The organism is Amycolatopsis keratiniphila, assembly GCF_000400635.2.
Taxonomy (GTDB): Bacteria; Actinomycetota; Actinomycetes; order Mycobacteriales; family Pseudonocardiaceae; genus Amycolatopsis; species Amycolatopsis keratiniphila.
The window spans coordinates 8,213,918-8,269,491 of the sequence record NC_021252.1 but is presented as its reverse complement, the minus strand read 5'-3'; the positions used below and the strand labels follow the sequence as shown (position 1 = coordinate 8,269,491).

At 68.4% G+C, this 55,574-nt stretch carries 59 protein-coding genes and 1 tRNA gene (2 of these 60 running past the window's edge); 28 read left to right on the top strand and 32 right to left on the bottom strand.

Annotated elements, in window-relative coordinates:
* The 4 genes from AORI_RS78330 to AORI_RS78315 all read right to left on the bottom strand — a co-directional run.
* Window positions 1-1,089 carry the 5' portion of an FGGY-family carbohydrate kinase gene (locus tag AORI_RS78330; RefSeq protein ID WP_016337723.1) on the bottom strand. Its footprint begins 351 nt before the window's first position, so the window shows 1,089 of its 1,440 coding nt (coding positions 1-1,089); the start codon lies at window positions 1,087-1,089; the stop codon falls past the left edge of the window.
* Window positions 1,086-2,420 (bottom strand): MFS transporter, encoded by a 1,335-nt coding sequence (locus tag AORI_RS78325; RefSeq protein ID WP_043849220.1) that lies wholly within the window; start codon window positions 2,418-2,420, stop codon window positions 1,086-1,088. The genes AORI_RS78330 and AORI_RS78325 overlap by 4 nt, the downstream gene beginning before the upstream one ends.
* 598 nt (window positions 2,421-3,018) lie before the next feature.
* Window positions 3,019-3,813 (bottom strand): DeoR/GlpR family DNA-binding transcription regulator, encoded by a 795-nt coding sequence (locus AORI_RS78320; protein WP_016337721.1) that lies wholly within the window; start codon window positions 3,811-3,813, stop codon window positions 3,019-3,021.
* Window positions 3,810-4,436, bottom strand: a complete 627-nt coding sequence (locus AORI_RS78315; RefSeq protein WP_016337720.1) for a histidine phosphatase family protein — start codon at window positions 4,434-4,436, stop codon at window positions 3,810-3,812. Before AORI_RS78315 ends, AORI_RS78320 begins: the two co-directional genes overlap by 4 nt.
* Window positions 4,437-4,513: 77 nt before the next feature.
* Here AORI_RS78315 and AORI_RS78310 point away from each other — a divergent pair, with 77 nt between their 5' ends.
* The 7 genes from AORI_RS78310 (at window position 4,514) to AORI_RS78280 (ending at window position 11,225) form a co-directional block, all read left to right on the top strand.
* Window positions 4,514-5,200: an HAD family hydrolase gene (locus AORI_RS78310; protein WP_016337719.1), complete on the top strand. Its 687-nt coding sequence runs from the start codon at window positions 4,514-4,516 to the stop codon at window positions 5,198-5,200.
* Window positions 5,197-6,882: a dihydroxyacetone kinase family protein gene (locus tag AORI_RS78305; protein WP_016337718.1), complete on the top strand. Its 1,686-nt coding sequence runs from the start codon at window positions 5,197-5,199 to the stop codon at window positions 6,880-6,882. The genes AORI_RS78310 and AORI_RS78305 overlap by 4 nt, the downstream gene beginning before the upstream one ends.
* The gene (locus AORI_RS78300) at window positions 6,883-7,338 is read left to right on the top strand and encodes a ribose-5-phosphate isomerase (RefSeq protein ID WP_016337717.1); all 456 of its coding nucleotides are present in this window, start codon (window positions 6,883-6,885) and stop codon (window positions 7,336-7,338) included.
* A 36-nt stretch (window positions 7,339-7,374) separates the two neighbouring features.
* Entirely contained in the window at window positions 7,375-8,409 is a 1,035-nt protein-coding gene (locus tag AORI_RS78295) for a 2-hydroxyacid dehydrogenase (protein WP_016337716.1), read from the top strand.
* Window positions 8,406-9,854: an FGGY-family carbohydrate kinase gene (locus tag AORI_RS78290; protein ID WP_016337715.1), complete on the top strand. Its 1,449-nt coding sequence runs from the start codon at window positions 8,406-8,408 to the stop codon at window positions 9,852-9,854. Before AORI_RS78295 ends, AORI_RS78290 begins: the two co-directional genes overlap by 4 nt.
* Before the next feature lie 2 nt (window positions 9,855-9,856).
* Window positions 9,857-10,507: a class II aldolase/adducin family protein gene (locus AORI_RS78285; protein WP_043849219.1), complete on the top strand. Its 651-nt coding sequence runs from the start codon at window positions 9,857-9,859 to the stop codon at window positions 10,505-10,507.
* Window positions 10,508-10,628: 121 nt separating this feature from the next.
* Entirely contained in the window at window positions 10,629-11,225 is a 597-nt protein-coding gene (locus tag AORI_RS78280; protein WP_016337713.1) for a hypothetical protein, read from the top strand.
* 4 nt (window positions 11,226-11,229) lie between these two features.
* Here the strand turns inward: AORI_RS78280 and AORI_RS78275 are convergent, their stop codons facing one another.
* From AORI_RS78275 to AORI_RS78255, 5 genes are all read right to left on the bottom strand, one after another.
* Window positions 11,230-11,922, bottom strand: coding sequence for an HD domain-containing protein (locus AORI_RS78275; RefSeq protein WP_016337712.1), 693 nt, complete (start codon window positions 11,920-11,922; stop codon window positions 11,230-11,232).
* Between the two features lie 67 nt (window positions 11,923-11,989).
* Window positions 11,990-12,628: a hypothetical protein gene (locus AORI_RS78270; protein WP_016337711.1), complete on the bottom strand. Its 639-nt coding sequence runs from the start codon at window positions 12,626-12,628 to the stop codon at window positions 11,990-11,992.
* 40 nt (window positions 12,629-12,668) lie between these two features.
* Window positions 12,669-13,715, bottom strand: coding sequence for a hypothetical protein (locus tag AORI_RS78265; protein WP_228688429.1), 1,047 nt, complete (start codon window positions 13,713-13,715; stop codon window positions 12,669-12,671).
* 149 nt (window positions 13,716-13,864) lie between these two features.
* Window positions 13,865-14,470, bottom strand: a complete 606-nt coding sequence (locus AORI_RS78260) for a transglutaminase-like domain-containing protein (RefSeq protein ID WP_016337709.1) — start codon at window positions 14,468-14,470, stop codon at window positions 13,865-13,867.
* Window positions 14,467-15,027, bottom strand: coding sequence for a TetR/AcrR family transcriptional regulator (locus AORI_RS78255; RefSeq protein WP_016337708.1), 561 nt, complete (start codon window positions 15,025-15,027; stop codon window positions 14,467-14,469). The genes AORI_RS78260 and AORI_RS78255 overlap by 4 nt, the downstream gene beginning before the upstream one ends.
* 87 nt (window positions 15,028-15,114) lie before the next feature.
* On the opposite strand from AORI_RS78255, the gene AORI_RS78250 reads away from it, so the two are divergent.
* A complete protein-coding gene (locus AORI_RS78250) occupies window positions 15,115-15,834 on the top strand; it encodes an alpha/beta fold hydrolase (RefSeq protein ID WP_016337707.1) in 720 nt (239 codons plus the stop codon).
* On the opposite strand, the gene AORI_RS78245 is transcribed toward AORI_RS78250, so the two are convergent.
* The 11 genes from AORI_RS78245 to AORI_RS78195 all read right to left on the bottom strand — a co-directional run bounded on the left by AORI_RS78245 (window position 15,762) and on the right by AORI_RS78195 (window position 23,847).
* Window positions 15,762-16,238: an HIT family protein gene (locus tag AORI_RS78245; RefSeq protein WP_043848429.1), complete on the bottom strand. Its 477-nt coding sequence runs from the start codon at window positions 16,236-16,238 to the stop codon at window positions 15,762-15,764. The two genes, AORI_RS78250 and AORI_RS78245, sit on opposite strands and share 73 nt — an antisense overlap.
* A 9-nt stretch (window positions 16,239-16,247) precedes the next feature.
* On the bottom strand, window positions 16,248-16,592 hold the full coding sequence (locus AORI_RS78240; protein WP_016337706.1) for a hypothetical protein: 345 nt from the start codon (window positions 16,590-16,592) through the stop codon (window positions 16,248-16,250).
* A gap of 12 nt (window positions 16,593-16,604) precedes the next feature.
* Window positions 16,605-18,038 carry an MBOAT family O-acyltransferase gene (locus AORI_RS78235; protein WP_016337705.1) on the bottom strand — a complete coding sequence of 478 codons (1,434 nt, stop codon included), beginning with the start codon at window positions 18,036-18,038 and terminating at the stop codon, window positions 16,605-16,607.
* Window positions 18,039-18,123: 85 nt separating this feature from the next.
* Window positions 18,124-19,080, bottom strand: a complete 957-nt coding sequence (gene rlmB, locus AORI_RS78230; RefSeq protein ID WP_016337704.1) for a 23S rRNA (guanosine(2251)-2'-O)-methyltransferase RlmB — start codon at window positions 19,078-19,080, stop codon at window positions 18,124-18,126.
* 35 nt (window positions 19,081-19,115) lie between these two features.
* Window positions 19,116-20,507, bottom strand: coding sequence for a cysteine--tRNA ligase (cysS, locus tag AORI_RS78225; RefSeq protein ID WP_043848428.1), 1,392 nt, complete (start codon window positions 20,505-20,507; stop codon window positions 19,116-19,118).
* 46 nt (window positions 20,508-20,553) lie between these two features.
* On the bottom strand, window positions 20,554-21,240 hold the full coding sequence (locus AORI_RS78220; RefSeq protein ID WP_043849217.1) for an HAD family hydrolase: 687 nt from the start codon (window positions 21,238-21,240) through the stop codon (window positions 20,554-20,556).
* Window positions 21,241-21,347: 107 nt separating this feature from the next.
* The gene (locus AORI_RS78215) at window positions 21,348-21,743 is read right to left on the bottom strand and encodes a PPOX class F420-dependent oxidoreductase (RefSeq protein WP_016337701.1); all 396 of its coding nucleotides are present in this window, start codon (window positions 21,741-21,743) and stop codon (window positions 21,348-21,350) included.
* 14 nt (window positions 21,744-21,757) lie between these two features.
* A complete protein-coding gene (locus tag AORI_RS78210; RefSeq protein ID WP_016337700.1) occupies window positions 21,758-22,153 on the bottom strand; it encodes a PPOX class F420-dependent oxidoreductase in 396 nt (131 codons plus the stop codon).
* A 28-nt stretch (window positions 22,154-22,181) separates the two neighbouring features.
* Window positions 22,182-22,652, bottom strand: coding sequence for a 2-C-methyl-D-erythritol 2,4-cyclodiphosphate synthase (gene ispF, locus AORI_RS78205; RefSeq protein WP_007028591.1), 471 nt, complete (start codon window positions 22,650-22,652; stop codon window positions 22,182-22,184).
* Window positions 22,649-23,296, bottom strand: coding sequence for an IspD/TarI family cytidylyltransferase (locus AORI_RS78200; RefSeq protein WP_228688260.1), 648 nt, complete (start codon window positions 23,294-23,296; stop codon window positions 22,649-22,651). The genes ispF and AORI_RS78200 overlap by 4 nt, the downstream gene beginning before the upstream one ends.
* Window positions 23,297-23,355: 59 nt before the next feature.
* A complete protein-coding gene (locus AORI_RS78195) occupies window positions 23,356-23,847 on the bottom strand; it encodes a CarD family transcriptional regulator (protein ID WP_005165253.1) in 492 nt (163 codons plus the stop codon).
* Window positions 23,848-24,144: 297 nt separating this feature from the next.
* Between AORI_RS78195 and AORI_RS78190 the strand changes: the two genes are divergently transcribed.
* The 4 genes from AORI_RS78190 (at window position 24,145) to AORI_RS83595 (ending at window position 27,401) form a co-directional block, all read left to right on the top strand.
* Complete coding sequence (locus tag AORI_RS78190) at window positions 24,145-24,867, top strand: copper chaperone PCu(A)C domain-containing protein (protein ID WP_016337698.1); 723 nt, start codon at window positions 24,145-24,147, stop codon at window positions 24,865-24,867.
* A gap of 111 nt (window positions 24,868-24,978) precedes the next feature.
* The gene (radA, locus tag AORI_RS78185) at window positions 24,979-26,337 is read left to right on the top strand and encodes a DNA repair protein RadA (protein ID WP_016337697.1); all 1,359 of its coding nucleotides are present in this window, start codon (window positions 24,979-24,981) and stop codon (window positions 26,335-26,337) included.
* Between the two features lie 221 nt (window positions 26,338-26,558).
* Window positions 26,559-26,792, top strand: coding sequence for a hypothetical protein (locus tag AORI_RS78180; protein ID WP_043848427.1), 234 nt, complete (start codon window positions 26,559-26,561; stop codon window positions 26,790-26,792).
* A gap of 6 nt (window positions 26,793-26,798) precedes the next feature.
* Complete coding sequence (locus tag AORI_RS83595) at window positions 26,799-27,401, top strand: hypothetical protein (protein WP_123798679.1); 603 nt, start codon at window positions 26,799-26,801, stop codon at window positions 27,399-27,401.
* Here the strand turns inward: AORI_RS83595 and AORI_RS78175 are convergent.
* Complete coding sequence (locus AORI_RS78175) at window positions 27,398-28,507, bottom strand: CU044_5270 family protein (RefSeq protein ID WP_123798677.1); 1,110 nt, start codon at window positions 28,505-28,507, stop codon at window positions 27,398-27,400. The genes AORI_RS83595 and AORI_RS78175 overlap by 4 nt on opposite strands.
* Window positions 28,508-28,517: 10 nt before the next feature.
* Window positions 28,518-29,147 (bottom strand): RNA polymerase sigma factor, encoded by a 630-nt coding sequence (locus AORI_RS78170; protein ID WP_016337694.1) that lies wholly within the window; start codon window positions 29,145-29,147, stop codon window positions 28,518-28,520.
* Window positions 29,148-29,305: 158 nt separating this feature from the next.
* On the opposite strand from AORI_RS78170, the gene AORI_RS78165 reads away from it, so the two are divergent.
* The 4 genes from AORI_RS78165 (at window position 29,306) to AORI_RS78150 (ending at window position 32,498) form a co-directional block, all read left to right on the top strand.
* Window positions 29,306-29,959, top strand: a complete 654-nt coding sequence (locus AORI_RS78165; protein WP_016337693.1) for a C39 family peptidase — start codon at window positions 29,306-29,308, stop codon at window positions 29,957-29,959.
* A gap of 91 nt (window positions 29,960-30,050) precedes the next feature.
* The gene (locus AORI_RS78160; protein ID WP_016337692.1) at window positions 30,051-31,007 is read left to right on the top strand and encodes a glycoside hydrolase family 6 protein; all 957 of its coding nucleotides are present in this window, start codon (window positions 30,051-30,053) and stop codon (window positions 31,005-31,007) included.
* 165 nt (window positions 31,008-31,172) lie between these two features.
* Window positions 31,173-32,225 carry a WD40/YVTN/BNR-like repeat-containing protein gene (locus AORI_RS78155; protein WP_016337691.1) on the top strand — a complete coding sequence of 351 codons (1,053 nt, stop codon included), beginning with the start codon at window positions 31,173-31,175 and terminating at the stop codon, window positions 32,223-32,225.
* Window positions 32,226-32,498 carry a MoaD/ThiS family protein gene (locus tag AORI_RS78150; protein WP_016337690.1) on the top strand — a complete coding sequence of 91 codons (273 nt, stop codon included), beginning with the start codon at window positions 32,226-32,228 and terminating at the stop codon, window positions 32,496-32,498.
* Between the two features lie 79 nt (window positions 32,499-32,577).
* Here AORI_RS78150 and otsB read toward each other — a convergent pair whose 3' ends face one another.
* From otsB to AORI_RS78135, 3 genes are all read right to left on the bottom strand, one after another.
* Window positions 32,578-35,106 (bottom strand): trehalose-phosphatase, encoded by a 2,529-nt coding sequence (otsB, locus tag AORI_RS78145; protein WP_016337689.1) that lies wholly within the window; start codon window positions 35,104-35,106, stop codon window positions 32,578-32,580.
* Window positions 35,107-35,142: 36 nt separating this feature from the next.
* Window positions 35,143-36,594: an alpha,alpha-trehalose-phosphate synthase (UDP-forming) gene (locus AORI_RS78140; RefSeq protein ID WP_016337688.1), complete on the bottom strand. Its 1,452-nt coding sequence runs from the start codon at window positions 36,592-36,594 to the stop codon at window positions 35,143-35,145.
* A gap of 81 nt (window positions 36,595-36,675) precedes the next feature.
* Entirely contained in the window at window positions 36,676-38,241 is a 1,566-nt protein-coding gene (locus AORI_RS78135; protein ID WP_016337687.1) for a threonine/serine exporter family protein, read from the bottom strand.
* Between the two features lie 149 nt (window positions 38,242-38,390).
* On the opposite strand from AORI_RS78135, the gene AORI_RS82315 reads away from it, so the two are divergent.
* The 3 genes from AORI_RS82315 (at window position 38,391) to AORI_RS78125 (ending at window position 39,741) form a co-directional block, all read left to right on the top strand.
* A complete protein-coding gene (locus AORI_RS82315; RefSeq protein ID WP_228688259.1) occupies window positions 38,391-39,194 on the top strand; it encodes an alkaline phosphatase D family protein in 804 nt (267 codons plus the stop codon).
* An 81-nt stretch (window positions 39,195-39,275) separates the two neighbouring features.
* Complete coding sequence (locus AORI_RS84500) at window positions 39,276-39,422, top strand: hypothetical protein (protein ID WP_228688258.1); 147 nt, start codon at window positions 39,276-39,278, stop codon at window positions 39,420-39,422.
* A gap of 246 nt (window positions 39,423-39,668) precedes the next feature.
* Window positions 39,669-39,741, top strand: a tRNA-Thr gene (locus AORI_RS78125).
* A gap of 92 nt (window positions 39,742-39,833) precedes the next feature.
* Here AORI_RS78125 and AORI_RS78120 read toward each other — a convergent pair.
* Entirely contained in the window at window positions 39,834-40,727 is an 894-nt protein-coding gene (locus AORI_RS78120) for a TIGR03619 family F420-dependent LLM class oxidoreductase (RefSeq protein WP_016337685.1), read from the bottom strand.
* 124 nt (window positions 40,728-40,851) lie between these two features.
* Window positions 40,852-41,226, bottom strand: a complete 375-nt coding sequence (locus tag AORI_RS78115; protein ID WP_016337684.1) for a hypothetical protein — start codon at window positions 41,224-41,226, stop codon at window positions 40,852-40,854.
* Window positions 41,227-41,361: 135 nt separating this feature from the next.
* Between AORI_RS78115 and AORI_RS78110 the strand changes: the two genes are divergently transcribed.
* The 3 genes from AORI_RS78110 to AORI_RS78100 all read left to right on the top strand — a co-directional run bounded on the left by AORI_RS78110 (window position 41,362) and on the right by AORI_RS78100 (window position 45,218).
* The gene (locus AORI_RS78110; protein WP_016337683.1) at window positions 41,362-42,153 is read left to right on the top strand and encodes an ArsR/SmtB family transcription factor; all 792 of its coding nucleotides are present in this window, start codon (window positions 41,362-41,364) and stop codon (window positions 42,151-42,153) included.
* 32 nt (window positions 42,154-42,185) lie between these two features.
* Window positions 42,186-42,965 carry a DUF3800 domain-containing protein gene (locus tag AORI_RS78105; protein WP_016337682.1) on the top strand — a complete coding sequence of 260 codons (780 nt, stop codon included), beginning with the start codon at window positions 42,186-42,188 and terminating at the stop codon, window positions 42,963-42,965.
* A gap of 105 nt (window positions 42,966-43,070) precedes the next feature.
* The gene (locus tag AORI_RS78100) at window positions 43,071-45,218 is read left to right on the top strand and encodes a terpene synthase family protein (protein WP_016337681.1); all 2,148 of its coding nucleotides are present in this window, start codon (window positions 43,071-43,073) and stop codon (window positions 45,216-45,218) included.
* A 363-nt stretch (window positions 45,219-45,581) separates the two neighbouring features.
* Here AORI_RS78100 and AORI_RS78095 read toward each other — a convergent pair whose 3' ends face one another.
* A complete protein-coding gene (locus AORI_RS78095; protein WP_016337680.1) occupies window positions 45,582-46,769 on the bottom strand; it encodes a beta-1,3-glucanase family protein in 1,188 nt (395 codons plus the stop codon).
* 305 nt (window positions 46,770-47,074) lie between these two features.
* On the opposite strand from AORI_RS78095, the gene AORI_RS78090 reads away from it, so the two are divergent.
* The 4 genes from AORI_RS78090 (at window position 47,075) to AORI_RS78075 (ending at window position 50,479) form a co-directional block, all read left to right on the top strand.
* Window positions 47,075-47,695, top strand: a complete 621-nt coding sequence (locus AORI_RS78090; RefSeq protein WP_016337679.1) for a sigma-70 family RNA polymerase sigma factor — start codon at window positions 47,075-47,077, stop codon at window positions 47,693-47,695.
* Window positions 47,696-48,049: 354 nt separating this feature from the next.
* On the top strand, window positions 48,050-48,769 hold the full coding sequence (locus tag AORI_RS78085) for an ANTAR domain-containing protein (RefSeq protein ID WP_016337678.1): 720 nt from the start codon (window positions 48,050-48,052) through the stop codon (window positions 48,767-48,769).
* A gap of 29 nt (window positions 48,770-48,798) precedes the next feature.
* Window positions 48,799-49,512: a GAF and ANTAR domain-containing protein gene (locus tag AORI_RS78080; RefSeq protein ID WP_016337677.1), complete on the top strand. Its 714-nt coding sequence runs from the start codon at window positions 48,799-48,801 to the stop codon at window positions 49,510-49,512.
* 52 nt (window positions 49,513-49,564) lie between these two features.
* Window positions 49,565-50,479 carry a LysR family transcriptional regulator gene (locus AORI_RS78075; RefSeq protein WP_016337676.1) on the top strand — a complete coding sequence of 305 codons (915 nt, stop codon included), beginning with the start codon at window positions 49,565-49,567 and terminating at the stop codon, window positions 50,477-50,479.
* Here the strand turns inward: AORI_RS78075 and AORI_RS78070 are convergent.
* Entirely contained in the window at window positions 50,461-51,468 is a 1,008-nt protein-coding gene (locus AORI_RS78070) for a small ribosomal subunit Rsm22 family protein (RefSeq protein WP_016337675.1), read from the bottom strand. The genes AORI_RS78075 and AORI_RS78070 overlap by 19 nt on opposite strands.
* Window positions 51,469-51,601: 133 nt before the next feature.
* Here AORI_RS78070 and AORI_RS78065 point away from each other — a divergent pair, with 133 nt between their 5' ends.
* Together AORI_RS78065 and AORI_RS78060 are read left to right on the top strand one after the other, a co-directional pair.
* The gene (locus tag AORI_RS78065; protein ID WP_016337674.1) at window positions 51,602-52,018 is read left to right on the top strand and encodes a YciI family protein; all 417 of its coding nucleotides are present in this window, start codon (window positions 51,602-51,604) and stop codon (window positions 52,016-52,018) included.
* 30 nt (window positions 52,019-52,048) lie between these two features.
* Window positions 52,049-53,323, top strand: a complete 1,275-nt coding sequence (locus AORI_RS78060) for an RNA polymerase sigma factor (RefSeq protein ID WP_016337673.1) — start codon at window positions 52,049-52,051, stop codon at window positions 53,321-53,323.
* A 56-nt stretch (window positions 53,324-53,379) separates the two neighbouring features.
* On the opposite strand, the gene AORI_RS78055 is transcribed toward AORI_RS78060, so the two are convergent.
* The 3 genes from AORI_RS78055 to AORI_RS78045 all read right to left on the bottom strand — a co-directional run.
* Entirely contained in the window at window positions 53,380-53,775 is a 396-nt protein-coding gene (locus AORI_RS78055) for a sigma factor-like helix-turn-helix DNA-binding protein (protein ID WP_043849216.1), read from the bottom strand.
* 121 nt (window positions 53,776-53,896) lie between these two features.
* Window positions 53,897-54,769, bottom strand: a complete 873-nt coding sequence (locus tag AORI_RS78050) for a hypothetical protein (RefSeq protein ID WP_016337671.1) — start codon at window positions 54,767-54,769, stop codon at window positions 53,897-53,899.
* A gap of 107 nt (window positions 54,770-54,876) precedes the next feature.
* Window positions 54,877-55,574: the end of an L-lactate permease gene (locus AORI_RS78045; protein WP_016337670.1), read on the bottom strand. It continues 982 nt past the right edge of the window; only the last 698 of its 1,680 coding nucleotides appear in the window; its start codon lies off the right edge, out of view; it ends in the stop codon at window positions 54,877-54,879.

Sequence of the window (55,574 nt, the reverse complement as noted above, 5' to 3'; positions counted from 1 at the left end):
TCGCTCGAGGAAGGCGACCCCCTCCAGCCTGGCCCGGTGCAACTCCACCTCGTCGGCTTCGCCCGACACGAAGCCCTCCGCGTCCGGGCTGGCGAACGGGAAGCGTTCGCCCTTGCGCCGCAACGGATACGCGACCACCTTCGCCGGACCCAGCGCGGCCGCCGCCGCGTCGAGTTCGGAAAGGCGATCCTGCCCGGCGACGGCCTCGCCGCCGGTGTTCGACGCGCCACCGGGCAGCCACCAACCGTCCGGATGACGGTGGCTGTACATCGCCCCCGTCGGGTCCGGCACCAGCTCCTCGGTGACTCCCTTGAGCACGTACGTCGTGCCGAGGATCCCGACGAAGCTCCCGGGAGCGACCGCCCCGGCCGCGATCTGGCCCGCGCAGCCGTCGGTCATCCCGGCCACGACCGGGCAACCCGCCGGGAGCCCGGCGACCGGACGGGCCACCTCGCCCAGCACGGTGGCCGGCGCGACCACCGAAGGGAGGAGGCACGACGGCACCCCCAAAGCCTCGAAGACCTCGTCCGGCCATTCGAGGGCGAGCGGGTCGTAGCCGCTCTTCAAGGCATGCGACCAGTCGGTGGCCACCGGTCCGCCGGTGAGCTCCGCGGCGATCAGATCAGGGGTGTGGCGGATCCCGGCGACGTCGGGGACGTGCCCGGCCAGCCAGGCGATCCGGCCGAGCGCGGCCGTGGCCGACACGCCGAAACCGAGCCGCCGCCAGCGATCCGCGCCGAGCGCGGTGGCCTCGCGGTTGAGCTCCGCGCCGCGCCTGTCGTCGTACATCAGCGCGGGGGTGACCGGCACACCGGACGCGTCGACCCCGACGATCGTCCCCGACGTCGCGGCGATGGCCACCGCGGCGACCTCACCGCCCCTGCCCGGCAGCTCGCCGGTGACCTTCGCCAGCACCGTCTTCACCGCGGGCCACCAGGACCGGGCGTCCTGCTCGCTGTGTCCGCGGTCGTCGCGGACCGGCGCGGGCAGCGGCTCGGCGGCCGAAGCGAGGACGGCGCCGCCGCGCACCGCGAGGGCTCGGACCCCCGCGGTGGCGACGTCGATGCCGATCGTGACGGGTTGGTTCACGTGGTGACGACCTTCTCTCCGACTTCTTGCAGGCTCTTGTCCTCTTCGATCGCCTTCGCCGTCTCCTCGGGCAGCTTCAGGTAGCGGACCATGACCGCGGCGACCAGATAGAGCGCGGCGAAGACGATCACCACACCGGCCGCGCCCAGCGGACCGAGGAACACACTGACGATCGCCGGCCCGACGAACGCCGCGGCGCCGGCGCCCAGGTTCAGCAGGGCCATCGCGCCACCCTTGTTCTCCGGGGCGAGGGAGGGGAGCAGCGCCGAGATCGGCACGAACCCGGCGAGCGTGGCGCCGTACAGCGCGCCGACGAGCAGGGCGAGCCAGTAGTACTCGGCGCCCATGGCGATCGGGACGAAGTAGAGCAACAGGATCGAGATCGCGCAGCCGATCGCGCCGAACCAGAAGATCGTGGTGCGCCAGCCGATCCGGTCGCTCAGCACACCGAAGATCAGGTTGAAGAAGATGTTCGTGCCGTAGATGACCGAGACCAGGAGGAGCCAGCGGCTCTCCCCGAACCCGATCTCCTCGATGAAGATCGTCGGGAAGAACACCAGCATCCCGAACTCGGGCGCGGTGTTGATGACACGGACGAGCATCCCGACGCCGACGCGGGGCTTCTTCCACGCGATCGACACGCTGGACACCAGGCTCTGCACCGGTTTCACGTCCGGCGGCGCGAGCCGGGTGTACCCCGTCCGCTGCCGGACACCGAAGATCGCGAGCAATCCGCCGAGACCGAGCAGCGCCACCGACACCCAGAGCGTCCCGTACTGGCCCAGCACCGGGTTCGTGAAGCTCGCGACCAGCGCGCCCAGCGTCGGCAGCCCGCCGGTGAACGCGAAGTAGAACCAGCCCACCGCCGCGCCGAGCCTGGCGACCGGCGCCACCGCGGTGATCCAGACCAGGAAACCGAACGCGAACATCGGATAGCCGAACCCGCGCAGACCGTAGAAGACCAGCATCAACGGGTAGTTCTCGCCCGACACCGCGACCGCGAGGAACAGCACGTCGAACACCAGCCAGATGGCCAGGCCGATCATCATCACGCGCCGCGGCCCCCACAGATCCGACAACGCGCCCGACAACCACGACGCCAGCATCACGGCGACGCCGTACACGGTGATCACGTACGAAGCCTTGATCTCGGTGCCCGCGCCGTTGTCCGCCATGAACGGCGCGATGAAGCCCGACTCGACCCCGTCGCCGATCATGAACAGCAGCAGCCCGGCATAGCCGAGGAACAGCGGGGCGGGCAGGCCCCAACGGTTCAGTACGCGGGCGAACCCGCTCCCGGATCGCGATAACGGCGGTGTTACCTGGTTCATGCACGCCTCCATGACGTCGTGTTCAGCGTATCATGGATCGTGTTAACTTCACTTTCAAGATGTTACATCGGTGGATTTCCGTGTTAGCCTCGCGCGCCGCGGGTCGCGGAGGTACTCGGTCGCTGACGGCGACCTCACGAAGGCAAGACGCACGTCTGGTGCGGTGAACTGTGGTTGGCGCGTTCGCATGACTGGATGGACGCCCTCGTGCCGTCCATCCAGTCACGTGTGTCGTCCGCCGGATCACGTGTGTCGTCCGGTCGGTCACGTGAGAGACGCTGGCATGGGCACGGGGGTGGTCGTCAGTGGCGTTTCGGGTTCTGGTGAACCCGTGTTTGCTTACCTGCCGGGCTTGACGCCGTCCTGCTGCCGTCATGGAGCCCGATGTCGGCGAGTGGGGAGGATTGGGGACGTTCAGCGTCCGGAATCCTCCCCGCTCGGCACGACCATGATCAACGGAGGATTCGGGACACTCAGCGTTCCGATTCCCCCATCGTCGGCACCTGGGACACCGAGCTTCCGATGCCATCAAACTCCGAGGCTCAAACGACACCCGTCAGGCTCGCCGAGCGCACCTCCGCGTTCGGCAAGCGGCGCCTCAGAGCTCCGCGATGTCCACTTCCACCTGGCTCCGCATGTCCTCGGCCAGGTGCTCTTCCACTCCGTCGTCGACGATCAGCACGTCGAAGTCGCTCAACGGCGCCAGCCGGTGCAGCGCCGCGCGTTCGGTCTTGCTGTGGTCCATCAGCAGCACCTTCGTCCGGGCGCTGGCCAGCATCGCGCGCTTCAGCATCACGATCTCCGGCTCCTGGTGGAACGTCATGCGCGTGTTCATCGCCGAGGTCGAGACGAAGGTCGCGTCGACGTTGATCCGCTCGATCGCCTCCAGGCTCTGCATGCCGAGGAACGAGTCGTGGGTCGCGGAGTAGTCGCCGCCGATACAGATGAGCCGCAGGTCGGGAACGCCTTTGAGCAGTTCGATGGCGCCGAGGTAGTTCGTCGCGACGGTCAGCGGGGTGACGCGGTGCAGCATCTTCGCCAGCGCGAGCGCGCTCGTGGAGTCGTCGAGCAGGATCGACATCCCCGGTTCGACGCGGGCCAGCGCGTGCGCCGCGATGGCCATCTTCTCCTCCGAATGCACGTTCATCCGGTAGTCGGCGTTGCTTTCGAAGACCGTCGACGGCATGGCCGAAACGCCTCCCCGGTACTTCCGGAGCAGGCCGCGCCGCGCCAGTTCGTCGACGTCGCGGTGCACCGTCATGGTGCTGACGCCGGTGAGTTCCACCAGTTCGGAGATGCTCGCGGAGCCCGTTGTGAAGACGTGTTCGGTGATCAGCTGCTGACGCGTGTTACGAGAGTGCGCGCTCGCACCGGCCGTCTTCTCATCGTTCATGTCGTCCAGTATCGCGTGCGGGCAGGCTGATTGAGGCGCAGCAGGCCGGTGCGCGTGCCGTCGATCTCGATCTCCGTGATGGCCGCGTTGTCCAGCCGGGGGAACACCGTGCGGTAGTTCTCGAGCGGGATGCCGAGCAGTGCGCACAGGGTCAGCCTGATCAGGGTGTTGTGCGCGACGACCAGCACGGTCTCGCCCGGCACCTCGGCGGCGATCCCGCGCAGCGCGCCGGCTCCGCGGGCGGCCGCGTCGGCCGGCGGCTCCGAACCGGGGAAGGCGCCGCTCACGGGGTCGGCGAGAAACCTCGACACCGCATCGGGATCCGCCTCCGCCAGCTCGGCCCTGGTGCGTCCTTCCATCAGTCCGAAGTGGACTTCACGCAGCTCGTCGACCACCCGCAATGGCAGGTCCAACGCCTTGGCGGACGGCTCCGCGGTGCGGCGTGCGCGGCTCTGCGGCGAGCAGAACACGGCCGTCGGCCCGGCCGCCGCGGCGAATCCGGCGAGCTCGTCCGCCTGCCGGAGCCCCTCCTCGGTCAGCGCGACGTCGCTGCTGCCCGCGTACCGGTTCTCGGCGTGCCATTCGGTCTGGCCGTGGCGTGCCAATAACAACCGTGCGACCACGCGATCCCTCCTCAGGGCTTGTTCAGATCACAACTTCGATGTTAACTTAACAGCATCGATGTGAAAGGAGATGCCGGATGGCACTCGCCGCGGTGGTGTTCGACCTGGACGGTGTCCTCGTCGACAGTGAACACCTTTGGGAGGAGAACTGGGTGGCGTACGCCGCCCGGCACCGCACCGAATGGACCGCCGAGGACACCGCGTCCGTGCAGGGGATGAGCGCGCCCGAATGGGCCGCGTACCTCGCGAAGCGGTCCGGCACCCCGGAAAGCGCGGCCGAGGTCGAGCGTGCCGTGGTGGACGGCATGATCGCCGCGATCGAGGCGGGCGAGGCGCCCCTCCTGCCGGGCGCCGGGGAGATGGTCCGCGAGGTGAGCGCGAAGGTGCCGGTCGCGCTGGCGTCCTCGGCTGCCCGCCGGGTGATCGACGCGGTTCTTTCCAAACATGGGCTCACCGGCGAGTTCGCCGCGACCGTCTCCAGTGCCGAGGTCGCCAGGGGCAAACCGAGTCCGGACGTCTATCTCGAAGCCGCCGCCAGGCTCGGCCGGTCCGGCGAGGAATGCCTGGGCGTCGAAGACTCCAGCAACGGTATCCGCGCCGCCGCCGCGGCCGGGCTCACCGTGATCGCCTTGCCGAATCCGGTGTACCCGCCGAAGCTGGACGCGCTGGAGCTGGCCGCCGAGGTCGCGGAGAACAACGACGACGTGCGGCGCAAGCTGCTCGCGTACCTGTCCGGTGAGTTCGCGGAAGCGAGCGGGCGATGACGGTCCTCGGTGCCGCGGAGACGTTCAAACGCGACTGGCTGGACGGGTTCGTCACCGCCTACGGGCGTTCGGTGCGCAAGGTTCCCGGCGCCTATGGCGTGCTGCGCCGGGAAGAGTCCGAGCCCAAGGTCGCGGTGGTGATCGGCGGCGGCTGCGGGCACTATCCCGCGTTCGCCGGGCTGGTCGGTCCCGGCCTGGCCGACGGGGCCGTGGTGGGCGACGTGTTCACCAGCCCGAGCGCCGAGCAGGTCTATCGCACCGCGCGGGCCGCGGAGAGCGGGGCCGGCGTGCTCTTCGGCTACGGCAACTACCAGGGCGACGTGCTGCATTTCGGGCTCGCCGCGCGCAGGCTGGCCGCCGAGGGCATCGAGAGCAGGACCATCCTGGTCACCGACGACATCGCCAGCGGTCCCGCCGACGCGCCGGAAAGGCGCCGCGGTGTCGCGGGCGACTTCCTGGTCTTCAAGATCGCGGGCGCCGCCGCCGAACGCGGCGACGATCTGGCCGCCGTGCACGCGGTGGCGGAGAAGGCGAACGCGAACACCCGGACCTTCGGAGTGGCGTTCGGCGGGTGCACTCTGCCAGGCGCGTCCGCTCCGCTGTTCACCGTCGGCGAGAGCGAGATGGAGCTGGGCCTCGGCATCCACGGCGAGCCCGGCGTCCGCACGGTCGGCAGGCTGAGCGCACACGAGCTGGCCGACGAACTGGTCGACGGCCTCCTCCCGGAGCTCCCCGAGGGCGACGGACGCGTGGTGGTCCTGCTGAACGGGCTGGGCCGCACCAAATACGAGGAGATGTTCGCGACGTACACCCGGGTGCACGAGCGGCTCGCCGCGGCGGGGCTCAGCCCGTCGCACACCGAGGTCGGCGAGTTCGTCACGTCGCTCGACATGGCGGGTGTCTCACTGTCGATCCTGGTGCTCGACGACGAACTCGCCGAGCTCTACGCGGCCCCCTGCGACACCCCTGGCTATCGGAGCACCGGTGCCGCGCTGGCGCAGGTCCCGCTGGAGTCCACAGTGGACGCTCTACTCGCGGAGGCCGAGCCGGGGCAGGGCATCGTGGATCGCGCGCTGACCGCGGCCCTGCGCGACATCGAGGCCAACGAAGCCGAACTCGGCAGGTTGGACGCGGTCGCGGCCGACGGCGACCACGGGCTGGGCATGACCAGGGGCATGCGGGCCGCGGTCTCCGCCGCCCGGCGAGACGGAGACTCGCTGTCCACCGCGCTCCTGGCCGCCGGGACGGCGTTCGCCGACGCGGCGGGCGGAGCGTCCGGCGCGCTGTACGGCGTCCTGCTCGCCGAGACCGGCGCGGGGCTGCGTGGCCTGGAAGCCGGAGCGGTCACCACGGAAGCACTCGCGGGCGCGGTGGACGGCGCGGTGAAGGCGTTCGTCGAACTGGGCAAGGCCGAGCCCGGCGAGAAGACCATGCTCGACGCCATCGAGCCGTTCCGGCTGGCGTTGCGCGAACAGGCCGGCGCGGGCGCCGACGTCCCGCAGGCCTGGCAGAAGGCGGCCCAGGTCGCGGTGAGCGCGGCCGAGGCCACGGCGGACCTGGTGCCCGTCAAAGGCCGGGCCGCGCGGTTGGCGCGGCGGAGCGAAGGGCATCCCGATCCCGGGGCCACTTCGTTCGCGCTGCTCGTCACCGCGGTCGGCCAGGCTCTCGGAAAGGAAGACTGAATGCGGATCGTGGTGGCGGCGGACAACGCCGGGGTGGCACTCAAGGACCAGCTGCGTGACCTGCTCCTCGCCGACGACCGGGTGGACGAGGTCACCGACCTCGGCGTGGCCGACGGGTCCGATGACAAGGCGTACCCATTGCTGGGCCTCGCGGCGGCGGAGACGATCGCGCGCGGTGACGCGGATCGCGGAGTCCTGGTCTGCGGGACCGGGATCGGCATGGCGATCTCGGCGAACAAGGTCCCCGGTGTCCGGGCGACGGTCGCGCACGACTCGTACTCCGCCGAGCGGTCGGTCAAGTCGAACGACTGCCAGGTGATCACCTTCGGCGCCCGGGCGATCGGTCCGGAGCTGGCGAAGAAGATCGTCGCCGAATGGGTCGGCCACCGCTTCGACCCGTCCTCGGCCAGCGCGAGCAAGGTCGCGCACATCACCGAATACGAGCAAGCTCACTAAGACGGCCCGACACGGGCACGGAGAGAGGACGCAGAGTTGCGGATACTCGCTGCGGGAGACCATTTCGTCGGCACCGGCCTGCTGGCCGGCGCCGTCCGTGCCGAGATCGGCGCCGGGCACGAATTCTCCGAACTGACCCTGCCGTGGCCGGTGGAGCCGTTCGGCCCGGTCGCGAACGTGCACGAGGCCAGCGGCACCGAGGAGCAGGTGATCGAGGCCCTGGCGGGGGTCGAGGTCGCGGTGACCCAGATGGCGCCCTTCACCAAGCAGGTGTTCGCGGCCGCGCCGGGGCTCAAACTCGTGTCGGTGTGCCGGGGCGGCCCGGTCAACGTCGACCTCGCGGCGGCCACCGAAGCGGGTGTCGCGGTGACGTACGCGCCGGGCCGCAACGCCGGTGCCGCCGCCGAATTCGCGGTGGGGATGATCCTGGCCGCGATGCGCCGGATCCCGACGTCCTCGGCCGAATTGCTGGGCGGCACCTGGCGCGGCGACTACTACGCCTACGACCAGGCCGGTCTCGAACTCGACGGGACCACCGTCGGCCTGGTCGGGTACGGCGCGATCGGTGCGCGGGTGGCCAAGGTGCTCGTCGCGTTCGGCGCGAAGGTGCTGGTCTCGGATCCGTTCGCCGACCCGGCCCGGATCAGCGCCGACGGGGCGGAGCTCGTCGAACTGGACGACCTGCTGCGCCGCAGTTTCGTGGTGAGCCTGCACGCCCGCCTCACCGAGGAGACCCGGCACCTGATCGACGCCGCCAAGCTCGCGTTGCTGCCGGAAGGCGCCGTTCTGGTCAACACCGCGCGCGGCGGTTTGCTGGACTACTCGCCGCTGCCGGAAGCCCTGCGCTCGGGACGGCTCGGCGCGCTCGCGCTCGACGTATACGACGTCGAGCCCCCGCCTGCGGACTGGGCGTTGCGGGACGCGCCGAACGTGATCGCGACGCCGCATCTCGCCGGGGCCAGCAGGCAGACGGCAAAGCGGGCGGCGAGTATCGTCGCCGCCGAAGTCGGCCGGTACTCCCGCGGGGAGGCCCTCGCGAATCTGGCGAACCCCGAGGTCCTGCGGCCATGATCATCGGCGTCGACATCGGCACGTCACTGACTAAGGCGGTCGTCTTCGACAAGGCCGGGATGTCCGTGGCGAGCGCGTGCACCACCTCCGAGGTGCATCACCTGCCGGGCGGGTTGGTCGAACAAGACCTCGACCAGGTGCTGGGGACCGTGGCGACGGTGGTGCGCGAGGTCGCCGCAGGGCTCGACGGTCCGGTCACCGCACTGGCCCTCACCGGTCAGGGCGACGGGCTGTGGCTGCGCGACGAATCCGGCGAGGCCGTGCGCCCGGCGATTTCCTGGCTCGACGGCCGGGCGAACTCGTTGCTCGCCCAATGGCAGGCGAGCGGAGTGACCAGGGAGGTGTTCCGCCGTACCGCGTCGGGGATGTTCCCCGGTTGCGCCGCGGCGATCATGTCCTTTTTGGACACTCATGAACCGGAGTCGCTGGACAGGGCGGCGGTGGCGGGCTACTGCGTCGACGCGGTACTCCAGCGGCTGACCGGCGAGATCACGGTCGACGCGTCGGATGCCTCATTGCCCTTCCTCGACCCGGCCACCCGGCGATACGACGAAGACGCCATCGCGGCAGTCGGGCTCTCCCATCGCCGGAGCCTGTTCGCGGAGCCGGCGGCGCCGAAGACCGTGTTCCGCTTGGACGAACGCGGAGCCAGGCTGCTCGGTCTCCCGGTCGGGCTGCCCGTCACCGCGGGGCCGTTCGACCTGCCTGCGAGCGCCATCGGCGCCGGTGTACGACGGCCGGGTGACGGCATCCTCACCGCCGGCACCACCCTCGCCTGCCAGGTCCTGACGGACTCTGCGGAGTTCGATCCGGAAGGTGAGCCCGCGGGCATGTTCCTCTGCACGCCGGAAGAAGGTGAGTTCCTGCGGGCGATGCCGGCGATGGTCGGCACGGCGGGGATCGACTGGATGTGCCGCCTGTTCGGAATCGAGGTCGAGGAGATCGGCTCGTTGCTCGACGCGAGCGGGCCCGGCGCGGGTGGGGTCCGCGCGCTTCCGTTCCTCTCCGCGTCCGGTGAGCGGGCGCCGTTCGTCGACGCTTCGGCGAGGGCCCAGTTCTCCGGGCTGAGCCTGGAGAGCGAGCGTGGTGACATCGTCCGGGCGCTGTGCGAGTCGATCGCTTACGCGGCAAAGCATTGCTTCGAGGCGGCCGGGCTCACCGGCACGTTGTACGCCTGCGGCGGCGGGGTCCGGTCGCTCGAATGGACCCGGATCTTCGCCGACGTTCTCGGACGGCCCATCGTGATCCCCGGCGATCCCGGGGTCGGCGCGCGGGGCGCGGTGATCGTCGCGGCGGACGCCCTCGGCGAACCGGTCGACCAGGAACTCTGGGCGGAGAGCGCGCGCGTCGTCGAGGTCCGGCCCGGGAACGTAGGGTTCTACGAGCAGGGCTATGCCGACTATCAGGCCTCACTGGCCGCGGCCCGCGGACTTTGGAGGTTGTGACGGTGATCCTGGCCAAAGAACGCTTGGCGGTCTGTGAGTTCGCCCGCCGGATGACCGCGGACGGGCTCGTGGTCGGCACTTCCGGCAACGTCTCCGCGAGGCAGGGCGAGCTGGTCGCGGTGACCCCGACCGGCGTCGACTACGCCGGGCTGCGGCCGGAAGACATCCCGGTGGTCGGCCTGGACGGCGAAATCGTCGAAGGCACGCTCAAACCGACCAGCGAACTCCCGATGCACCTCACCGTGTACCGGCAGGCGGAGGATCCGGACGGCAAGCCCATCTCCGCCGTGGTGCACACGCATTCCGTGCACGCCACGGCGGTCTCCACCCTGGTCACCGAGGTGCCGCCGATCCACTACATGCTCGCCGCGATCGGCCCGACGGCCCGTGTGGCGCCCTACGCGACGTACGGCACCGAAGAGCTCGCCAAAGCCATGTTGGAGGCGCTGGACGGCCGCCGGGGCTGCCTGCTGGCGAACCACGGCACCACCACCTTCGGCGACAGCCTCGGCTCCGCGTACAGCCGGGCGCAACAGCTCGAGTGGGTCTGCCAGGTGTGGCTGACGGCGCGCGCTGCCGGAACGCCGAACCTGCTCCCAGCCGACGAGATCGAGCACGTCGTGGAGAAACTTCGCGGCTACGGGCAGCGCTAGGCCGCGCCTTCCCCCAAGCGACGGACCGGGTTCAAACCGGCGAGGGACGCCGGCGGGCAGCGGCGGCTGTGATCGTGGGAACCGATCACCTGATCGGCATCCGATGGTCCGAGGAGCACGCATGACTGTCCACCAGCCCACGGCGCCCGGGCGGCTGCGCGCCGCCTGGCACAACGCGCACGCCCCGGTGCCGGGAGTACCCCGGTGGGCCCGGATCGCCGCCTACGCCATCCCCTTCGTCGTGCTGCCCTCCGGCTTGTGGCGGATCATGACCGTCGTCTTCCACATCGGCGACGACGCCACGCATGGCGCGGGCCAGCTCCCGTCGTGGTTGCCGGGGCCGGTGTACATCGTCGGCCTGTCCGTCTTCTCCGAACTGCTGGCCTTCACCGCCATCGGGCTGATCGCCGCCTGGGGCGAGGTCGTCCCTCGCTGGATCCCGTTGCTGGGCGGACGCCGAGTGCGGCCCCTCGCCGCGATCCTGCCCGCCGCACTCGGCGCCACGGTCCTGACCGTGCTGTGGACCACCGCCTTCGTCACCGGGATGTCCGGGCTCACCATCCAAGGCGACCCGCTCCCGGCCGACTACCCCTCGAACGCGATGCACGGCTGGCAACTCGCCTTCTTCGAACTCGCCTACGCGCCGCTCCTGCTGTGGGGGCCGTTGCTGGCAGCGGTCACCTTCGCGTACTGGCGGAGGCGCCGGCACGTTCACTGACGTCCTAGGACGCCGCGGGCTCGACTTCGAAGTCCGTGGCGTCCACGGCGTGCACCGCGTCGAGAAGTTCGACGACCGTCGGATCGTCGACGGCTTCCTTGATGCACTGCCACAACTGGAGATTCGCCAACGCCCAGCGGGAGTAGTTCTCCGCCGCTTTCGGGTTGTAGAAGTAATAGCCGCTGTCGTGGACGTCGCGTTGTTCGCCGACGATCTTGTGCGCCAGTTCGCGCAGGCTCAGCCCGTTCTCCCGCAGATAGCGGTGGGCGAGGACGACGGGCGTCACCGGCAGCGCCTTGAACAGTGTGTCAGCGTCGCTCAACGCCTGAGCCTCGAGCGAGATGTGGCGGCCTCTGGTGGCCATTTCGGCTTCATCGATGATGTCGTCGACCCACCGGCCCACGTCCTCCTCGACCCCGCATTCCCGCAGGATGTCCATTCGGAGGTCGCGTCCGGCGGCCGCGGGGGAGTTGCGGAGCACGATGTAGTTCACATCGTGCACCAGCGCCGCCACCTCGACGACGGTGCGATCCGCGCCGTTGTGGTCGGCGAACCCCGCGGCCTTGGCCCGGACGAAACTCACGTGGTGCCAGCCGTGGAACTGCAGTTTGTCCGCATAACGCCAGCACAGTCGCCGGACGTGCTGCTCGACGGCGTCAATGGTTTGGGAAGGAATCGTGCTCTTTCGCGCGCGCATACACCTCTCCGATCCCGTTCAGGAGACGGGTGGAGTAATGGTAAGCGCCTGCGACGGCGGTGTGTAGTTAGATGCGTCCGGCGAGATCCCCCAATCGGACCTCAACCGGAACGTGACGATGCCCTGTCCCGGTCTTCGGGTCAAAGGAAAGACTGAACTCGCTCACGGGGCGTGATTTCACCAAAAACGTCATAGTCCCTTCGGTAGCCTCGGGGATCCGATGGAACTCGTCCGCGTACATGACGCCTACCGACCCGGTCTGACACAGCGTGCTACGTCGTAACCGAACCGATGTGATCAATCCGGAAAGCTGGTCGCGCAAGGTCGAATAGCGCTCGTGGACGTAGTTGCCACGGAGGATCGTGGTGCAGAAGTGATACCTGTGATTGTGCACGGAATCGGCGTACCCCTCACGCCAGTCCTCCGGCGCCTTGTACTCGTGCAGCCAGACCGAAAAGGGGTCCGTCGGGCAATCGAGCAGGCACCAGGCGAAATGGGTGGTGGTCTCCCGGGACCGCTCGAGTACCGCGCTCGCCTCGTCCGGGCTCAGCGAATCCAGATGCCGTCGGAGGTCGTCGCGCAACTCTGGTCTCGACGTCCAGTCGCGGAAGATGCCGTCGACGATCCGCCAGTGCTGCGCCAGTGGCAGGTCCGTGGTCCGGAGCAGCGCGGAGAGCTGGGTGAGGGGGGACAAGCGAGTGAGCAACTTCAGCTCCTCAAATCTAGTGCTCTGCGACGCCGAGAGGTCAGGGGTTCAACTCGGCGAGTGTGGTGAACTCCTTCCGAAAGGAATGGAATTTCCCTTCCAGTTCGAGGAAGTTCTCTTCGGACAGGGGAGAGCCGGTGATCTTTTCGTACAGGGCGAGGAAATCCGCCCGGGTCGTCGTGGTGGAGATGCGGAAGTGCCGTCCGGACCGGGATTGGGACACGCGCAGGAACTCGGAGCGTTCCTTGTTGTACAGGAAGGAACCTTCGCTGAAGCGCAGTGTTCGCGGGTACAACGTGGTCGCGCCGCGGATGTCGCTGTACAAGGTCACCCAAACGCTCTCGTCGAACACTTCGAGCCGGTCCAAGGGCGGGTCGGCGACGACGGTGATGTCCACCAGCGAGCACCGGCTGCGCGCCAGGAACAGCCCGACCAGGCCGATGCTGATCTCGTCGTTGAGCCGCGACCGGATCGTCTCGTAGTCCACGCCCGCTTCTTCGCTGCGCAGGAGATAGCGTGCCCGGCCACCGATCGCGCCCTCGTCGCGTGGGTCGGCGATGACCACGCGGAGCTCCCTTTCGGTGCGGGACAACAGCAAACGGGCCGCGGCATGCCTGCCGGAGAACCCGCGGAAGAAGTAGTGCCTGGTCACGTCGAGGTCTTCGGTCATGACCCGGTTGAACAACGGATCCGGATCGGTGGTCGCCTCGAAGACGTGGGTGGGGAAGAATTCCTTGTTGAGCGAACGGTATTCGGCGCTGAGCGCTTCCAGCGCTCGTCGGCTTTCCTCGATCACCGGGGTCACCATCGCGCGCTGTGACGCGGTGGCGGTGATCAGGGTCTGGCCGAAGCCGACCACCGCGGAGATCAGGGTGCCGGTGCCCAGTGAAGTGAGCAGTGTCTTGCCGGCGCCGGGATCCATCATGCTGGAGATCCACAGGCTGAGGCCCGCGACGACGACCAGTACGGTGAGCAGCAGACTCGTCCTGGTCCAGAAGATCTCTTGCAACGGGGTACGGCGGAGCCGGTCGGCTTCCGCGGGCACGAGGGTCACCTCCTTGATCAGCACCCGAACGGACGAACGCAGTGCGTATCTGTTCGAGTGCGGGGAGTTACTCTACGCGCATCGTGACAATGTCGAAATAAGAAAATCGGGGGAAAGGGACCAACAACGAATGTGACGCTCGGCGATGCCGGTTTCGCATCGGAGGTTTCGCCGGATCGCGGAAAAACCACTCACGGAGCGTGCGGAAGGATTCCTTCGTACCACTCGGGACCGGGCTTCGCCGACGACAAGGTTTCGACGACGGCCGAAGACGGTGTGGTGTACACCGTGGGGAAGTCGATCTCGCCCTTCGACGGGTCCAGTGTCCAGGCGAGCCGCTCCTCTTCCGGCTGACTCCCTCGTATGAAAGGAAAGTGCGCGTCCGCGCCGTTCTTGTTGCCTCTCGGGTCCAGCCGGATCCAGCGGTCCGGACCACTGAGGTAGACGGCATTGAGTCCGTGCAGGACGCCGATCCGCTGATAACAGAACCCGGCCGGGATGCCTTGGCTGCGAAGCAAAGCGGCCAGCAGGTGGGCCTTCGCGTAGCAGAGCCCGACCCGCTCGCGCAAAACCTCGGAGGCCATAAGGGTGACGCGGGAATCGGCGGCGTCCACCGTATGGGCGATGTCGTCGCGCACGAAGTGAAACATCGAACGAATCACGTCGACCTCGGTGCCGCCGGCCGGTGACAGACTGTCAGCCGTTTCGCGGATCAGCGGATGATCGTGATCGACGATCGTGTCGGCGGCGAGATAATCTTCCAGCCGCTCGGATTCGATCTTCAACGTGATTTTCACGCGGCACCACCCAGTACTGTGTCGACGACTTCTTCGAGGAATTTCGGAGCGGCTTCGCCGCCGCGCAGCAGCAATCGGAACCAGATCGCCCCTGCCAGCAGATCCATCACCAGAACCGGATCGACTCCGGCGCGCAGTTCGCCTCGTGCGGTGGCGCGGTCGAAGATCGGCTGTTCGCGTGCCATGCGATCGGCGAAGAAACTCCTTGCCACGTCACCGAGTTCCGGGCGCCGGGGGCCGGCGGTCAGCGCCGCCGTGACGACCGGAGCGGTGCGCTCCGAGGTCAGCAACCGGTGGATTTGCGTTGCCACAGCAAGAAGATCGCCGCGGAGGCCGCCGGTGTCCGGGACGTCGACGGCGAACAGGCCCGAATCGCGCAGTGCGGCGGCAAGCAGCGCGTCCTTCGACGGCCACCAGCGGTACAGCGTCGTCTTGTTGACGCCGGACCGGGCGGCGACGGCCTCGATGGCGAGCTTGTCGTAGCCGTGCTCCGCCAGAAGTTCGAGGGTGGCGGCGAAGATCGCCTCCGCCTTGCGCGGGCCGTTCCGAGTGGTCACCGCCCGAGAATACAACGCACCGTTGCGTTGCAGGATGAGCCCGCGTACTTTGCAACGCAACGGTGCGTTGCATTCAGGAGGTAGTCCATGGTCCCCGTCGTCTTCGTCCACGGCATCCGGCTCAGCGGTGCCGCCTGGTCCGGGCAACTCGAACTGCTCGGCCATCCCGCGAAGGCCATCGATCTCCCAGGCCACGGCACCCGCCGGGGAGAGCGGTTCACCCTGGCCGCGGCGGCGGACGCGGTCGCCGAAGCGATCGGCGAACCCGCGCTGGTCGTCGGGCATTCGCTCGGGGGCTACGTCGCCATCGCCGCGGCCGCACAGTATCCGGAGCGCGTGGCGGGCCTCGTCGTCGCGGGCTCGACCTTCTTGCCCGGCAAGGCATTGGAGACGCCGTTCCGCGTGGCGCACCGCTTGCTCACGCGGCTGCCGGACCAAGGCGAACGGCTGAGCCGATGGCAGTTCCGAAGTGCCCTTCCGCCGAAACTCGCCGAAGCGGTGATCGGCGGCGGCATCGCGACCGAAGTCATCCCGGACGTCGCCAAGGCCTTCGCGGACTTCGACGTGCTTTCGGCCCTGACGGCTTATCCGGGCCCCACCTGGCTCGTCAACGGCTCACGCGACCACTTCAGGCGCCATGAACGCCGCTTTCTCGAAGCTTGCGCCGACGGCAGGCTGATCAACGTCCCGAAGGCGGGCCACTACCTGCCGATGGTGCGGGGGAAGGAGTTCGCTCAGCTGGTGCTCGACGCGGCCCGCAGCCTGTCGATCTCGCCGGTCAGTTCGGAGCGCAGCGGGTCGTGCTGAGGCCCGAGCGACGCGGCCCAGTTCTCCATCGGATACAGCCAGACCGGCCGTCCGACCACGTCGGCAGGTTCCCAGTCGTAACGTGGCCAGACATGCGCGTGCAGGAACGGATCCGTGTTGCCGAGGATTTCCAGATTCACCCGGCGGAAGCCCGGATCCCTTCGCGCGCAGACGTTTTCGACCGCCTCGCCGAGCAACTCCATGTCCGCGAGGAACTCCAGGCGCCGCGGCCGCGGCAGATCGCTCAGCCTGCCGACGGCGGGGGAATCGGTCAGCAGGACACAGTAGCCCGGGAGGAACTGCGTATCTCCGATCACCGCGAAGCCCGCGTCCAGGCGTCGCAGCACGGTCGGATTCTCGCCACGCAGCGCCGAACCGATGCGGTCCCGTTTCCAGCCGGTCATGTGCCCAAGTTAGCCGACCGGGAGGATCGAACCACCCTGGCTGGTGAGCTGGGTGGCCAGCCGGACCGGCTCGTGATGCGGCGCCAAGACGATCGAGGCGAACGGGGTCGCACTGGACCCGGCCCCGTAGTTGGTCTGCATGTGAACGCTGACGTGCACGTTCCGGTCGGCGGGGATCTCGAACATGACCGACCCCCACGAGACCACGTACTGCCTGCCGTCGATGCTCGCGAACGGCACATAAGTCAGCCTCATGCTGGGAAAGGGGCGCATGTCGACCGTGAGCAGCCGTCGCGGGCCGTCGTGGTTGTCCACGTACGGGATCACTCCGGGCTGAGCCGCCAGGTTGGTCATTCTCAGGCTCCCTCAGAACTGGTAGTAGAGGAACGGGCTGAACGTCCCGGTCGCGATCAGGATGGCCGCGTACACCAGCCCGACGGTCATCACGCCGATCCGCAGCGCCGTGGCCGGGCGGCTCCGCGAGGATTCCAGCAGCGGCCCGGTCACCGGATGCGCGGGCAGGAACACGATCGCCAGCGCGCACAGCAGGATGACCAGCCGCTGGTTGGTCACCGCGCTCTCGACGACGTCGGTGAGCCCGGTGAAGTCCGGCAGCACCATGTGCCCGATCATGCCGAGCGCGTGCGGCAGATCCTTGGCGCGGAAGAAAACCCAGCCGAAGACGACGAGCACGAGCGTCAGCGCGCGGCGGCCGATGCGGGCGGCCTGCGACTTCGGGGTGACGTCGTAGCCGAAGGCGCGTTCCACGATCAGCAGCGCGCCGTGGTAGATGCCCCAGATCAGGAACGTCCACTGCGCGCCGTGCCAGAACCCGGTCAGCACGAACACGATGCACAGGTTCCGGTAGGTGTGCCCGGCGCCGGTGCGGTTGCCGCCCAGCGGGATGTAGACGTAGTCGCGGAACCAGCGGGACAGCGACATGTGCCAGCGTCGCCAGAATTCGGTGATGGTCACCGACGAGTACGGTCTCGCGAAGTTCTCCGGCAGCCGGAAGCCGAGCATGCGGCCGAGCCCGATCGCCATGTCGGAGTACCCGGAGAAGTCGAAGAACAGCTGCAGCGTGTACCCGATCGCGCCGAGCCAGGCGATCGCGAAGGTCATCTGGTCCGGTGGCGTGTTGAAGCAGGCGTCCACCATCGGGCTGAGCGAGTCCGCGATGATCGTCTTCTTGCACAGCCCCAGCGCGAACCGCGGGAAACCGGCGGCGATGTCGTCGAGGCGGTGCGACCGCCGCTGCGGCAGCTGGTCGGCGATCTCGCGGTACCGCACGATCGGCCCCGCCACCAGTTGCGGGAACATCGCGATGTACGCGGCGAACGACACCGGGTCGCGCAGCGCGCGGCGTTCACCGCGGTAGATGTCCACCACGTACGAGATGTGGTGGAACGTGTAGAACGAGATGCCGATCGGGATGACCAGGTCGGCCACCGGGAAGCCGCCGCCGAACCAGTGCGTCACGGCCGCGATCTGCTGGGTCGCGAACCCCGCGTACTTCCAGATCAGCAGCATGCCGACGTTGAGGCCGATGACGCCGAGCAGCAGCCGTTTGCGCCGTTTGTTCTGCAGGTCCCACGCGTTCGGCTCCAGCGCGGGCCCGGCGAGGAAGTTGACCACCATGCAGCCGAGCAGCACGAGTGTGTACGGCCCGGCGCCGGTGGCGTAGAAGATCAGGCTGCCGACCGCGACGATGCCGTTCCGCCAGCCGCGCGGGCACACCAGCACGGCGAGCAGGACCGCCGGCATGAAGTACCACAGGAACAGCGGTGAAATGAACGACATCGGTGCGGGGTCCCCCAGGCGGTTTACGCGTTATCCGCTGGTGACCTTAGCCTGAGCACCCCGCACCGTGTGACGAAGTGCGGGGTCAGACACGTCCCGCGAGCCGCCGGCGGCGTGCCACCTCGGCCAGCAGCACCCCGGCCGCGACCGACGCGTTGAGCGATTCGACACCGGCCGCCATCGGGATCGACACGGTCGCGTCGCAGGTCTCGCGCACCAGCCGGGACAGGCCGCGGCCCTCCGAGCCGAGCACGATGACCAGCGGGTCCGCCGCGAGGTCCAGTTCGTCGATGTCGACCGAGCCGTCCGCGTCGAGGCCGACGACCATCAGGCCCTCGTCCTTCCACGCCTTGAGCTGACGGGTCAGGTTGGTGGCGACGGCGATCGGCAGCTTGGCCGCGGTGCCGGCGGAGGTCCGCCACGCGACCGCGGTCATGCCCGCGCTGCGCCGCTCCGGCAGGAGCACCCCCTGCGCGCCGAACGCGGCGGCAGAGCGGATCACCGCGCCGAGGTTGCGCGGGTCGGTGACACCGTCGAGCGCGACGAACAGCGGGGTCTGCCCGGAGTCCTTCGCGACGGCCATCAGGTCGCGCGGGTCGGCGTACTGGAACGGCGGAACCTGCAGGCCGAGGCCCTGGTGCATGGCCCGGTTGGTCTTGCGGTCCAGCTCCTCGCGCGGGATCTCCAGGATCGAGATGCCCTTGTCACCGGCGAGCCGGACGGCCTCGTTCACGCGGTCGTCGATGTCGATGTTGATCGCCACGTAGAGCGCGGTCGCGGGCACGTCGGCACGCAGCGCCTCGACCACCGGGTTGCGGCCGGCGATCAGTTCCGGCTTGTCGGCCTTCTTCTGCCGCGCCTGGTCCTTGCGGTCACGCGCGTTGGCCATCCGGTACGCCTTGTGGCCGGGCCGGTCCTCGGCCTTGGGGGTCGGGCCCTTGCCTTCGAGGCCCTTCCGGCGCTGGCCGCCGGAGCCGACGACCTGACCCTTCTTCGTGCCGGGCTTGCGAATAGCGCCCTGGCGCCGGGAGTTGCCTGCCATCAGTGAGAATCCTTGAGCTAGAAACCGAGTAAGTGTCAGACGTCCTTGACGGTCCACTGTGGACCGTTCGGCGTGTCCTCCACCACGATGCCCGCCTGCTGGAGGCGGTCACGCGCGGCGTCCGCACGGGCGAAGTCCTTGTCGGCGCGGGCCTGCTGCCGTTCGGTCAGCAGCCCTTCCACGAGATCGGACAGTGCCTGCCGGGTGGGCGTCTCATTGCCGCCCGCCTCGGACCAGCGCGCGGAGAGCGGGTCGAGGCCGAGCACGTCGGTCATCGCTCGCACGGAGGCGGCGATTTCGAGTGCCTTGGAATTGTCGGCCGCGTCGAGGGCCGCGTTACCGTCCCGGACCGTGTTGTGCAGCACGGCGAACGCCTGCGGGGTCGCCAGGTCGTCGTCGAGAGCGGCGGCGAACCCGGCCTGGATCTCGCCGAGGGGCACGGAGCCGGCGCTGCTCGCGGTCCGGCGGAGGAACTGCTCGATCCGCCGGTAGCCCTGCGCGGCTTCCGTGAGCGCTCCGTCGGAGTACTCGATCGTCGACCGGTAATGCGGCTGGACCAGGTAATACCGCAGTTCGGGCGCCCGGTAGTTCTTCAGCATCTCCGGGATCGAGACCGTGTTGCCCAGCGACTTCGACATCTTCTCGCCGGACATGGTCACCCAGGCGTTGTGCAGCCAGAACCGCGCGAACGGGTCACCCGCGGCGTTCGACTGGGCGCGCTCGTTCTCGTGGTGCGGGAACACCAGGTCGACGCCGCCGCCGTGGATGTCGAACTCGGCGCCGAGGTACGTCGTCGCCATCGCCGAGCATTCGAGGTGCCAGCCGGGGCGGCCGGAACCCCACGGCGTCGGCCACGACGGCTCGCCCGGCTTCGCGCTCTTCCACAGCGTGAAGTCGCGCGGGTCGCGCTTGCCCTCGCCGAGGCTCTCGCCCTGCTGGACCTCGTCGAGCTTCTGGCCGGAGAGGTCGCCGTAGCCGTCGAACGCCTTGACCGAGAAGTACACGTCGCCGCCCGAGGCGTAGGCGTGCCCGCCGTCGATCAGCCGCTGCATCAGCTCGACCATCTGCGTGACGTGCCCGGTCGCCCGAGGAGCGATCGAAGGGGGCAAGCAGCCCAGCGCCTCGTACGCCGACTCGAAGGCGCGCTCGTGCGTGGCCGCCCACTCCCACCAGGGACGATCCGCCGCGGCGGCCTTGGTGAGGATCTTGTCGTCGATGTCGGTGACGTTGCGGACCATCAGCACGTCGAGTCCACTGTGGACGAGCCAGCGACGCAGGACGTCGTAGTTCAGCGCGCCGCGGACGTGGCCGATATGCGGGATGCCCTGCACGGTGGCACCACACACGTACATGGACGCCGTTCCGCTACGGGCGGGATGGAACTCCCGCACGCTCCGGGTCGCCGTGTCATAGAGGTGTAGTGCCACCCTAAAAGGGTACGGGGTCGGCGTGAGCGGTGTCGCAGTGACCGTATTACAGCACGTTATGGGTGCGCAGCGCGTTGAGCAGGGCGTCCGGCCGTTCCGTCGTCGGCAGCGGCTCTACCAGCGCGAACGCGCAGCCGATGTCGCGCGCGGCGCCGTCCGCTTCCTCGCTGTCGCCGATCATGAGCGTTTCCGCCGGTTCGACGCCGAGCCGCTCGACGGCCGCGCGGAAGATCTCCGGCTCCGGCTTCACCGCGCCGACCTCGAACGACAGGATGAACTCGTCGACGTAGGCGTCCCAGCCCCGGCGGCCGAACGCGGGCCGGATGTCGAAGGCGATGTTGCTCAGCACCCCGAGCTTCACGCCCTTGCCCGAGACTCCCTTGAGGACGGCCTCGGTGTCCGGGTACGGCGTCCACTGGGTGGGATCGATCAGCCGGGTGTAGAGCGCGACGGCCTGGTCGGCGTGCGGCACCCCGGACTGCTTGAGGACCTCGAGATACACCTTCCGGTGCAGCACCGGGTCGCGGTCGCGGTGGTTCCAGGCGTGCAGGTGCTCCTCGTCGAGATCGACGACCTGGCCGACCGGCGCGGTCATCCGGCGCATCAGTTCGGTCTGGGCTTCGAGGTCCAGGCTCTCGCCCTCGTGGTCGGTGAGGTCGGCGAGCCAGGTCTCGTCCTGTTCGAGCCGGAAGACCGTGCCGGAGAAGTCGAACAACACAGCGCGAAAGGTCACGAGGTCCACATTAGCCACGATCGTGGGGTTCCTGCCGCCCCTCGCGTGTGAGATGAAAGGTCCTTTCCTTGCAAATTTTGCAAGGAAAGGACCTTTCATGGCACGTGTCAGGCCGCGTTGCCGGTGATCTTGGTGGGCGTGATCCGGACCAGCACGCGGACGACGTCCGCCGGCTCCTCCGGGTAGTCCTTGCCGAGGTACTTGTGCGACAGCTCGTTGATCAGCTCGCGCCCGCCCTCGTCGGTCATCTCCACGGTCCCGCGGATCTCGACGTAGTCGTACGGGTTCTCCTGGTCGAAGACCGAGACGGACACCCGCGGGTCCCTGGCCATGTTCCGCTCCTTGAGACGGCCGCGGACGGTCGCGAAGACCACCGTGTCGCCGTCCCGCTTCGCCCACAGCACGGACGTCTGCGCGGAGCCGTCGGCGTTGATGGTCGCGAGGATCGGGAAGTTGTTGCCGTCGAGGAGTTTCTTGGTCGCGTCGTTGAAGGTCACACCCATGCCCGAGAGCCTAATCACCGCACGTTCCCGGCGATCCGTTCGACGCGCAGGCGGACGATCACCCGCTCGACCTCGTCGCCTTCCGGCGGCGGGTCCTGGCCGAGGTACTTGTGGCTGAGCGTCTTCGGCAGCGTCTTCCCGGGATCCGGGGTGATCGTCACCGTGCCGCGCAGCTGCGTGTGCCGGTACGGGTTCTCCGCGTCGGTGATCGAAACGCTCGCGCGCGGATCACGGCGCAGGTTTCGCACCTTCAGCCGGTCTTCGGTGGCGCTGAAGACCAGATCGCCGTCGTCGAGGCCCACCCAGACGATCGAGGTCTGCGGGCCGCCGTCGGCGTCCAGCGTGGCCACGGTCGCGAAGTTCTTGCCGTCCACCAGTGCTCGGACCGGTTCGGGAAGTGTGACTGCCATGACAGCCCGAACCGGCTTCCGGCCGCGGCTATTCCTGCGAGGGCAGCAGCAGTGCCGTGGCGAACGCCGCGATGCCCTCGCCGCGCCCGGTGAGGCCGAGCCCGTCGGTCGTCGTCCCGGAGACGCTCACCGGCCCGCCGACGGCCTCGCTCAACACCTTCTGCGCCTCTTCGCGGCGTTTCCCGACGCGCGGCGCGTTGCCCACGATCTGGACGGTCGCGTTACCGACGGTCCAGCCGTCCGCCTCGACCAGCCGCCGCGCCTCCGCGAGGAATTCGACGCCGTGTTTGCCCGCCCAGCGCGGATCCCCGGTGCCGAACACCGCGCCGAGATCACCGAGCCCGGCCGCGGACAGCAGCGCGTCGCACAGCGCGTGCGCGGCGACGTCGCCGTCGGAATGGCCCGCGCAACCGTCGACACCGGGCCAGAGGAGCCCGGCGATCCAGCATTCGCGGCCCGCCTCGACGGGGTGGACGTCGACGCCGTTCCCGATCCTCACAGCACTTCCTCTTTCCCAGCGCGAGCGATCGCCTCGGCCAGCTTCAGTTCGAACGAATTGGTGACGCGCATCGCATCCGGGTGTCCGGCGACGGTGTGCGCGCCGTCGAGAGACGGCTTGGCGGCATACGAGAGAAAAGTCTCACGGGTGAAGCCGAGCGGGGTTTGCGCCGTACGCAGGTGTGCGCGGTCTTCGGTCCCTGTAATCACTTTCGCCGCATCAGTCACCTTCACGGTGTCCGCCATCGGCAGTACCGGAACCACGAAGGGAGACCCGGCACGGACGGCGTCCGCGACGGCACGGACCGTATCCAGAGGAGTGAAAGCGCGCAGAGCGTCGTGCACGAGGAAAACCGGATTCCCGGTGATCTCTTTTTCGACGGTGTCGAAAGCATGCTTGAGCGACGAGCCGGGTACTATCCGGCAACGCTTCTCGAAGCCGCTCAAAGCGGCCGAAAACAAATCAGCACACCGCTCGGGGGCCGCTACGACCACCAGATCGAGATCCGGCAGAGCGAGCAGCCCCCGCACAGTGTGCGTGAGTAACGCCTCACCATTGACCGGCGCGAGAGCGAGCTCCGCGTCGGAGGCATGGTGTCGAACGACAGTGACGAACACGATTGTGCTCATATGGACGGTGCTCATATGTGCGCGATCGTAGAGGTATCCCCCGCAGCCTCACCTGGCGTGGGACACCCGCCGGTTCAGACTGCCGCGGTTTCCAGAACTTCGTCGAGGAGGACTTCAGCCTTGTCCTCGTCGGTGCCCTCCGCGAGCGCCAGCTCGCTGACCAGAATTTGCCGCGCCTTCGCCAGCATGCGCTTCTCGCCGGCTGAAAGTCCGCGGTCCTTCTCTCGCCGCCAGAGGTCGCGCACCACTTCGGCCACCTTGTTCACATCGCCGGAGGCGAGCTTCTCGAGGTTGGCCTTGTACCGACGAGACCAGTTGGTGGGCTCTTCGGTGTGCGGAGCACGCAGAACGTCGAAAACCTTGTCCAGTCCTTCTTGCCCGACGACATCGCGAACGCCGACGATCTCGGCGTTGTCCGCGGGCACGCGAACCGTAAGATCCCCTTGCGCGACTTTGAGGACGAGGTACTTCTTCTCCTCGCCCTTGATCACGCGGGTCTCGATGGCTTCGATGAGTGCGGCACCGTGGTGCGGGTAGACGACGGTCTCTCCGACCTTGAAAACCATGTGTCCTCTGCCCCTTTCGCTGAATTCATCTTAGCACGTGCCGACGAGGCCCACCTAGTGGCCCGCGATCGTCGTCGCAGGTCAGCGGCCTGACGGTGGTCCGCCCGGGGGTTGACAAACCCAATTCGCCCATGCTCACGCTGGTGAGAAGCGAACGATTTCCAAATCCTTTGTGGACGGTTGATCTTGGGCACGTCACCGCATTGGTGGGGTGCCAACACGCACCGGGTTCTTGGTCCGCGAAGGCGCCCGGCTAGTCTTCGCGGTGAAGAGGCCGTGAGATGGAAGGACTCCGACGTGAGGCTGCAGAATCGTCGCGTGTTCGGCGCAGGTGTGCTGGCGCTCGGCGCCGCGCTCGTGCTCGCCGGCTGCGGTGCAGGTCAGATCACCCAGACCGACTCGCAGCAGCCCGCGGTCAACGGGACGTACGCGCAGGCGAAGGAGCTGGTGCTGCGGAACGCCGCGCTCCAGTTCCCGACCGAGGGGCAGGCGTACCCGGCCGGTGCCGCCGCGCCGCTGACCCTGACCATCGTGAACCAGGGCAAGCTGGACGACGAGCTCGTCTCGGTCTCCTCCGAAGCCGCCACCGGTGACGCCAAGATCACCGGCTCCAAGGTCGTCGCCGCGAGCCACGCGCTCGTGATCGGCCCGTCCGACGCGGTCGAGTCGACCAAGGAGGTCGCGCCGACGACCGCCCCGTCCTCCGCGCCGCCGTCGTCCTCGGGCGCGCCGTCCTCGTCGGGGGCGCCCCCGTCGTCTTCCGGTGCCCCGTCGAGCTCCGCCGGGACGGTCACGCCGTCCGCGGGCCCGGAGCAGACCAACGCGCCGGACCAGGTGGGCAAGGCCACGATCGTCCTGCAGGGGCTGAAGCAGCCGGTGTGGGCGGGCCAGACCATCAAGGTCACCTTCGTCTTCAAGAACTCCGGCTCCATCACCGTGGACCTGCCGGTCGCGGCGCCGTCGCACCCGGGCAGCCGGGCGCCCGCGCCGGAGAAGGAAGCCAAGGGCGGCGGGCACTAGTTCTCTCGTAAGTACATGAAGGCCCCCTTCACTGCGCTAGACGCAATGAAGGGGGCCTTCATGTACTTGTCGCTCCCAGGGTTTGTCGGTGGTGGCCGCTAGCCTCGCGGGGTGGTCAAGAAAGGCAGCACCTACCGCTGCGGTGAGTGCGGGTACGAGGCGCCGAAGTGGGTCGGGCGCTGCCCCGAATGTCAGGCGTGGGGAACGCTCGAAGAACGCGGCGACGCCCGCCCCGCGATAGCCAGGGTCGCGGCCGGCGCGCCCAGCGCCCCCGCGCGTCCGATCGGCGAGGTCGACGTCGAGACGGCGCGCGCGAAGCCGACCGGGGTCTCCGAGTTGGACCGTGTGCTCGGCGGCGGGTTCGTGCCGGGCGCGGTCATCCTGCTCGCCGGGGAGCCCGGTGTCGGCAAGTCGACCCTCCTGTTGGAGGTCGCCTACCAGTGGGCGGCCACCGCGGGCCGCGCGCTGTACGTCACGGGCGAGGAGTCGGCCGGGCAGGTGCGCCTGCGTGCCGAGCGCACCGGCAACGTCCACGACGAGATGTTCCTCGCGGCCGAGAGCGATCTCTCCGCGATCCTCGGCCACGTCGACGCGGTGAAGCCGGGGGTGCTGATCGTCGACTCGGTCCAGACCATGGCCTCCCCGCAGGTGGAGGGCGCGCCGGGCGGGGTCACCCAGGTCCGCGCGGTCACCTCCGGGCTGGTCGCGCTGGCCAAGGAGCGCGGGTTGCCCATCGTGCTGGTCGGCCACGTCACGAAGGACGGTTCGGTCGCCGGGCCGCGCGTGCTGGAGCATCTCGTCGACGTCGTCCTGCAGTTCGAGGGCGACAAGCATTCGACGCTGCGGATGCTGCGCGGCATCAAGAACCGCTTCGGCGCGGCCGACGAGATCGGCTGCTTCGAACTGGTCGAGGAGGGCATCGTCGGCGTGCCCGACCCGTCGGGGCTGTTCCTGAGCCACACCGCGGAGCCGGTCGCGGGCACCGCGGTCACGGTGACCATGGAGGGCAAGCGGCCGCTGCTGGGCGAGGTGCAGGCGCTGGTGTCGGCGACCCAGTCACCGCAGCCGCGGCGCGCGGTGAGCGGCCTCGATTCGGCACGTGTCGCGATGGTGCTGGCCGTGGTGGAGAAGCGGGCCGGCATCAAGGTCGGCGACAAGGACGTCTACGTCGCGACGGTCGGCGGCATGAAGATCACCGAGCCCGGCATCGATCTCGCCGTGGTGCTGGCGCTGATGTCGTCGGCGCGGGACACCCCGCTCTCGCCCAAACTCGTCGCGATGGGCGAGGTCGGGCTCTCGGGTGAGGTCCGGCGGGTGCCGAGCGTCGGGCGGCGGCTCGCGGAGGCCGCCCGGCTCGGTTTCACGTACGCGCTGGTCCCGCCGGATTCCGGCAAGATCCCGCCGGGCATCCGGGTATTGGAGGTCGGTGACGTCGCGAGCGCGCTCAACGCCGCGAAACACGCTCGTTAGGGGCACGAGTGGACAGATCGCCGTCGCCTCCGCGGCGGATCAAGCGCGTGCCGACGCGGATGGGCGGCGACGGACGCCACAACGCGGCCGCGTTGTGGCCGCTCGTACGGCGCACACGCTCCCAAGTGATATGCCGTGGAGCAGCTGAATTCAAGAGGTGTGCCGAGATGAAGGTATTTTCCGAAGATCAAATGCATGGCCGAAGCGACCCTGGGCGAGAGGTGACGGAGTCTCTGCTGAGGCTTGTCGACGTCGCGACGTCGGGTGAACTTCTGGACGGCGTGCACAGTTACGCCGACACGATGTTCAACGTCTCGCAGCTCGCCAGGATCAGCGCTGAATCGACGGGCATGCTGGCGCGACATCCGGAACTGCGCTCCGACGTGAACAGAATTCGCGAGTTCTTCTACTCGGTGGAGCGGCGAAGGGGTTACGTTTGGATTTCCGGGGACTGACGACAAATGGTGGTCAAGGTAGCTTCGTTCGGTGAAGCAAGGGATGCGGTGGTTTCCCGTGTCGAAAACGTGCCGTTCACGGTGGCGTGGGTGCCTTGCAAGATTGCCGGATCCGGCCTCTGGTTATGCATTGAAGACCGAAAAAAGGGCTTCGTCGGCGGCTATGTCGAATTGAGGATAGATCCCATGTCGGCGGAAATCGTCGGCCTTTCGGTGCTCAGAAGTCCAGTTGCCTCGACCCATGAGTCGGCGAGTGATATCGACGACCTGCCGGTTGTTTCGGTCGGAGACCTTCCGAAAATTGCCTTCGGCCCCAAGGTGGATGTGTCGATGTGGGAGCCAGGGTCACGTCGAATTCCACGGCGGGCGGTCGTGCAAGAAGCCCGGAATCTCGAATCCTGGCGACTGCGAAACGGAACCTACATTTCGTTCTCCGAAACGAAGCCGAAGAAGAAGATCCCCTGCGGTCCCGTCGAATTCGTGGTGGACGAGGGATGTGACCTGGTCGGGATCGTGGTTATGGCAGGTGACGGTCACCGCGGCCGCCTTGATGACCGGCCTGGCCGGTGTAACCGCCGTGCCGGGGATGAACAAGTGGAAGGCGCTTAGCTGGGCTCGGGGCCGTCGTCGTCGGTGATCACCACCGAGATCGTCGTGTCGAACAGGGTCAGCCCCGGCCAGCCCTCCCGTATGTCGTTCGACCGGACGGCGCGGCTCCCGACGACGGCCGCAGTCGCCCGGTCGACGATGAACGTGCGTGTCCGGTCGGACATCGTGACCGAGAACGACAACGCGGGCCGCCCGTCAGGAGTCGTCACGGTCTCCAGGGCGATGCCGGGCATTCTCGCGAGCGCTTTGCACAGGGCCACCCGCTGCGCGCCGAAACCCTGGGACGAGCGGAGCACGTTGAAGGCCATCTCGAACATCTCGGGCGCCGAGTTCGGCTGTTCCGCAGGACGGCCGTCCGGCCAGATGCCGTCGTGGCGGAGCCGGTCGGCCATCTTCCCGGGGTCGATGGGCAGTTCCTTGAGGAAGTCCGTGGCGGGGTGTGTCCAGCCGCTCTCCGAAGGCAGCCGGTCCTGGGGCGGGAGGGCCGGAGGTGGTGGCGGCGACGTCGTGGTGGTGGTCGGCGGCGGCCCGTCGTTCACGCTGACCGAGGACGACGGGCCCGGCAATGCTTCCCCGTTCCTCTTCGCCGTGTGGTAGTCGCCCTTGATCCAGCGGATCTCGCCGGTGCCGGTGAACCGGCTCTTGACCGGCTTCCAGCCATGCGCCGGCAGCCAGCGTTCGAGGATCTCGTGGGTCTGGTAGACCAGCCCGGACTTGGTGACGCGCGTGGTCCAGGTGGATTCCGTGACGAGCCGGTACTGATCGTCGCGGAGCGGGAAGTCGTCGCCGTGGAGGGATTCGAGCGCGTCTTCGTTCGGGCCGACGACCGAATGGTCCGCCGGTGCCGGGCCGTCGCCGCCGGTCAAGGCGTTCGTCGCCACGATCCCACCGCCGGACACCAATGCGGCGGCGGCCGCGGCGGCGATCCATCGCCACGCGCCGGGTCGTTTCCTCGCCGGGGGCGCTAGCGTCGGGAGCAGTTCGTCCTCGACCTCGCCGGCGGCGCGCAGGAGCGCCGCCCTGGCACGGGACAGTTCGTCCCGCCGGGTTTGCGGTTCGGCGTGGAGGCAGGCCAGCGCCTCGTCGAGTTCGGCCTCCGACCACACCTTCCTGACGCTATCGCCGTGCACTTTCGCCCTCCTCCTGTTCGCTCGATCCGTCCTTTGTGGACTCCGGTGCGTTGGCGCGCAGCCATCTCCGGATCCGGTGCAGCCGTGATCTCACCGTCCCGGCGGGAATCCCCAGCGCCTCGGCGACCTCACCGGGATCCAGGCCCGCCCACGAGACCAGCAACAGGGTGTCGCGGTCCGCGACGCTCAGCTCGGCCAGTGCGCCCGCCAGCTGGGCCGCGCGGGACTGCGCGTCGACCCGCTCGGCGACCCGGCCGTCGTGCCCGGCCGAGACCGCCCGGTCGGCCGCCGCGAGCCGGGCCGTCGCGTTGAGGGCCCGCATCTCGGTGCGGACATGATGACGCAGCAGGTTCGTCGCGATGCCGTAGAGCCACGCCCGCGCCGTCCCGGCGTCCGGGCGGTACGTCTCGCGCCGCCGGAGCGCCACGAGGAACGTTTCGGCGACGAGGTCGTGCGCGGTCTCCGTGCCGACGCGGCGCGCGAGATAGCGCTGCAGCGGTGCCGCGTGGGCGTCGAAGAGCATGCCGAAGACGGGTGCGGGATCGGGGCCGCCCAGATCCGGCCTGTCCGGTCCACACGAGCCGGCCTGCTCGTGATCGTCTTTCATCACCTGCACGATCGCTATTGCCCGATGACCCTCCCCGCGTTCATCCGATCCTACTTTCGTCGTGGGCCGAACGGGGAAAGCGCAGGTGAAGCCGCAGACAAAAGCCGCGCGACCGGAGATCATGTTCACTATTCACCATTCAAAAGTGAAACTGGGGAAGGATTACCATGCGTCGACTCAGGATCGTGGTCGTCGCCGCGCTCGCGGCGTCCGCGTTGATCACCGCTCCGGCGGTGGCCGTCGCTCAAGGTAAAACAGTCGTCGATGTGGAGTCGATGGCGCCGCCCGCCAAGGTCGAAGGGGTCAGGGCGGCCGCAGAGCTCAACATCCAGTACCAGATCCAGGAAACCGGGTACTGGTGCGGCCCGGCCGCCACCCGGATCGCCATTTCGGCCAAGAACGGCAATCCGCCGAGCCAGCAGCAGCTCGCGAACGAACTGCCGACCACCACCAACGGCACCGACTGGATCGGGCAGGTCACCCGCGTCCTCAACAACCACGTCGCCGGTGGCTGGTACGAGACCAAGGAGATGCCGAACGACCCGCCGACGCAGGCGCAGCGCGACCTGCTGTGGCGCGACATCGTGCTGGACATCGACAAGGGCTACGCGATCGTCGCGAACATCGTCGCCCCGGCGAACAACCACCCGCCGGGCTACCCGAACTACACGATCTACCACTACTTCACGATCATCGGCTACAACAGCGACAACATGACGGTGAAGATCGCCGACCCGGCCAACTTCGGCGGCAACCAGATCTACTGGCTCACCTTCAACCAGCTCGCCACCCTGATCCCGCCGAAGGGCTACTCGGCCTGACCCACGCCGCGTTTCGTCCTCTGGACGCGTCCGGAGGACGAAACGCGTGGGTTGTACGAATCTTGTACGGGAGGACCCGAAGCTGGGCCACATGCGCATCAAGACGCTCGGTCTGCTGGCCGCCTCGCTGCTGGCCCTGGCCGCCACGCCGGCCATGGCCGCCGACGGCAACCCGCTCGAGAAGACCAACGGCTTCTACGTCGACCCGAACTCCAACCCCGCGGTCTGGGTCAGGGACCACCCGGGCAGCACCGCCGACAAGATCAAGGCCGCCATCTCCACCAAGGCGGGCGCGCGCTGGTTCGGCAACTGGAGCGGCGACGTCAAGAAGGCCGTCGACGGCTACACCTACGCCGCCGACGTCGCGGACAAGCTGCCGATCCTGGTCGCGTACAACATCCCCGGCCGCGACTGCGGCGGTCACTCCGGTGGCGGCGCGGGCAGCCCGGAGGCGTACCGCACCTGGATCTCGAACTTCGCGGACGGCATCGGCGGCAAGCCCGCGGTCGTCGTCATCGAGCCGGACGCGCTCGCGCAGGTCGACTGCCTGCCCACCGGTGAGCGCCAGACCCGCCTCGACCTCCTCAAGTACGCCGCGGAGCAGTTCGCCGCGAAGGCCCCGAACACCTGGGCCTACATGGACGGCGGCAACTCGACCTGGATCCCGGCCGCGACCATGGCCGACCGGCTCAACGCCGTCGGGGTGAAGTCGATCCGCGGTCTCGCGATCAACGTGTCGAACTACAAGACCACCACCGACTCGGCGAACTACGGCAAGGCCGTCAGCGCCGCGCTGTCGAGCAAGTACGGCTACACCAAGCCGTTCGTGATCGACACGAGCCGCAACGGCAACGGCCCGCTGGGCTCCGAATGGTGCAACCCGGCCGGGCGCAAGCTCGGGGCGACCTCGCAGACCGGCGGCGGCGCCGAGATGCTGCTCTGGGTCAAGGTGCCCGGCGACTCCGACGGCAAGTGCGGGATCGCGCCGAACGTCGAAGCCGGTCAGTTCAGCCCCGACCTCGCTCTGCGCCTGATCAGCGGCACCTGACCGCCCTGAAAGCCCGTCGCGCCGGCTGCTCGTCCGTGACCCTCGTTCTCCCGAGAAGGCGAAGGCCACGACCCCTTGGACAGCAGCCGGCGCGACGCCTCCATTTCCGCCCTTCCGGTAGTACGGTGACCTGGGTCACATAACCGGAGCGAGGAGGACGGCGTCGTGGAGTTCCAGCTGGGGATCGGTACCAGGAAGGGCTTGTTCCTCGCCCGCAGCGAGGATCGCGAGAACTGGGAACTCTCCGAGCCGAAGTTCCCGATGGAGGCCGTGCGCGCGGTCGCGCTGACCCCCGGCAAGATCCACGCGGCCGCGGTCAACGAACACTTCGGCCCGACCATCGCGACGTCGGAGGACTTCGGCGAGACCTGGTCCGAGCCCGATCACGCCCCGGTCGCCTTCCCCGCCGACACGGAGACCGCGCTCGAAGGCATCTGGCAGCTCGTGCTCGCCGGGGACGTCGTCTACGCCGGTGTCGAGCCGTCCGCGCTGTTCCGGTCCGAGGACGGCGGCGAGACCTTCGAGCTCGTACGCGGACTGTGGGATCACGAGCACCGTCCACACTGGACTCCCGGTGGCGGCGGCCAGATGATCCACACGATCCTGCCGCATCCCACCGACTCCCAGCGGATCACCGTCGCCATGTCGACGGGCGGCGTCTACCGCACCGAGGACGGCGGCAAGAGCTGGACGGCGTCGAACCGCGGGATCAGTGCGGGATTCCTGCCCGACGAGGAACCTGAATTCGGGCAGTGCGTGCACAAGGTCGCGATGCATCCGGCCCGGCCCGAACGGTTCTTCCTGCAGAACCACGGCGGCGTCTACCGCAGCGACGACGACGCGAAGACCTGGAAGTCGATCGACGGCGGGCTGCCGAACGACTTCGGGTTCGCCATGGTCGTCCATCCGGCCGAGCCGGACACCGTCTACAACTTCCCGTTGGTGGCCGACGTGCTCCGGTTCCCGCCGGAGGGCCGCTGCCGCGTCTACCGCAGCGAGGACGCGGGCGAGACCTGGACGGCGCTCGGAAACGGCTTGCCGGACAAGGGTTTCTACGCCGGTGTGCTCCGGGACGGCATGTGCGCCGACGCGCGGGACGGCATCTATTTCGGCACGCGATCCGGTGAAGTGTGGGCAGGCCCCGGCGGGGGCGAAACCTGGCATCAGGTGGCCGCGCATCTGCCGGACGTGCTGTGTGTCCGGGCCCAGGTGGTCTAGATGGTCCGGGTCCTGCTGCCCGCGATGCTGCGGCCGCTCGCGGGCGGGGCGGGGACGCTCGACGTCGACGCACCGACGCTCGACGCGGTCCTGGACTCGCTCGGCGCCGGTTTCCCCGCGCTGGAACGGCGTTTGCGCGACGAGACGGGCGCGCTGCGGCGGTACGTGAACTTCTATGTGGACGGTGAGGAGTGCCGCCGTCTGGACGGTGCGAAGACCTCGCTCGCGGAGGCGGAGGAAGTCCAGATCATTCCGTCGGTCGCCGGGGGCTGAGCGTCCGCCTGAACGTCAGGAAAGGGTCGTTCAGGACGAAAAACGTCCTGAACGACCCTTTCCTGACATATGAGCCGAACTACTGGGAAAGCAGGTTCGCGCACCGGATCAGCCCGATGTGCGAGTACGCCTGCGGGTGGTTGCCCAGCGAGCGCTCCGCGATCGGGTCGAACTGCTCGGGCAGCAGGCCGGTCGGGCCCGCGGCGTCGACGATCTGCGTGAACAGTTCCTCCGCCTCGGTGCGCCGCCCGGTGAGCAGGTACGCCTCGATGAGCCAGGCCGCGCAGATGTGGAAACCACCCTCGCCGCCGGGAAGGCCGTCGTCGCGGCGGTACCGGTACACGGTGGACCCACTGCGCAGTTCCGCCTCGATCGCGGTCACCGTGGACTGGAAACGCGGGTCGGCCGGATCGATCAGCCCGGTCAGCCCGACGAACAGCGATGCGGCGTCGAGGTCCGTTCCGTCGTAGGCGGTGGTGAAGGCCTGGACCTCTTCGTTCCAGCCCTTCTCCAGCACGTCCGCGGCGATCTCGTCGCGCAGCGAAGGCCACGCGCCCGGCACCTCACGGCCGTAGACCTCGCCCAGTTTGATCGCCCGGTCGATGGTCACCCAGCACATCACCCGCGAGTACACCCGGTGGCGCGGCACGTGCCGCTCCTCCCAGATGCCGTGGTCCGGCTCGTTCCAGCGCCGCGTGACGGCCTCGGCCATCGCGCGCACCATCTGCCAGTCCTCGTCGCGCAGTTCACCGCGCGCCTCCGCGAGCGTCTGCACGAGTTCGACGACCGGGCCGAACACGTCCAGCTGCACCTGGTGGTTTGCCAGGTTGCCGACGCGGACCGGCCGCGAACCGGCGTATCCGGGCAGCGATTCGATGACCGCTTCGGCGCCGATCACGCTGCCCGCCAAGGTGTACAGCGGGTGCAGCCGTTCCGGACCGGCCAAAGTGGACAGAACGCCGTGCAGCCACCGCAGGTAGCCTTCGGCCTCTTCGGTCGAGCCGAGGTGGACCAGTTCGCGCACGGTCATGGCCGCGTCGCGGATCCAGCAGTAGCGGTAGTCCCAGTTGCGGACGCCGCCGATCTCCTCCGGCAGCGAGGAGGTCGCCGCCGCGAGCACCCCGCCGGTGTCGGTGTTCACCAGGCCGCGCAGGGTGAGCGCCGAGCGGCCGACGAGATCGGTCTGGACGCTGGGCAGCTTGAGCGTCCGCGCCCAGGTGCTCCAGTAGTCGCCCGCGCGGGCCCGTCGCTCCACTTCGGACAGTTCGTGCTCACCGAGATCCGAAGTGCCGCAACGGAGTTCGAGCACCACCGGGTTCTCCGGCGAGGGGGTGACGAGCGCGGTCGCGGTGTCGTTCATGCCGTCGGAGGTGATCTCCCACGTCACTCCCGGCGAGCGCAGCGCGAACGGTTCCGAGGTGCCCTGCACCAGGATCCCGTCGCCCTCGGCGACCAGCTTCACCGGCACACCGCCGAATTCGGGCCGCGGCGCGAACACGATCTCCGCCGCCGTCTCGCCCGAGATCACCCGGACGAGATCCGTGCGGTGCGCGGGGCTCTCTGGCTCGAGGTAGTCGGTGACGAGCAGCCGCGACCAGCGGGTCTCGACGGTCATCGTGTTCGGCAGGTAACGCTGCCCGAGCGGCAGGCCGTTGCGGTGCGGCTTGATCGAGAAGTGGCCCGCGCCGGCACCGCCGAGCAGATCCGCGAAGATCGCGGGCGCGTCGGGGCCGGGGTGGCACAGCCAGGTCAGCCGGGCGTCCGGCGTGACCAGCGCGACCGAACGTTCGTTGGCCAGCAGCGAAAGCCGCTCGATCGGCGGAGCCTGCTCGCCGTAGAGCCAGTTGCGCCGCTCTTCGAGCAGGAAGGCGAGCACCATCGCGACGTCGACGGTGTCCGGAACCCGGTACTGGGCGAGGCTTTCGCCGTCGCCGACCTTCACGCCGAGATCCGGGCCGGAGATCCGGGCGAACGCCTTCTCGTCGGTGACGTCGTCGCCGAGGAAGACCGCCGCCGTCGCGCCGACCTGGTGGCGCAGGGTGTCCAGCGCGCGGCCCTTGTCCGTCTGGACGACCGCGAGCTCGACGACCTCCTTGCCGTCGGTCGTGGACACGCCCTCCCACTTCGAAGGTCCATTGTGGACATCGCGAAGGACCCGGCGGCCCGCCTCGTGCTCGGCGCGGCGGACGTGCACCGCGATGCTGGCGGGCTTGACCTCGAGCGAGACACCCGGCACGTCGAGCACCAGGTTCTCCAGCTCGGCCTCCAGCCGTCTGTGGAGTTCGCGGGCCTTGTCGTCGAGCGCGTGGATGAAGCCGATGTCGAACTCGGATCCGTGGCTGCCGACCAGGTTCACCTCGGCCGGAAGGCGGGAAAGAGTGGCGAGATCACGCAGCGCGCGGCCCGAGATGACCGCGGTGGTCGTCTCGTGCAGGCCGGCCAGCGACCTGAGCGCGCCCACCGATTCGGGCAGGGGACGGGCTTCGTCCGGGTTGGCCGTGATCGGAGCCAGCGTGCCGTCGTAGTCGCAGGCGACCAGCAGCCGCGGGGTGCGCGCGACCTGAACGATCGCACGCCGCAGCTCGGCGGGCAGTGCCTCGGCGGTCAACGATTTCTCCTCGGGAAACTATGCGGGGTAGGGGGATTAGTCGGCCGGTTCGGCACCGAGCGCTTGGAGGAACGAGCGCGCCCAGCGGTCGACGTCATGCGTGAGGACCTGTCGACGCATGGCGCGCATACGGCGGCGTCCCTCTGCGGGGTCGAGCGTAATGGCAGTCTCCAAGGCGTTCTTCACCCCGTCCAGATCATGCGGGTTGACCAGGAGCGCGCTGGTCAGCTCCGCCGCGGCGCCGGCGAACTCCGAAAGCACGAGCGAACCGCCCAGGTCGTGGCGGCAGGCGACGTACTCCTTGCAGACGAGGTTCATCCCGTCACGCAGGGGAGTGACCACCATGACGTCGGCCGCGGAGAAGAACGCGGCCAGTTCCGTCCGGTTCACGGACTGATGCAGATAATGCACGACCGGGTGACCGACGCGCGCGAACTCCCCGTTGATCCGCCCGACCATCTGCTCGATGTCGCCGCGCATCCGCTGGTAGTGCTCGACGCGCTCGCGGCTCGGCGTGGCCAGCTGGACGAACGTGACGTCCTCCGGACGGACGCGGCCCTCGTGCAGCAACTCGTGCAGCGCCTGCAACCGCAGGTCGATGCCCTTCGTGTAGTCGAGCCGGTCGACGCCGAGCAGCACCTTCTTCGGATTGCCCAGGTCACGGCGCAGCTGGGCGGCGCGTTCGGCGACGCCCTTGGTCTTGGCGAGTTTGTCGAGGCCGATGGCGTCGATGGAGATCGGGAACGCGCCGACCCGCACCGTGCGGTCGCCGACCTGCATCAGGCCGGGGCGGGTGCGGATGCCGACCGCGCCGCGGCTGGATTCGAGACCGGCCAGCTGCCGCGCCAGCCAGAGGAAGTTCTGCGCGCCACCCGGCCGGTGGAAACCGACGAGGTCGGCCCCGACCAGGCCGCGGACGATCTCGGTCCGCCACGGCATCTGCATGAACAACTCGACCGGGGGGAACGGGATGTGCAGGAAGAACCCGATCCGGAGATCCGGACGCAGCTCGCGGAGCATCGCCGGGACCAGCTGCAGCTGGTAGTCCTGGATCCACACGGTCGCGCCCTCGGCGGCGACCTTCGCGCTCGCCTCGGCGAAGCGCCGGTTCACCCGGACGTAGGACTCCCACCAGCTCCGGTCGAACACCGGCCGCGCCACCACGTCGTGGTACAGCGGCCAGAGCGTCGCGTTGGAGAAACCTTCGTAGTAGTCGCGGACGTCGTCCGACGTCAGGGAGACCGGGTGCAGCACCAAGCCGTCGTCGTCGAACTCCTCGACGTCGACGTCGGGCACACCGGGCCACCCGACCCAGGCTCCCTTGCGTGACCGCAGGAACGGTTCGAGCGCGGACACCAGCCCGCCCGGGCTCGCCGTCCAGCGCCTGCTTCCGTCGGCGGTCCGTTCGAGGTCCACCGGGAGCCGGTTCGCCACCACCACGAAATCCGCGGAGGCCGTTCTGCTCGTCTCGGCAATCACTTCGTCCACCAGCCGCTCCCTCGAATCGCGGGTCGCTGCCCTAAGCGGAAACCCTATCGCGCGAGGAGGCCGCGGCCCGTCGCCGAGCGATCACTCCAAGCGTCGTTCGGCGGGTTCCAGCGGACCCGCCATCCGCGGCCCGGCGAATTTGCGTTCCAGCCTGCCGAGCCCCGTGCGCACCGGTTGCGCCAGGTATTCGCCGAGTACCACACCCGCTGCCAGGGCAAGCCCGATCGCGACCGCGGTCATCAGCGTCGAGATGTTCCCGCCGGGTTCGACGCCCAATTGGTATAGACCACGATAGGTGGAGAGGCCGGGGAGAAGGGGCGTGATGCCGGACACAGCCACCACGAGCGGCGTCACCTTGAGGCGCCTGGCGAGCACGCCGCCGCAGAAACCGACCAGTGTCGCGGCGACCGCGGAGGAGCTGACGGCCTGGAAATCGGTCAGCATCAGCGCGCCGTACACGGCGCCGCCGATCGCCCCGGCCGCTCCCGCGACGATCATCGCGCGCAGGGTCGAATACGAGGCCAGCGCGAAGCAGGCCGACGCGCCGACGCTGCCGATGACGATGATCGGCAACTGCTGCGGGGTCGAGGAAACGACCTCGGGCAGCGGGGTCAGCGGCAGGCCGAGCAGTACCGCGATCTTCAGGGCGAGCACCACGCCCGCGATCAGCCCGGCGCTCATCAGCGCGGTCTCGGTCGTGCGCCCGGCCGCCGTGACGTAGTAGCCGGTGATGGCATCCTGCACGGCGGAAACCGTGGAGAGCCCGGACAGCAGCACGGTGACGGCCGCCGCGACGACCAGCGTGGGTTTGTCCGTGGTGAGCAGGTTGCTGCTGACTATCGCCATCGCGGACAGCGTCGCGACCAGACCGCCGATCACCTGCTGGAAGAAGAACGGCAGCGCGAAGCGGTTCAAGAACCGGCCGAGCCGGTCGATGACCGCGCTGATCACCAGCGCGACCAGGGCGACGTCGATGCTGCCGCCGAGGATCAGGGTGATGAACGCGGCCAGCCCGCCCCAAGCGGCCGTGGCCACCCAACGGGGGTACGGGTGCGGCGCGGTCGTGATCCGCTGCAGTTCCTGCTGGGCCTCTTCGGCGCCGATGTTGCCGCGCACGATCCGGCGGACCAGGGTCTCGGTCTGGGTGAGCCGCGTGTAGTCGAGGCTGCGCGAACGGACCACGCGCAGCGCCGTCACCGGTGCCATGTCGGTGCCGCGGTGGCAGGTCACCGTGATCGACGTGAAGATCACGTCGACCTCGCAGTGCGGGAGGCCGAGCGCGGAGGTAAGCGCGATGATCGTCGCGGTGACGTCGGAGGCGCCGGCGCCGCTCGACATCTGGACCTCGCCGATGCGCAGGACGAGATCCAGGACGAAGTTGACCGTTGTGTCGTCCGGCGGCTGCGGGCCCATCGCCTCGTCGACGTCGACGGCGGGCTGCTCGGCCGTCGGCGCTTCGAGGATCTGCCAGGCACGGCGGCGCAGCAGATTCGGCCGGTGCGAGCGAGTCTGGGGGATCGATCGCTCTCCGTCACGCTGGCGCGGCGCTTCCAGCAGCCATTCGCCACGTTCGGGTGTTTCGTCCTGGTTCTTTTCGACACCGCGTTCGCCGCGCTTGGCTCCCGTGGTGTGCTCGTTGATCTTCATGATCGATCCACCTCCTCACTCTGGTTCGAGGGACTTTCCCGAGGAGCATCGGGGGCGGTGCCTCGACCGTTGCAGGAAACCTGAAGTGGCGTCCACCACGTCGGAGGAAGATCATCGAGACCTTGCCGGTTTACGGCACACGGCATGCCATGACGTCCGCTGTGAGCAGGCGTTCCGTTCTTCGCGCGGTCGGCGTGACAGCCGCCGGAACCGCGGCGACGTTCACCCTTTCGGGTGTATCTAACGGGGCGGAGGCCCCGGTTTTCGCGCATGGGGTGGCTTCGGGAGACCCGATGCCCGATTCGGTCCTTCTCTGGACCCGCGTCACCCCTTCGCCTGAGGCGGTTCCGGGATCCGGAAAAGGGGCGGCGGTGGCCGCCGATGCCGGCTTCGCGCGCGTCGTCGCTCGCGGTCACCTTCGGACCGGGCCGGAACGCGACCACACGGTGAAGGTGACGGCGGGCGGGCTGCGCGCGGCGACCGGGTATTGGTACCGGTTCACGTCTCAGGGGAAGGTCTCGCAGACCGGCCGGACCCGCACGGCGCCTTCGCGCGACGAGGACGTCGAGAGCCTGCGCTTCGGCGTGGTCTCGTGTGCGAACTGGGCTGTCGGTCACTTCGCCCCCTACGGCTATCTGTCCGGCCGCGACGATCTGGACGCCTTCATTCACCTGGGTGACTACCTCTACGAAGGGAGTCCCAACCCTGCGGGTGATCTTCGGCCTTCGGTACCGCCCAATGAGTTGATCACCCTGGCGGATTACCGACAACGTCACGCGATGTACAAGACCGACGAGCACCTGCGGCGGCTGCACGCCCGCCACCCGATGATCGCGACCTGGGACGACCACGAGGTCGCCGACAACGCCTGGTCCGGCGGATCGCCGTCACACCACCCGGCGACCGAGGGTGACTGGGCGGCCTCGCGCGCGGGACCGCGTCCTGGAACCTGATCGGGAACTCGGTGATGGTCACGCCGATCAAGATCCCCGCCCTGCCTGCGCTCGACGGCCGGCCACGCTCAACACCGACCAATGGGACGCCGCCGGGTCCTCGACACCATCGCCCCCTGGGCGAACGACGTGCCGCGGGACGCAGCGAGCGTCGCCGTCGAGTTCGTGTACCCGTCGGTCACCTCGGACAACATCGACGAGGCGTCCCGCCGCGGACCGGCTCGCTGAAGGTCGAAGCCGCGATCCGCGCGCTGAACCCGCACGTGCGCTTCGTGGAACTCGACTCGCACGGCGCGGGCGTCCTCGAAGTGACCCCGGACCCCACTGGTACTACGTCATCGACCGCCGCGACCCGGCGACCGCCGTGACGTTCGGGCACGCCTTCCGGACAGTGGCCGGGGACCCGCGGGTGCGCCCTGCGGAGCGCTGAACGGGCGCCGATATACTTGCCTTGCCCAGGTTGTCCTGGGCAAGGCCGCTATAGCTCAGCTGGTAGAGCATCTGTCTTGTAAACAGAAGGTCAGGGGTTCGAGCCCCCTTGGCGGCTCAAGATCGACATGGTGATGCCTCGCGTTTCGCGAGACCTGTTCATGGCCCTATGGGCTCCGTTTCGTCTCCGTTTTCACCGGCGTGCCGCTTTCAGCCTCGGGCGGTCAGTTCCAGTAGGCGGCCGGTGAGGTCGATGTGTTCCTCTACGCTGCTGGTCAGGTAGGTGAGGTCGACGAAGGTGTGGTCCGGCGCAAGTGTCGCGACGATCTTCGTCACCGATTCGGCGATGAGTTCCGGCTTCGTGTCCGGGGCGGCATTCACTCGCAGCGCCACGCCCAGTGTCCGCGGGTCGCGACCGGCTTGTTCGGCGTCGGCCCGGATCTTGGCCAGGGTGGAGGTGAGCATGTCGGCGGGGATGGTTTCGGGCACCGTCCAGACCGGCAGCCAGCCGTCCGCCCGCTCGGCGACCCGGCGCAGTGCCCTCTCGCCGAACCCGGCCAGGTGTACGGGCGGCTTGCGTACCGGTTTCAGGTGGACGTGGGTCTCCGGAATCGTGTAGCCGATGCCGTTGTGTGACACGGTGTCCTTGGTCCACCAGGTGTCGAGAAGATCGAGTAGGTCGTCCAGCCGCTTGCCGCGTTCCGCCATCGGAACGCCGACGGCCGCGTATTCGTCGGGTGACCAGCCGATGCCCAGGCCGGGGAGCAGCCGGCCGTTGCTGGCCACGTCGATGCTGGTCAGCAGCCTGGCGAAGTTGGCAGGCTGGTACTGCGTCGCGTTGATGGTGCTGGACCCGAGGATCGCGGTTTCGGTCACGGCGGCGGCGACGGCCAGTGCGGTGAACGGATCCTGGGCGGTCCAAAACTCCTCGGGCATGGTGTCGTAGCCCGGGTAGGCCACCTCCGGGTTTACCGGCGACAGCAACCGGTCGCCGACCCAGAGACTGGCCGCCCCGGCCTGCTCCGCCGTACGCGCGTACCGCGCGATCCCACCTGGTGTGGCCGCCGCCTTGCCGAACACCGGAAGGCTGAACCCAAGACGCATCGATACTCCCCTGAGGTATGGACGGGCCGTCTCGGCCTTGGTGCCACTAGTACTCGCATTTGGTTGCGCGTTCAAGTATCTCGGATGAGGGGACACATGGATCGGCAGACTTTCACCGCGGTCATCAAGGCGCCGCCGTGACCGCTGCTTCCCGTGGCAGGGGCCGGATCCGGCTCAGCTGCACGAGGCTGAAGCCGAACAGCAGGACGCCGAGCGGGACGTGGACCGCCGTCGCGTGCGCGATCCCGAGGAACACCTGCACCAGCGTGAGACCGAGGAACACGGCCGCGGGCAGGATCGGCTTGGCGGAGCCGCCGCCCGGCCGCCACACGAGGATCGCGATGAGCACGTGCAGCGTCGCGACGACGAACAGCGTGTAGGCCGTGGCGCTGTGCAGGGTGTGGCCACTCGGCACGGTCAGCAGGAGGCCGGCGGAGATCGGGGTGAGGAAGACGGCCAGGGTCTGCACGGCGATCGCGACGCGCAACGGGGTCGGCATGTGAACTCCTTCGTGTGGAGGTGTCACCACGTGGACGAGGGAGCCGCCGGAAACGTGACGCGTGGCTTGACATGCAGCCGCTCGGCTGCCTAATCTGCAAAGGCAGCCGCGAGGCTGCATATCAGGGAGAGCGGCATGGACGAGGTCTTCAAGGCACTGGCCGACCCGAGCAGGCGCCGGTTGCTCGACGACCTGAACGCCCGCAACGGGCAGACCCTGCGCGAGCTGTGCGCGGGGCTGGACATGGCGCGGCAGTCGGTCAGCAAGCATCTGGCCGTGCTGGAAGCGGCGAATCTCGTGACGACGGTGTGGCGTGGCCGCGAGAAGTTGCACTACGTGAACGCGGAGCCGATCAACGCGATCGCCGAGCGCTGGATCGACCGGTACCACCAGGGCCGGGTCGACGCGCTCGCCGACCTCAAGAAGGCATTGGAGCAGGAACCCATGAGCACCGACGAATTCGTGTACACCAGCTACATCAGGACGACGCCGGAGCGGCTTTGGCGGGCGCTCACCGATCCGGTCTTCACCAAGCAGTACTGGGGTTGCGAGTTCACCTCGGACTGGAAGGCCGGGTCGACGATGGCCTGGGAGCAGCTCGGCGTGAAGCTGGAGGATCCCGAACAGGTCGTCCTCGAGTCCGACCCGTACCGGCGGCTGTCCTACACCTGGCACACCTTCACGCCGGAGTTCGCCAAGTCGGTCGGGCTCGACGACGACGTGTCGGCGAAGCTGCGGGCCGAGTCGCGGTCGAAGGTGACGTTCGACCTCGAACCCGTCGGCGACACGGTGAAGCTGACCGTGGTGCACGACGGTTTCGACCCGGGTAGCACCGCGTTGGAGATGGTCAAGGGCGGCTGGCCGTCGATCCTGTCGAGCCTCAAGTCGCTGCTCGAGACCGGCGAACCGCTGCCCGAACCCGCGTAACCCGGTCGACCGCGCCCTCGCGATCGGGCACGATGCGCAGCGTGCCCCTGGAGATCGCCTGCGACGAGTCCGGGTCCGAGGGCGAGAAACTGATCGGCGGGCGGACCGGCGTGTTCGCGCACGCGGGGGTCCGGCTGAGCCTCGAAGAGGCCGCGGCCTGCCTGGCCGAACTGCGGCGGAGGATCCGCTCGCCGGCGGTCGAGTACAAGGCGAACCACCTTCTCCGCACGAAGCACCGGCGGGTGCTCGAATGGTTCCTCGGTCCGCTCGGCCCGGTCCACGGGCGTGCCCGCGTGTACCTCGTGGACAAGAAGCGGCTGCTGGCGAACGAACTCCGCGCGCTCGCCGGCCCGGGAATCCGGCCGGACGACGAGCTGCTCGCCGCGTTCAACGACGTGCTGCGCACCAGGAACCGCCGGGAGCCGTCGGCGGGGTCGTTCTTCGCGATGGCCGGGGACACCGCGGAATTGCGGGCGAAGGTCAGCCGGGCGCGTGACGCCAATGCCCTCGATCCGCTGGTGCCCGCGATCCTCCGCGCCATCGAGTACTGGAGCGCGGGAGGCGAGCCGGTCTTCCTCGTCCACGACGAACAACCGTCGCTGAAAGGAGACCGGCTCGCCCGGATCGAGGCGAGTCCGGGATTGGCCGGGGTGAAGTTCGTGGATTCACGGACCGATCCGCGGGTGCAGGCCGCCGATTTCCTCGTCGGCGCCGCCCGCCGGATCGCCGAGGACGAATTGACCGGGAACGGTGACGCGATATTGACCGGATTGCTCGCGCCGTATGTCGATCCGGAGTCCATCTGGGACTGATTCACTCCATGGCGCACCGAATCGCTCGGGTGGACGGTTGCCCGGCGCGGCGGCGGGCTGGAAACGTCGGAACGGATCCGACCCCGGCCCGGGAGGCAGTCGCCGATGCAGGCTTTCACCTTGCCCGAGTTCTACGTGCCGTATCCGGCCAGGATGAATCCGCACCTCGAAGCGGCGCGGGCGCACAGTATGGCCTGGGCCAGGGAAATGGGGATGCTCGATTCCCCATCGCCGTCCGGTGACGTCGTCTGGACCGAGCAGGCGCTGGCGAAAATGGATTACGCGCTGCTCTGCGCGCACACCCATCCGGACTGTGACGGGTCGTCCCTCGATCTGGTCACGGACTGGTACGTGTGGGTGTTCTTCTTCGACGACGATTTCCTCGCGCAATTCAAGTACACCCGCAACACCGAGGGCGCGAAGGCCTATTTGGACCGCTTGGAACTGTTCATGACCGGCCCGGGGGAAAGGTCGCCCGAACCGCGGAATCCCGCCGAAGCCGGGCTCGAGAATCTTTGGGCGCGCACCATTCCCGCGATGTCCGAAGCCTGGCGGCGGCGGTTCGTCACCAGTACGCACAACCTGATGGTCGAATCGCTCTGGGAACTGGACAACATCGACCGCGGCCGCATCGCGAACCCCATCGAATACGTCCAGATGCGCCGTCGCGTCGGAGGGGCGCCGTGGTCGGCGAACCTCATCGAGTTCGCCGTCGGTGCCGAGGTACCGGACAGGATCGCGGCGACCAGGCCGATGGAGGTGCTGCGCGACACGTTCGCCGACGCCGTCCACCTGCGCAACGATCTCTTTTCCTACCAACGCGAAGTGCGCGAAGAGGGCGAGAACTCCAACGCGGTGCTCGTCTTCGAGAAGTTCCTCGACTGCCCGACGCAGGAAGCCGCCGAACTCACCAATGACCTGCTGACCTCGCGATTGCAGCAGTTCGAGAACACCGCGCTCGTCGAGGTGCCCGCGTTGCTCGCCGAGCGCGACGTCTCGCTGTCCGAGCAGATCGCGGTCGGCCTGTACGTCAAAGGCCTGCAGGACTGGCAGTCCGGCGGGCACGAATGGCACACCCGCTCGAGCCGGTACATGAACGAGGGTGCGGACTCCGGTGCCGACGGGCTGGGTCTCGGCCGTCGGGTGCGGCAGCAGGCGCCGCCGCCGTTCGCGAAGACCGGGCACCTGCCGTTGCCCGAATTCCGCATGCCGTACCCCGTGCGCACCAGCCCTCACCTCGCCGCGGCGCGCGAATACGCACCCGGCTGGGCGCGCGAGATGGGGATGCTCGAGAGCGGGGTCTGGGACGAGCGCCGGTTTCGCGGCATCGACCTGGCGCACTGCGCCGCGATGATCGATCCGGACGCGGATCTCGACGGGCTGAAGCTGTCGACCGACTGGCTCACCTGGGGCACGTACGGCGACGACTACTTCCCGCTGGTCTTCGGGGCGAAACGGGACGCGGTCGCCGCGAAGCTGTGCAGCGACCGGCTTTCCCTGTTCATGCCACTCGAAGGTGAGCCGGTGCCCAAGCCGTCGAATCCGATCGAGGTGGGCCTCGTGGACCTGTGGGGCCGCACCGCGGGACCGCTGTCCCCGCACGCACGCGCGGGTTTCCGGCTGGCGGTCGAGAGCATGACCGCGAGCTGGGCCTGGGAGGTCGGGAACCAGGCGCAGAACCGGGTGCCCGATCCGGTCGACTACGTGGAGATGCGGCGCCGGACGTTCGGCTCCGACCTCACCAAGAGTCTCGCGCTCCTCGAACTCGGCGACGTCGTGCCCGCCGAGCTCTTCGGGAACCGCGTGCTGTTCGAACTCGACACGGCGGCGCAGGATTACGCGGCCTTCTCCAACGACCTGTTCTCGTACCAGAAGGAGATCGAATACGAGGGCGAGGTGCACAACCTCGTGTACGTCGCCGAGCGGTTCCTGGAGGTTGACCGGATCGAGGCCCGCGACATCGCCGCCCGGCTGATGAACGCGCGGATGACGCAGTTCGAGCAGCTCGCCGACGAGGACCTGCCGCGGATGTGCGACGACCTCGGGCTCGGCGACGACGTCCGCGCGGCGGTCACCGGATACGCGGACCACCTGAAGGACTGGATGGCCGGAATCCTGGAATGGCACCGGAAATGCGTGCGGTACACGCCGGAGGAGCTGGCACGCGTCCACGCTCCCGAGCCGCCGGCGTTCTCGCTCGTGCCGAGCGGGATCGGTATGTCGGCCTGGCGGATCGGGAGCGGGGCGCGCTGACGGGCCCGTGAGCGTGTCGCGGAAGCCGGTCGTGAGTGGCGATTCGGGTTCTAAGCCGAAACGCCACTCACGACCACCGGGTTGGGCGCCTTCATGTACTGGGGCCTTCACGCGCCACCGTGGTGATTGCTGTGCTTGCTGGTGCAGGTGAGCTGCCGGTGGCGATCTCTGAAGGTAGTGAAGGTCTCCTTCACTACCTTCAGGGTAGGCAAGGAGGCCTTCGCGGACCCGACCCGTGATCGGGCTGAAGGCTCCTTTCGCCGCATCAGACGCGGTGAAGGGAGCCTTCAGCCCACGCACGGCAGCAACGAAATCACCTAGACAGATGCCAAGCGGGAATACGCCCCGCCTGAGGCCGAACCGTCAGAACGCGGTCAGTGTGATCCGCGCGGTCCGCGGGTCTCCGTCGTGCACCAGCGACTCGAAGTGCCCGACGTCGTCGAAGGCGAAGCCGTACGCCTTCCCGTCGACCATCTGCTCGTGCACGATCCGCGAGTAGTGGTCGGTCACGGACTGCTTGTAGAACTGGCCCGCGTCGTACGTCGGCTGCGTGTGCAGCGAGCCGAGCGTCGAGCGGTGCAGCGCCGCGCACAGCGTCCGCGCGATCGGGCCGACGACCTGGTCGTTCGGCGCGTGCAGCCGTCCGTCGCAGTTGAAGACGTCGCGGGTGCTCGGCTTGCTGAACGACGCCACCGTGGCGCCCGAGGCGTCGGTGAAGCGCAGGACGTCGTCCCCGCCGGTCCGGCCGGTGAACTTCTTGCCGGGTTCGGCCTCGAACGGGACCACGGTGAGCGGTGTCGACTTGTAGGTGTTCCAGGCGCTCGTGACGTAACCGTCGAGGTAGCTGCCGCTGAACTTGCCGGTGTCGAGCCCCTTGCCCGGCGCGAGGACCCGCAGCCGGTTGTACACCAGGTTCGAGAACCCGGACTGGCCTTGGACGGCGTTGAAGATGCTCTCGCGGCCACCGGGCTTCAAGCGGCCTGCCTCCTTGCTCGCGCCCGCCCCGTTGGTCAGCCCGACGGCGTGCGGCACGCTGAACATGTCCACCTGCGAGCTGTTGATGAACAGCCCGCCGTTGTCGTAGGTGAATTCGCTCCAGTCGAACAGGATGTCGCGGTTCGGGTCGCCGTCGGCCCACGGCGCGGGCTGCACCAGGCCGTCCGGGGTGAGGAAGAACTTGATCTTCTGCCCGAACGACAGGTAGACCCGGCCCGAGAGCATGCGCGGGATCCGCAGCGTGGTCGAGCCGCCGTTGCCGGGGCCCGCGATCGAGACGTCCGGCGCGGGGCTCGGCGGGTTCGCGCCCGGAGGCCACGGCGTGAAGGCGCCGGCGGCATTGACGTAGCCGAGCTTCCCGGTGTTGAGGTTCGTGCCGAGCACGTAGAGGTGGACGGCGTCGGAGCGGTTCGAATTGTTCGTCACGGTCAGCGGCAGCGGATCGGGGCCCGCGGCGACCGCGGTGGACGACGAAAGCGCCGAAACACCGGTGACCAGGGGGAGGGTGACCGCCAAAGCGGTCAAAACGCGCCGGACTTTCTTGCGGATGCGCACAGTTCACTCCTCGGCGGAATCCCGCCGCGGAGCGTGGACGCGCCGCGGCGGTGCTTGCGGATGTCGGCCGGGGGCGCGTTCCCGGCCTTGGCGTGACCTTGGCGAGGGGTCTCAGCACGGGAAGTTACGTCGCGGGATGCCGACATGTCCAGACCATTGGTGGGAATCTGTCCGGTTTTCCGCCGGGCCGGACAATTCGTCGCGGGCCCTTCGTCGATTGAGGTGACCGGATTCGTCGACTACCGTTGTCCGGGTTCCGTCCTGGACCCCGGCGGCCGGGTTTTCTCATCCGTGGGGAGCGGGACATGAGCGACGGATTTCCGATGCGAAGAACCGGCGGCGGCGAGACGTGGATTTCCGCCGCCGGCTGGGACGGCCTCGCCAAGGCCGCGGCGGACGGTGAGCCGCACGGCATGGACGACCTCATGTCCGCCGTCGCGGCGTGGGCACGGCAGTACGCCGAGACCCGCCTTGGCGGCCACGAGCTGACCTACCTCGAACCGGCCGACGTGGCACAGGAGATCTGCCTCGCCGTGCTGGTCGCCGTCCCCGGATACGGCCTGCGCGGCGGTTCGTTCCTGTTCCTCCTGCGCGCCATCGCGGCGAACAAGGTCGCCGACGTCTTCCGCAAGGCGGCGCGGAGCAGGCAAGTGCTCACCGGCGAACTCCCCGAACGGCCGGCGGGGCCCGCCGACGAACCCGAGCAGCGCGCGCTGCGGACCGACCTCGGGGTCCGGCTCGGCAGGCTGATGCGGATGCTGCCCGTCTCCCACCGTGAGGTACTGGGGATGCGGGTGATCGGCGAGCTGACGTCGAACGAGACCGCGGCGGCGCTCGGTACGACGTCGTCACGGGTGCGGGTGACCAAACACCGCGCGATCAGCAGGCTGCGGGCCTGCGCTCAGCGCCAGGACGCCTTGAGCTGAATACGGATCAGCAGCCGGAACAACGGATTCTCCCGTTTGGCACGGGTTTCGAGAATGCGAACGCACATGGCCCCTCCAGAGCTCGCCGTCGAGCACGATCGCCGAGGGCCGGAGCGAACGGTCTCGGCTTCCACCCTAGGCCCGGTCCGGGGAGCCGGAACCGGCTGAACGGACCATTGACCGCCATCCGGACCGGCCATTCGGCTCTTCGGGCTACTGCATTGGTGCCGATAAGTCACTGAAAGCGCGGCAAAGAGCCGAAACCGTGCGAGGATGATCGTGGCGCGCGAGCGCTCTGTTCGCTCCGGCCCCCGGCGGTCCTGTCCGAATCCGGACACGCCCGGGAGGCATGCCATGACGTTCCGGCGACATGATCGCGCCGCGCAGGTCTGGTCGAAGATGCGTTTCCTCGCTTCGGAAACCGATTCGGTGGTGACGGTGGAACATGCCTGTGTCGTCTGCGGGGAAATGCTCGAGGCGGCCGGCGCCGGGCTCACGCTCGCCACCGGGACGAGTTTGCCGGAGCCGGTCTTCGCCACCGATGCGCGCAGCCGTGAATTGGAAGAGCTGCAGTTCACCTTGGGTGAAGGACCGGCATTGGACGTTTCCCGCGGCGGTATGCTCGTCGTCGTAACCGATGTGACCAGTTCGGAGGCGACACTCCGATGGCCGATGTTCGCGCCCGAGGCGATCGACAACGGCGTGAAATCGATCATCGCGGTGCCGATTCAGGTCGGTGCCATCACTTTGGGTGCGGTGGACTGTTATCGCGAATTCGCCGGGCTCCCTTCGCGGGAGGGCCTGGCGAAGGCGCTCGTCTGTGCGGAAGCGGTCATCACCCTGGCCTTGGCCGATACCGGTGAACCGGTTCTCGGCGAATTGATCGATCGTGAATTCACCGAACACCGCGCCCGGGTGCATCAGGCCGCGGGCGTGGTGTCGGCCCAGCTCGAAATCGGGCTTCCGGACGCGCTCGCCCGCCTGCGCGCCTACGCCTACCTCAACGACCGGAAGCTCGACGAGGTCGCCGAGGACGTGGTGCGGCACCGGGTCACGTTCCGGCCCGAGTCATGACGGATGTGCGATAAGGAGACAGCGGAAAGATGACCGACCTGGCGGCCGACCTGAGGGAAACCTTCGTGCAGCTGGCCGACACCCTGGCGGACGACTTCGATCTCGTCGAATACCTCGACGTGCTCGCGTTCAGATGTGTCGAGCTGCTCGGCGTCTGCACCGCGGGCCTGTTGCTCACCGACCCGCGGGGCAGGCTCACCATGGTGGCCGCTTCCGACGAAAAAACCCGGTTGCTCGAACTGTTCCAGTCGCAGAACTCCGAAGGACCGTGCCTGGACTGCTACCGGGACGTCGAGCCGATGGTCTGCCCGGATCTCGTGCGTGCGCGCGGAAGATGGCCGAAGTTCGCACGGGAGGCGGAAAACGCCGGATTCCGTTCCGTGTACGCGTTGCCGATGCGGTTGCGGGAAGAGGTGATCGGCGCGCTGAACCTGTTCGGCACCCGCCCCGCCGTGCTCGACGACGAGAAATTGCGGCTGGGGCAGGCACTCGCGGACGTCGCCACGATCGGCATCCTGCATCACCGGTTGCTGCAGCGGCAGGAGATCGTCACCGCGCAGCTGCAAACGGCGTTGAACAGCCGGGTGATCATCGAGCAGGCGAAAGGTGTGCTGGCCGAACGGCTCCACGTTTCGGTGAGCGACGCGTTCGGCGTATTGCGCGCCTACGCGCGGAGCAACAATCGCAAGATCGTCGCGGTGGCGGCCGGGATCATCGACCGCACGGTGGAAATCCCGCGCTGAGCGATACCGGTTCGGCGCTTGTCCGCCCCTTGCCGATTCCTAGACTGGATGGGTGTTCTCCCTGGAGCAGCTGGTGAGTTTCGTCGCGGTGGCCGAGGAACTGCACTACGGCCGGGCGGCGGAGCGGCTCTCGATGACCCAGCCGCCGTTGAGCAGGCGGATCCAGCTGCTGGAGCGCGAACTGGGTGCCGAGCTTTTCGACCGGGCGCACCGCACGGTCCGGCTGACCCCCGCCGGACGGGTTTTCCTCGCCGAGGCAAGGAAGATCCTGCGCTCGTCACACGAAGCGACGTTGTACGTCCGCCGCGTGAAGAAGGGCGAGGTCGGCGTCGTGACGCTCGGGTTCACCGCCACGGCGGCGTATTCGTATCTCGACCGGGTCATCGCCGCGGCGAACGCCGAGGTGCCCGGCGTCGATCTCGTGCTCCGGGAGATGGGGACGGCGGCGCAGGTGGAGGAGCTGCTGGCGGGCGGGATCGACCTCGGCATGATCCGGCCGCCGGTCGCCGGCGCCGACATCGTGACCCTGCCGCTGTGGCGGGAACCGCTGCTGGCGGCGCTGCCGTCGGCGCATCCTTTGGCCCGGCGCAAGAAGAATCCCGACGTCCGCGATTTCGACGGCAAACCGTTCATCATGTATTCGCCGTCGGAAGGCCGGTACTTCCACGATCTGCTCGTGGCGGTGTTCCGCGCCGCCCGGGTGACGCCGGAGTACACGCAATACCCCTGCCAGGTGCATACGGTGCTCGCGCTGGTGAAGGCGGAGCTCGGGATCGCGCTGGTGCCCGCCGCGGCGGGCACGCTGCGCTTCGAAGGTGTCGTTCTCCGTCCAGTGGACGGTGTCGAGGGCCGTCCGGTGGAACTCGACCTGATGTGGCGGCGGGGCAACGACAATCCGGCGCTCGGCGCGCTGCTCACCGCCATCGGCAACCCGGCGCGGCGCGGCCGTCAGTCCACTGTGGAGTGATCGGGCCAGGCGTCGCCCCATTCCGCGTCGCGGGCGGCGCGGTAGGCCGGGCCGTGCCGTTTGGTGACGATCTTTTCGGTGAGCCCTGATTCGGCGCACAGGGACAGGCTGACCATGCCCTTGCGTTTGGCCGGATGCCGCAGGACGCGGGCGTCGGCGCGGTCCGGCGCCGTGCGGGAGGCGACGACGTAGGAGAACTTCTCGTCCTCGAAGCCGAGCGTTCCGGACTTGAGCTGACGGTGCAGGCCGGTGCGCGGGAGGCGCGCGGAGAAATGGCACCAGTCCTTGCCGCGCGGGATCGGGCAGGCGTCCTCGTGCGGACAGGGCGCGACCAGGGAGAGCCCGAGTTCGACGAGCTGATCCCGCGCCGCGACGATCCGCTCGTAACCCGCGGGGGTGCCGGGTTCGATCAGCACCAGCATCGAGGTCTTCGCCGAAAGCCAGCGGACGGTGTCGGCCCGGCGGGCATCGGGCAGCTCGCCGAGGACATAGGAAAGGGTCACCAGATCGGCCTCGGGTGCGGGCGCCGCCGGGTCGATCAGGCCGCGCCGCCAGGTCGACCCCCGGACGGCCTTGTCCCCGGCGTTCTCCGCGAGCCGCCGCCCCAGCGCGATCGCGCCGGGCACCTGCTCGACGACGGTGCTCTCCTCCAGTGACGGCCACACGTCGGCCGCCGCCCAGATCGCGGCACCGGTTCCGCCGCCGATGTCGATCTGTGTACGCGGAGCGAACCCAGGCGCGCGAAGGGCGGCTTCGGCGAGGACGGCGTGGACAGCCGCGTACGTGGCCGGCATCCGGTAGCCCGCGTACGCCGCGACGTCCGCTTCGGACGAGAGGATGGGCGCGCTCGCGGGGGCGTTCTCGCGGTAGCGCGTGCTGAGCCGCTCGACGGACTGCGTCAGCCTGTTCTGCGGGTACTTGCCCAGCTCTTCGTCGAGGGCGGAGCGGAGGGCGTCGGGGAGTCCAGGCACGATCGGAGATTCTCTCATGGGTGGTTGACCTGCGGTTTTCCGGCTGCTCGAATATCCGCGGAAAAAAGTTCGGGGACCGTGTCGAAACCTGGGGTGCCCGATCGACGCGTAGATGTGGCAGGGACGAGCCCCGCCGGGAACGGAGACTTCGATGCGGTTCATGGTGATTGTCAAGAGCGACGAGAAGACCGACGTGGCCGGCGCGCAGCCGAGCGCCGAGGAGCTGCAGGAGATGGGGAAGTTCAACGAGGAGCTGGTGAAGGCCGGCGTCATGCTCGCGGGTGAAGGCCTGCTCCCCAGCTCCGAGGGTTTCCGCCTCCAGTACTCCGGCACCACCGAGGCGCGCGTCGTCGACGGGCCGTTCGCCGAGAGCAAGGAACTCATCGCCGGTTTCTGGATCCTGCAGGTCAAGGACCGCGCCGAGGTCATCGAATGGATGAAGCGCGCGCCGTTCCGCGAGGGCGAGATCGAGATCCGCCGGATCGCGGAGATGGAGGACTTCGACAACGCGACCCCCGAGATCGTCGAGCACGAGCAGAACCTGCGGAAGCAGGCCGAGGCCAACTAGTGGTTGCGGTCGTCGCGCCGACGATGTTGATTGGTCGGCGTGACGGCAACGACAGACTCCCGTTCGGCGATCGACGCGGTGTGGCGGATCGAATCGGCCCGCCTCATCGCCGGCCTCGCGCGGATGACGCGCGACGTCGGCCTCGCGGAGGAGCTGGCGCAGGACGCGCTGGTCGCCGCGCTCGAACAGTGGCCTGAGTCGGGCGTCCCGAGGAATCCGGGCGCCTGGCTCATGACCACGGCCAAACGCCGGGCGGTCGACACCTTCCGGCGCAACGAGCGCTACGAGAAGAAGCTCGGCGAGATCGGCCGCGAGCAGGAGTACGAGGAGGAACCCGACTTCACCGCGGGCCTCGACGACCACATCGAGGACGATCTGCTGCGGCTGGTGTTCACCGCCTGCCACCCGGTGCTCTCGACCGAGGCCAGGGTCGCGCTGACGCTGAAGATGATCGGCGGGTTGCAGACGCACGAGATCGCGCGGGCGTTCCTGGCCAAGGAGACCGCCATCGCGCAGCGGATCGTGCGCGCGAAGAAGACGCTCGGCGACGCCAAGGTGCCGTTCGAGGTGCCCGAGGGCGCGGACAGGGTCGCGCGCCTTTCTTCGGTGCTGGAAGTCATCTATCTGATCTTCAACGAGGGGTACTCGGCAACGGCGGGCGAGGACTGGATGCGGCCTGCGCTGTGCGAGGAGGCGCTGCGGCTCGGACGGATCCTCGCCGGGCTGATGCCGAAGGAACCCGAGGTGCACGGGCTCGTCGCGCTGATGGAGATCCAGGCTTCGCGGTCCGCCGCCCGTGTCGGGCCGAACGGCGAGCCTGTGTTGCTGATGGATCAGGACCGGACGAAGTGGAACCGGCTCCTGATCGGCCGCGGCCTCGCCGCGCTGGAACTTTCCGAGTCGCTCACGGGCGGCGCTTTCGGCGTCTACGCGGCGCAGGCCGCCATCGCCGCCTGCCACGCGCGGGCGCGGACGGGTGAGGAGACCGACTGGGCGCGCATCGCCGTCCTGTACGAAGGCCTCGGGAAGCTGAACCCGTCGCCGGTGATCGAACTGAACCGCGCGGTGGCGCTGTCGATGGCCGTGGGGCCGGAGGCGGGGCTGGAGATCGTCGACAAGCTGACGTCGGAGCCCGCGCTCAAGTCGTATCACCTGCTGCCGAGCGTGCGCGGCGACTTCCTGTCGAAGCTCGGCCGCCTCGACGAGGCCCGCGCCGAGTTCGAGCGGGCGGCGGAGATGACCGGCAACGACCGGGAGCGCACCCTGCTCCTGAACCGCGCCGCCGAATGCACCCCTCGCGATTAGTCCTCTGAATGCGGTGGTTCGTGGCGCGAACCAGCGCATTCAGAGGACGAAACGCGTCAGGCGCGGGCAGGGCGAAGCGCGGTCAGCGCACGGTGCTGCCCCAGCCGGACCGCCTGGACGGAACAGCCGAGCGCGAGCGCGGTGTCGTCGGCGGAAAGCCCGACGAGCGACCGCAGCACCATGATCTCGCGCTGCTGGCCCGGCAGCCCGGAAAGCGGGTTCGGCAGTTCGGCGGTGGTCCGGTGGAAGTCGTCGACCAGACCGTGCGTGACGTCGTAGGCGAACGCGAGCAGGGCGCGCGCCCCGGCCGAACCGGCGACGATCTCGCGGCAGCTGTCCTTGGCGATCGCGTCGGCGATGTCGTAGGTGCCCGACCGACGGCCGATCCGCGCCCGGCAGTAACGCACGACCAGGACGCGGACGGCGTCGACGAGTTTCGCAGTCGTCTCCATCCGCCCGCCGGCCTCCTCCGGCCGTCGTGAACCGTGTCCTTCCATCGGCTCCCTCTCCCACCTTTCAGATGAGCACGGCCGCGGGGGAGGGAGGTACGGTCTTTTTGCCCACACGGGTGGGTCAGGCCTCGATGAAGACGATCCGCTCCGGCTCGACCGTCAGGCTCACGGTCTGCCGCTTCACGCTCACCAAGGTCTCGAATTCCGTCGCGTGCCCGTCCGGGACGGTGAACAGGCGGTCGTTGCGGGAATCGAGGAAGTCGGAGAAGCCGGTCAGCGAGACGCCGCCGCTTTCGTCGAGCGCGAGGTAGTCGACGAGCCGTCGGAACAGTTTCGGCAGGATCACCAGTTCGTCGGCGAGCTGCCGCCGCGACGCGAGCTTGAACCCGGAGTTCGTGACGTCCTGCGGCCACAGCCCGAGCCCGTTCTGGCGGGCTTTCACCGCGGCTTCGGCCAAGGCGTCACGGAGATCGGGGTAAAGCAGTGAATAGAACGTCGGGTAGACGAGGCCGTCCGCGACCTGCCGGTAGTTCGCGGAGTTCTTCAGCGTTTTGACGTCGAGATGGACCTTGGAAAGGTCCGCCGACCGTCCCGGCCGTTGCCCGGGAAAGGCGAACGCGACGGCTCGTCCGTATTTGTCGGCGAATCGCGTCAGTATGTGACCGGCTACCTTGATCGGGGTCGACGAAGTGACCGTTCCCCGCTCGTCGCGTTCGACCGTTTTGAAGCCGAGGCACTTCAGCAGGTTCGCCGCGGCGGCGTCGGCGAATTCCGCGGGCTGGTGCCACATCCCGCCGGTTCCCCTGGCCTGGTAATGCGTTTCGAGCGCGTCGATCGCGTCGAGCCGCAACTGCATCCCGCCCCGCGAATTGAGCCGGACCTTCAGGCCCGCCTTCTTGGTCGCCTGCGGGTCTTCGGGATAGAACCGCACCGAATCGCCGTCCGGTGAGGCTCCGACAAGCTGGAACGTACCTTTGATCAGCGTCATGGGCATGGGGACAACGGTAGTTCCCATTCCGGTGAACGGATCCGGTGTTCATCCATCCAGCCCAATGGCCGGTTAAGATCGGATGACCATTGTGGACATTCTCGAATTCACGTTCACGACGGGATCATGAACCGCAGCACCGTCGCCTGGAGCAACGAGATCACCCCGACCACGGCGGTCAGCACCACCGACCACAGGAAGGTCTGCCGCAGCAGCGCGCCTTCCTTCCCGGACTGGCCGATCGCGGTGGCGCCGATGGACAGGTTCTGCGGCGAGATCATCTTGCCCATCACGCCGCCGGAGGTGTTGGTGGCGCCGGCGAGGATCGGGTCGACGTGCAGCTGCTGCGCCGAAATCACCTGCATCGGCCCGAAGAGACTGTTCGTCGACGCGTCCGAGCCGGTGAGGAAGACACCCAGCCAGCCGATGTAGGCGGAGAACAACGGGAACAGCACCCCGGTGGTCGCGAGCGCGAGGCCGAGGGTCTGTGTCGCACCCGAGTAGTTCATGACGAACGCGATCGCGAGGATCATGAAGATCGTCGCCAGCGCCCACCGCATCTGGTGCAGCGTCCGGCGATAGGTGGCCAGCAGCAGCCGCGGTTTCGCGCCCATCGCGAACCCCGCCACGATCGCCGCGATCAAGGCCACCGTCCCCGGCGAATAAAGGAAGTCGACCGTCAGCGTCGCCGCGTACGGCGTGTCCTTGGGCGTGATCGGCGCGTGCTGGACGACCTCCTTGTGCAGCCCCGGCCACGCGAACACCCAGTCGGCCTTGTGCAGCAGTTTCGTCAGGTCGAGCCATTCGGGCA

Coding starts and splice junctions, on each gene's coding strand:
- AORI_RS78275 (WP_016337712.1), bottom strand. CDS start 11,922: ATGCGCGCGCGAAAGAGCACGATTCCTTCCCAAACCATTGACGCCGTC.
- AORI_RS78150 (WP_016337690.1), top strand. CDS start 32,226: ATGGTCCGGGTCCTGCTGCCCGCGATGCTGCGGCCGCTCGCGGGCGGG.
- AORI_RS78250 (WP_016337707.1), top strand. CDS start 15,115: ATGGTCCCCGTCGTCTTCGTCCACGGCATCCGGCTCAGCGGTGCCGCC.
- AORI_RS78135 (WP_016337687.1), bottom strand. CDS start 38,241: ATGAAGATCAACGAGCACACCACGGGAGCCAAGCGCGGCGAACGCGGT.
- AORI_RS78300 (WP_016337717.1), top strand. CDS start 6,883: ATGCGGATCGTGGTGGCGGCGGACAACGCCGGGGTGGCACTCAAGGAC.
- rlmB (WP_016337704.1), bottom strand. CDS start 19,080: ATGGCAGGCAACTCCCGGCGCCAGGGCGCTATTCGCAAGCCCGGCACG.
- AORI_RS78105 (WP_016337682.1), top strand. CDS start 42,186: ATGCGCAGCGTGCCCCTGGAGATCGCCTGCGACGAGTCCGGGTCCGAG.
- AORI_RS78240 (WP_016337706.1), bottom strand. CDS start 16,592: ATGACCAACCTGGCGGCTCAGCCCGGAGTGATCCCGTACGTGGACAAC.
- AORI_RS78110 (WP_016337683.1), top strand. CDS start 41,362: ATGGACGAGGTCTTCAAGGCACTGGCCGACCCGAGCAGGCGCCGGTTG.
- AORI_RS84500 (WP_228688258.1), top strand. CDS start 39,276: ATGGGACGCCGCCGGGTCCTCGACACCATCGCCCCCTGGGCGAACGAC.
- AORI_RS78290 (WP_016337715.1), top strand. CDS start 8,406: ATGATCATCGGCGTCGACATCGGCACGTCACTGACTAAGGCGGTCGTC.
- AORI_RS78070 (WP_016337675.1), bottom strand. CDS start 51,468: ATGAGAGAATCTCCGATCGTGCCTGGACTCCCCGACGCCCTCCGCTCC.
- AORI_RS78085 (WP_016337678.1), top strand. CDS start 48,050: ATGACGTTCCGGCGACATGATCGCGCCGCGCAGGTCTGGTCGAAGATG.
- AORI_RS78320 (WP_016337721.1), bottom strand. CDS start 3,813: ATGAACGATGAGAAGACGGCCGGTGCGAGCGCGCACTCTCGTAACACG.
- AORI_RS78235 (WP_016337705.1), bottom strand. CDS start 18,038: ATGTCGTTCATTTCACCGCTGTTCCTGTGGTACTTCATGCCGGCGGTC.
- AORI_RS78195 (WP_005165253.1), bottom strand. CDS start 23,847: ATGGTTTTCAAGGTCGGAGAGACCGTCGTCTACCCGCACCACGGTGCC.
- AORI_RS78165 (WP_016337693.1), top strand. CDS start 29,306: ATGCGTCGACTCAGGATCGTGGTCGTCGCCGCGCTCGCGGCGTCCGCG.
- AORI_RS78090 (WP_016337679.1), top strand. CDS start 47,075: ATGAGCGACGGATTTCCGATGCGAAGAACCGGCGGCGGCGAGACGTGG.
- AORI_RS78115 (WP_016337684.1), bottom strand. CDS start 41,226: ATGCCGACCCCGTTGCGCGTCGCGATCGCCGTGCAGACCCTGGCCGTC.
- AORI_RS78245 (WP_043848429.1), bottom strand. CDS start 16,238: ATGACCGGCTGGAAACGGGACCGCATCGGTTCGGCGCTGCGTGGCGAG.
- AORI_RS83595 (WP_123798679.1), top strand. CDS start 26,799: ATGGTGGTCAAGGTAGCTTCGTTCGGTGAAGCAAGGGATGCGGTGGTT.
- AORI_RS78305 (WP_016337718.1), top strand. CDS start 5,197: ATGACGGTCCTCGGTGCCGCGGAGACGTTCAAACGCGACTGGCTGGAC.
- AORI_RS78280 (WP_016337713.1), top strand. CDS start 10,629: ATGACTGTCCACCAGCCCACGGCGCCCGGGCGGCTGCGCGCCGCCTGG.
- AORI_RS78120 (WP_016337685.1), bottom strand. CDS start 40,727: ATGCGTCTTGGGTTCAGCCTTCCGGTGTTCGGCAAGGCGGCGGCCACA.
- AORI_RS78215 (WP_016337701.1), bottom strand. CDS start 21,743: ATGGGTGTGACCTTCAACGACGCGACCAAGAAACTCCTCGACGGCAAC.
- AORI_RS78080 (WP_016337677.1), top strand. CDS start 48,799: ATGACCGACCTGGCGGCCGACCTGAGGGAAACCTTCGTGCAGCTGGCC.
- AORI_RS78325 (WP_043849220.1), bottom strand. CDS start 2,420: ATGAACCAGGTAACACCGCCGTTATCGCGATCCGGGAGCGGGTTCGCC.
- AORI_RS78055 (WP_043849216.1), bottom strand. CDS start 53,775: ATGGAGACGACTGCGAAACTCGTCGACGCCGTCCGCGTCCTGGTCGTG.
- AORI_RS78100 (WP_016337681.1), top strand. CDS start 43,071: ATGCAGGCTTTCACCTTGCCCGAGTTCTACGTGCCGTATCCGGCCAGG.
- AORI_RS78065 (WP_016337674.1), top strand. CDS start 51,602: ATGCGGTTCATGGTGATTGTCAAGAGCGACGAGAAGACCGACGTGGCC.
- AORI_RS78210 (WP_016337700.1), bottom strand. CDS start 22,153: ATGGCAGTCACACTTCCCGAACCGGTCCGAGCACTGGTGGACGGCAAG.
- AORI_RS78200 (WP_228688260.1), bottom strand. CDS start 23,296: ATGAGCACCGTCCATATGAGCACAATCGTGTTCGTCACTGTCGTTCGA.
- AORI_RS82315 (WP_228688259.1), top strand. CDS start 38,391: ATGACGTCCGCTGTGAGCAGGCGTTCCGTTCTTCGCGCGGTCGGCGTG.
- AORI_RS78050 (WP_016337671.1), bottom strand. CDS start 54,769: ATGCCCATGACGCTGATCAAAGGTACGTTCCAGCTTGTCGGAGCCTCA.
- AORI_RS78310 (WP_016337719.1), top strand. CDS start 4,514: ATGGCACTCGCCGCGGTGGTGTTCGACCTGGACGGTGTCCTCGTCGAC.
- AORI_RS78160 (WP_016337692.1), top strand. CDS start 30,051: ATGCGCATCAAGACGCTCGGTCTGCTGGCCGCCTCGCTGCTGGCCCTG.